We start from the raw sequence: 56,069 nt of genomic DNA, 5'->3' as shown, positions 1-56,069 counted from the left end.
GCTGCTCACCGCCCAGGGCACCACCGTCGACCTGGTCGCCGAGCCGCACCCCACCGGCGGCTGGCAGGAGGCCCGCCGGCTGCGGGTGGCCGAGCTGCTCGCCGCCGACCCCACCGCCTGGTGCCCGGACCAGTACGCCAACCCCGACAACGTGGCCGCCTACGAACCGCTGGCCGAGGAGCTGATCGCCCAACTCGGCCGGGTGGACGTGCTGGTGGCCAGCGTCGGCACCGGAGGCCACTCCGCCGGGGTGAGCCGGGTGCTGCGCGAGTACTGCCCCGAGCTGCGGGTGATCGGGGTGGACACCACCGGCTCCACCATCTTCGGCCAGCCCGCCCGCACCCGGCTGATGCGCGGCCTGGGCAGCTCGATCCACCCGCGCAACGTCGCCTACGAGCAGTTCGCCGAGGTGCACTGGGTGGCCGCGCCCGAGGCCGTCCGGGCCTGCCGGGCGCTGGCCCGCTCGGCGTACGCCTCCGGCGGCTGGAGCGTCGGCGCGGTCGCCCTGGTCGCCGCCTGGGCGGCCCGGACGGAGCCGCCCGGCACCCGGATCGCCGCGATCTTCCCCGACGGCCCGCACCGCTACCTCTCCACCGTCTACCACGACGACTACTGCCGCCCGCACGGCCTGCTGGCCGGCGAGACGGCGGAGCACCCCGACGAGATCGCCGACCCGGCCGAGCGCGAAGTCACCCGCTGGACCCGCTGCCGCACCGTCACCGACCCGCTGGGCACGGCCCGGTGAGCGGCGGCTACCGCTCGTTCGAGCGGAGCGTGCGGCTGCTGATGGTCAACCAGTTCACCATCAACCTCGGCTTCTACATGCTGATGCCCTACCTGGCCCAGCACCTGTCCGGCACCCTCGGCCTGGCCGGCTGGACGGTCGGCCTGGTGCTCGGCGTGCGCAACCTCAGCCAGCAGGGCATGTTCCTGGCCGGCGGCGCGCTGGCCGACCGGTTCGGCTACAAGCCGCTGATCGTGGCCGGCCTGGCGCTGCGCACCGTCGGCTTCGCGGTGCTCGGCCTGGTCGAGTCCGTCCCCGCGCTGCTCGCCGCCTCGGCGGCCACCGGGCTGGCCGGTGCGCTCTTCAACCCGGCGGTCCGGGCGTACCTGGCGGTGGACGCGGGGGAGCGGCGGATCGAGGCGTTCGCCCTGTTCAACGTCTTCTACCAGGCAGGCATCCTGCTCGGCCCGCTGGTCGGACTCGCCCTCACCCGGCTGGACTTCCGGCTCACCTGCCTGACGGCGGCGGGGGTCTTCGCGGTGCTCGGCGCGGTCCAACTGCGCAGCCTGCCGCACCGCCGCGCGGACGGGGCCGACAGGCCCGAAGGAGCCTGCGGGCCGGCTGGCGCCTGCGGGCCAGCCGGCGCCTGCGGAGCCGACGGGCCGAACGGCCTGACCGGTCCGGCCGGAGCGGTCCGAGCAGCCGGAGCGGACGGCGTGGACGGAGTGGACGGGTGTGGGGGCGGGCCGGTGTCGGGGAGGCGGCGCCGGCTGCCGGGCGACCGGCGGTTCCTGCTGTTCGCCGTCGCGATGACCGGCTCGTACGTGCTCTCCTTCCAGGTCTACCTGGCGCTGCCGCTGGAGGTTCGGCGGACCGGCGGCGAGACCGCCGCCCCGGCGGTGGCGGCGCTGTTCGTGATCTCCGGGCTGGCCACCGTGCTCGGTCAGACCCGGCTCACCGCGTGGTGCCGCCGACACTGGCCGCCCGGGCGGTCCCTGACGGTGGGTCTGCTGGTGATGGCCTCGGCCTACCTGCCACTGGCCGCAGCCGCCGTCCTCGCTCCACCGGACCACGGCCCGGTCTCGCCGGTGCCGGCCCTCGTGCCACCGCTGTTGGCGGCCGCCTTGCTCACGCTGGGCACCATGCTGGCCCACCCCTTCGAGATGGACACCATCGTGACGCTGGCCCGGGGCCGCCGGGTCGCCACCCACTACGGGCTCTACAACACCGTCTGCGGAGTGGGCGTCACCCTCGGCAACCTGCTGGTCGGCGCCGCCCTGGGCCGGGCCCCCGCCGCCACCTGGCTCGGCCTGACCGCCCTCGGTCTCACCGCCGCCCTCGGGCTGACCGCCCTCCACCGCACGGGTCGGCTCGCTCCGGCCCCGGAACCCCGTCGGTCGGGGGCCCCGGTGGGTTGATGCCGGGTCAGTGGCGGTTCGGCGGATGCCCGCTGTGGCTCGGACGGGTGCGCTGGCCGGCTTGTCTCGGTCCCTGGATCTTGCCTGTGGCGAGGCTCCGGTGGGCTGAGTCCGAGGTTGATGCCGGGTCAGCGCTGGGCCAGTGGGCGCCCGCTGTGGCCCGGACGGGTGCGCTGGCCGGCTCGCCCCGCTCCCGGAACTCCGTCGGTCCGAGGCTTCGGTGGGTTGATGCCGGGTCAGTGGCGGTTCGGCGGATACCCGCTGTGGCCCGGACGGTGCACTGGCCGGCTTGTCTCGGTCCCTGGATCTCGCCTGTGGCGAGGCTCCGGTGGGCTGAGTCCGAGGTTGATGCCGGGTCAGCGCTGGGACAGCGGTTGTCCGCTGCGGCCCGGACGGGTGCGCCGGCCTCGTCCGCCCCCCAGCCCTCCGGCATTCCCACCCTCCTGCCTTCGTCGGGCCCGGCCGGGCCGGCGCGGGGCGGGCCGGGACAGCGTCAGAACGGGGCGGCCCGAGCCGACGGCGTCCGCTCCGGTCCTCGTCAGCTGGTGTCCGCCGACCGGTCCACACCTCGGACCGGTCGGCGGACGGCTGCGGCGCCGGGAGAGGATGGGGGTGTCCTCCGGACCGCCCCGGGACGCCGGACGGCCGAGCCGCGTGTGCCGTCGGGGTCGACGGGCCGGAGGACGCCGCATCCGGGCCCAGCCCGCCCGGTGGACCCAACCCGCGCTCATGGAGGACGTCGTGACGGTAGTCGAGATTCCCGGATCGAAGTCGGTGACGGCGCGCGCGCTGTTCCTGGCCGCCGCCGCCGACGGCAGCACCAGGCTGCGCCGCCCGCTGCACTCCGACGACACCGAGGGCTTCGCGGCCGGCCTGGACGCGCTCGGCTACCAGGTCACCGAGGATGGTGCCGACTGGGTCATCGAGGGCCGCCCGCAGGGACCGGCCAACGACGCCGACGTCTACTGCCGGGACGGCGCCACCACCGCCCGCTTCCTGCCGGCGCTGGCCGCCGCCGGGCACGGCGAGTTCCGCTTCGACGCCTCGGCGCAGATGCGCCGCCGCCCGGTCGGCCCGCTGACCGAGGCGCTGCGCGAGCTCGGCGTGGAGCTGGTGCACGAGGAGAACGAGGGCCACCACCCGCTGCGGATCAGCGCGCGCGGGGTCAAGGGCGGCGAACTCACGCTGGACGCCGGGCTCTCCTCGCAGTACCTGACCGCGCTGCTGCTGCTCGGGCCGCTGACCGAGCAGGGCCTGCGGATCACCGTCACCGACCTGGTCTCGGTGCCGTACGTCGAGATCACCCTGGCCATGATGCGCAGCTTCGGCGTCGAGGTGACCCGGGAGGGCGACGGCAAGGTCTTCGTGGTGCCGCCGGGTGGCTACACCGCCACCGACTACCCGGTGGAGCCGGACGCCTCCACCGCCAGCTACGTCTTCGCCGCCGCCGCCCTGACGGGCCGTGAGGTGACGGTGCCGGGCCTCGGGCGGGGCGCCCTCCAGGGTGACCTGGCGTTCGTCGAGGTGCTGGAGCGGATGGGCGCCGAGGTGACGGTCGGGGCCGAGGAGGTGACGGTGAAGGGCGCGCCCGGTGGCCGGCTGCGCGGGATCACCGTCAACATGCGGGACATCTCCGACACCATGCCGACGCTGGCCGCCATCGCGCCGTTCGCCGACGGGCCGGTGCGGATCGAGGACGTCTACAACACCCGGGTCAAGGAGTGCGACCGGCTGGAGGCCTGCGCGCAGAACCTCCGGGCCCAGGGCATCGAGGTGGAGACCGGGCGGGACTGGATCGAGATCAAGCCGGGCACCCCGGCCCCGGTGGAGATCGCCACCTTCGGCGACCACCGGATCGTGATGTCCTTCGCGGTGGCCGGGCTGCGCACCCCGGGCGTCACCTTCGACGACCCGGGGTGCGTGCGGAAGACCTTCCCGGCCTTCCACGAGGAGTTCGCGAAGCTGCGCGCCTCCTGGGGGATCTGACCCCGGCTCAGTCGGTGCCCTCGGCCCCGGCCGGCTTCAGCTTGCGCGCGAGCAGCGTGCCGAGCCGGTCGAGGCCGACCACCAGGGCGGCCAGCGCGACGAACTCGAAGGTCAGCTGGACGATCTGGAGCGACACCCAGCCGTAGCCCTTCTCGGCCGGGTCCAGGAAGAAGTACGGGTACTTGTTGGGGAAGTCCGGGAAGAGCGCGGCCCGGGTGAGGGTGACGGCGGCGTAGCCGAGCGGGAAGGACAGCCAGAGCGGCAGGTCCTTCCAACGGGAGGCGTTGCGCGGCTTGAGGCAGAGCCAGTCGCCCAGCACCAGCACGGGCGTGACGTAGTGCAGGAAGAAGCTGGACCACTCCTGCACCAGGTCGTCGCCGTTCACCAGGCCCGGCAGCGGGTTGGCGCCCTTGTTCAGCAGCACGTGCGCGACCAGGCCGGTGATGGTGATGTACAGCGTCACCGCCCCGCGCAGCCGGGGCGCGGGCGCCTCGACGGTGTCGCGCTTCACCATCCAGTAGACGGCCCCGAGGAAGTACCCCAGCACGATCACGTTGCTCTCGATGGTGAAGTACACCAGGGAGCTGTTGCTGAGGATCAGCCCGAGCCCGGCCGAGAGCGCGATGGCGGATCGCCACCAGAGGGCGGGGCGGGTCCAGACCGACATGTCGTTCACCAGTCCGTCGTCGAGGGTTGGCAGGAACGCCGCACTCTACCTGCGGGTAGCCGGACCACGGAAGGATCACCGTCACCGCGTACCATCGCCGGATGGCCCGACGCCCGCACGCACCGCGCCGCCTGACCGTCGACGGTACCGATCACCTCTGGACCCTCCGGCACCGGCACCCGGAGGGCGGCGGCTGCGTGGAGACCCTGACGCTGCGTCCGCAGCCGCCCGGCCGGGGCGGCCCGCTGCGGATCGTCTTCGCCGACGGCCCGGGCCGGTACGTGCCCGGCGGGGCGCCGCTCGGCTCCGGGGACGTGGGCGAGGTCCGCGGGGCCGGGTTGAACCTGCACGAGCCGGGAGCGGTCCGGGCGCTGCTGGACACGGCCCGGGCGCGCGGCTGGGAGCCGGACGGGCCGGCCGTCGAGCTCGACGGCTGGGGGCTGCTGGCGGAGGCCGCCGCCCGGCGTTGACGGCCGGTCAGCCGGTCAGCCGGGCTGGACGAAGCCCTCCTGGTAGGCGGTGATGACGGCCTGGGTGCGGTCGCGGGCGCCGAGTTTGGCGAGCACACCGCCGACGTGGGTCTTCACGGTCTCGGGGCTGACCACCAGGCGGGTGGCGATCTCGGCGTTGTTGAGGCCGACCGCCATCAGGCGCAGCACCTGGGCCTCGCGTTCGGTGAGGCGGCGGGTGCGGCCGTCGGTGCGCTCCGGGCGGCGGCCGGCCGCCAGGTCGCGGATGGCGGCCGGGAAGAGCAGGGAGTCTCCCCGGGCGACCAGCCGGACGGCCTGGACCATCTCGTCCGCGCTGGCCCGCTTGAGCAGGAAACCGGCCGCGCCGACCCGCAGGGCGTCGTAGACGTGGTCGTCGTTCTCGAAGGTGGTCACCACCAGGATCCGGGGCGCCGGGTCCAGGGTGGTGACCAGTTGCTCGGTGGCCCGGATGCCGTCGACCTGCGGCATCCGGACGTCCATCAGCACCACGTCCGGCCGCAACTCGCGGACCAGCGGCACCACTTCGGCCCCGCTCGCGGCCTCGCCGACCACCTCCAGGTCCGGCTCGGCGTTCAGGATGGCCCGCAGGCCCAGCCGCACCAGCCGCTCGTCGTCGGCGATCACCACCCGGAGCCGCTCCGCCGTCCCGTGCGGCACTGCCCCGCTCGTCCCTGTCCGGTCCATGGCCGTCCCCCTGCGTCGTGTGGTCAACTGCTCAGCGGCAGGCTGGCGGTGAGCCGCCAGCCGCCGTCCCCGTCCGGGCCCGCCGTGCACGAGCCCCGCAGTACGGCGGCCCGCTCGGCCATCCCGTGCAGCCCGCGGCCACCGCCGGGGCGGCTCGGACGGCCGTCGCCGACCGGATTGGTCAGCTCCAACTCCAGTGCCCCGGAGGCGATGTCGATCCGCAGCTCGGCGCTCACCCGGCCGGCGTGCCGGAGCACGTTGGTCAGCCCCTCCTGGATGATCCGGTAGGCCGCCCGGGAGACCTCCGCCGGCAGCTCGCCGGTGCCGGGGCCGACCCGGGCGGCCACCGCGACCCCGGCCAGCTCCACCTGCCGCAGCAGGGGTCTGAGCCCGGTCAGCGTGGGCGTGGTGGTCGAGGAGGCGGGCTCCGGGTCGTCGCGGAGCAGGCCGAGCACGGTGTCGAGCTCGGCCACCGCGGCCCGGGCGGTCTCCTCGATCGCCTTGAGCGCCTCGGCGGCGAACTCCGGATCGCTGCGCAGCACCCGCCCGGCGGCGGCTGCCTGGATCCCGACGGCACTCAGCGCGTGGCCCACCGAGTCGTGCAACTCCCGTGCCAACATGTTCCGTTGTGCCAGCTCCAGAGCGCGCTGCTCGGCCGCCGCCAGCCGCTCGCCCGGGGTCGGGCCGAGCAGCAGCGGCGCCGTCCGGGCCAGCCAGGCGCCGGCGCCGGCGCTGACCAGCGTCAGCAGGGCCGACAGCAGCAGGCCGATCGACCAGGGCGGCAGCGGCAGCCAGCCGAACAGCCGCTCCACTCCCTCGAATCCGGGGTCGAACAGCAGTACCCAGACGGCCGGCGGGATGGAGAGCGACATCCCGGAGACCACCCCGCCGCAGAACAGGTGCTGGACGAACCAGAGGGCGGTGCGCCGCCTGGCTCCCCAACTGCGGGACGGGGTGCCCGCCAACTCCTGCTCGCCGGCCAGGCCGAGGGCCCGCGCGGCGGTGGCCTCCAGCACCCGGACGGTCGGCAGCAGGGCCGCCACCGAGCTGAGCAGCAGGGCCAGCGCGAACGCCTGGAACTGTGCGAGCACGTCGCCCTGGGGGTTGCCGTCGTTCCGGACGGTGCCCACCAGGACCAGGCCGACCAGCCAGAACGGCATCAGCAGCGCCCCGCCGAGCACCAGGTGCACCCAGCGCCGGGCCGCCGTCCGTCCGATCAGCCAGCCCCACCGGCTCCCGCCACCCTGAGCGCCCTGAGCGCCCTGAGCGCCCCGGGCACCCCGGCCGCCCCGCCCGCCCCGTCGGTTCATCCGGCTGACTGTACGTCAGCGGCGGCGTGCGCACGTTCGATCAGGATCAGGGCCCCGAGCACCAGCAACAGCAGGCCCACCCCCGCCTGGGCCGCCTCGGCCAGCTGCCCGGCGGGCGGCACGACGTCGGCCTGCTCGGGGACCTCGGGCGTGAGCAGCCAGGCGAAGACCGTCCAGCTGCCCCAGGCGAAGACCGCGCCGCCGGCCACCCATCCGGTCACCAACGCGGGGGCGAGCGGGCGCTCCGGGGTGCGGCGCAGCACCACGTGCAGGAAGGCGCCGCAGGCGGCCAGCAGCAGGGCGGCGGTGACGGCGTCGATGATCCGGGCCGGCCGGTGACCCTCCGTCAGCCGGAGCGGGCGGGCCAGGTCGCCGCCGAGCGCCCAGTAGAGCCGGGTGGCGGCGAGCGGCACGGCCAGCCCGGCGGCGGTCACCGCCAGCACCCGCTGGAGGCCGAGGGTGGCGGTGCGCGGCAGGTCGCCGATCCGGTCCGCCAGCAGCCCGGCCCAGCGTTCCCGGGCGTGCAGGCCGAAGCCGGCCAGCAGGGTCAGGCCCTGGACGGCGAAGCCGCCGTAGACCACCGCGAACACCCAGGGCCGGAGCCAGCTCTGCGCGTCGATCGAGGGCTCGGTGCCGAACAGCAGCTCGGTGCCGAAGACCAGCGGGAGTTCGAGCAGCAGCGCGCCGAGCATCCCGCTGCCGACCCAGGCCGGGAAGAGCAGCAGGCCGGACGGGATCCGCCGCCCCCACGGGCGGATCAGGGCCAGCGCCAGCAGCACCGCCACCGCGTCCATCACGAAGGTGACCAGATTGCCGGCCCACAGCGCGCCGGAGTCGGCGATCTCGGCACCGGGGGCGAAGCCGACCGTACTGCCGCACAGCCAGAGGGACTTGAGGGTCAGGTAGGGCACGGTGGCCGCGACGGTGAGCGCGCAGATGCCCCGGCGCAGGGCGCCGGACGGGGTGAGGTCCATGACTCCACCCTCGCGTCCGGCGCCCCGCCCCACGTCCTCCGTGGTCAGGAAGCGGCTCCCCCCGGAGGGGGAAGTCCGGCTACTCCTGAGGGAGGGTCACCCCGCTGGCGCGGAGCATCTCCTCGCGCTCCACCACCTTGACCCGCTCGCGCTGCTGCGGCTCGCCGAGCGCCTTCTCGTGGGCGTCGAGCAGCTTCCAGCCGTCCCAGGTGGTGTAGGCGACCCGGTTCTCCGTCAGGTGGGCGAGCACCGCGTCCTCCTCCGGGGCGTCCGGGGTGCGCAGCGCGCCGGCCCGGAAGTCCTCGATCAGGCAGGCCACGGTCTCGTTGGCGTCGCCCTTGGTGTGGCCGATCAGGCCGACCGGGCCGCGCTTGATCCAGCCGGTGACGTAGGTGGAGGGCAGGTGGTGCCCGGCCTCCAGCACCCGGCCGGCCTCGTGCGGCACGGTCCCGGAGACGGCGTCCCAGGGCAGCTTGGGCAGTTCCTCGGAGAGGTAGCCGACGGCGCGGTAGATCGCGCCGAGGTCCCAGTCGGTGTGCTTGCCGGTGCCCTTGACGTTCCCGGTGCCGTCCAACTCGGTGCGCTCGGTGCGCAGGCCGGTGACCTTGCCGTCCTCGCCGAGCACCTCGACCGGGGACTCGAAGAAGTGCAGGAAGAGCTTGTGCGGGCGCTCGCCGATGTCGCGGATCGCCCAGTTCTCCAGGGTGGAGGCGACCATGTCGGCCTGCTTGTTGCCCCGGCGGGTGGCGATCGAGCCGTCGTCGTAGTCGATGTCCTCGGGGTTGACGATGACCTCGATGTTCGGCGAGTGGTCCAGCTCGCGCAGCTCCATCGGGCTGAACTTGGCCTGGGCCGGGCCGCGCCGCCCGAAGACGTGCACCTCCAGGGCCTTGTTGGCCTTGAGGCCCTCGTGGACGTTGGCCGGGATCTCGGTGGGCAGCAGCTCGTCGGCGGTCTTGGCCAGGATGCGGGCCACGTCCAGCGCGACGTTCCCGACGCCGAGCACCGCGACCTTCTCGGCCTCCAGCGGCCAGGTCCGGGGGACGTCCGGGTGGCCGTCGTACCAGGAGACGAAGTCGGCCGCGCCGTAGGAGCCGTCCAGCTCGATGCCGGGGATCTGCAGCTCGCGGTCGGCCATCGCGCCGGTCGAGAAGATCACCGCGTCGTAGAACCGGTGCAGGTCGTCCAGGCTGAGGTCGGTCGGGTAGTCCACGTTGCCGAACAGCCGGATCTGCGGCTTCTCCAGCACCTGGTGCAGCGCGGTGATGATGCCCTTGATCCGGGGGTGGTCGGGTGCCACGCCGTAGCGGATGAGGCCGAAGGGCGCGGGCATGCGCTCGAACAGGTCGATCGAGACGCCGGGCTCGGCGGCGACCTCGGACTTCATCAACGCGTCGGCGGCGTAGATGCCGGCCGGACCGGCTCCGACTATGGCTACTCGGATGGGGCGGGGCATACGGGCATCCTTCGACTCGGGCGGCGTTGACCGCCAGGGTCTCGGGCGGTTCCTGGTTAGGGTACCCTTTCCCGATCTATGGCCCCATAAGGACAAGCTATGTCTGTCAGGTGCAGAGGTCTGGACCGCGCCCCGTCCGAGCCCGCCGGGTCACGCTAGCGCAGTGGCCGGGGGTGGCAGGTGGTGGTCCCGTAGGGCTGCGGCGCGACCGCCGGGGCGGGGGTGCCGACGGTGCCCGGTGACCAGGTCGATGACGGAGTGGGCGACGGACTGGGGCTCGGGCTCGGCGGCCAGGGGCCGGTCGGGGTGAAGCAGACGTCGGGGTACCGGGGGCCGGTCAGCGAGACCCGGTCGATCCGGAAGGGCCCCTGGCCGTACCAGCCGTGGAAGGTGAGGGTGACTCCGTCGGTGGCGCCGACCTCCACGCTGCCGGACAACGTGGTCCGGTCCGGGCCGTCGGCCCACAGGGTCACCGCGCCGGAGCCCGTGCCGGTGCCCGAGACGGTGACGAAGGCGTAGGCGCCGGACACCACGGCCGAGAGGTCGTAGCGGGCGTTCGACGGCACGGGCACCCGTTGCGAGCAGCCCGCGAGGTCGTGACTGCCGGGGCGCCCCTCGGCCGACCCGTCGGTGACCGTCACCTCGCCGGTGCAGGACCAGTGGTCGGACAGCGGGGAGTCGAACTCACCGCCCGCCACCCACTCGCGCGGTGGCGGCTGGGCCGCGGCGGAACCGCCGGCCAGCAGGGCGGCGGTGGCGGGGGCGGTCAGTGCGAGCGCGCCGAGCAGCGCGGCGGATGCCCGGGACGGGCGGTGGGGTGCACGCATTGCCTTCTCCGGATGGGGAGTTGGGTGTGGATGGGCAGCGGTGCGAGGGAGTGCACACCACCCTGGGGGAGGGGGTGGTCGCTGTCAAGGATGCGGAGTTCGCGCCCCCCTCGGAGCGGTGGGTGAGACTCGCGGCTGTGTCAGGTCACCTGACGGATCGTTCGACGGAGGAGACGGCACTGCTCCTGCTCGCTGTGGTCGTGACCGTCGCGCGGGGCGGCCGATGCTGCCGGACTGCCGCCTGTCCGCCGGGAGCCGTTGGACCCTACGACCCGCCGATGCCGAGGGCCCCACCGATCACGGTGGGGCCCTCGGCGTGCTGAAGGGTCGTCAGAACAGCAGGCGGGCCTGCCGGTGGGTGTGGGCCTCGATGCCGTCGGCCGCCTTGAGGACGAGCTCGTGGGCCAGGTTGGAGCAGGCCCGGGCGGCGGCCAGCTCCTCGCCGACGGTGGAGTCGGGGGCGTCGTCGGGATTGCGCCGGGCGATGCCGAGACCGCGGACGCCGGGGGCGCTGAAGCCCTCCAGTGAGGCGGTGCAGGTGGTGCGGTTCTCGTCCTCCTCGAAGACGAGGGCGACGTTCCACTGGTTGCGCACGGTCGATCACCTCATTCCGGGTGGATCGTTCAAGCTCCAGCCTCCGCCTGCGCGGGGCGGCTTTCAAGGGGAACGGGTGGGCGGTCGGACCGGTGCCGCGACCCGGGCGCGGAAGCCTTGTTACCGCCGGGTCACTTGTCTATCATCACGACTGTGACAGCCCCACTGTCAAACACGAGAGGACGGCCGGTGGCCGAGACGACCAACCGGGGACCGCTCGCCGGGGTGCGGGTGGTGGAGCTGGCCGGGATCGGCCCGGGTCCGTTCGCCGCGATGCTGCTCGCCGACCTCGGCGCGGACGTGGTGCGGGTGGACCGCCCGGGCCCCTCCCCGCTCGGCCCGGCCCCGGGCCACGACCTGACCAACCGGAACAAGCGCTCGGTGCTGGTGGACCTCAAGCACCCGGACGGGCCCGGGCAGGTGCTCGACCTCGCCGAGCGCGCGCACCTGCTGATCGAGGGCTACCGCCCGGGCGTCGCCGAGCGCCTCGGCGTCGGCCCGGACGCCTGCCTGGCCCGCAACCCCGCGCTGGTCTACGGCCGGATGACCGGCTGGGGCCAGGACGGGCCGCTCGCCCAGCGGGCCGGGCACGACCTCGGCTACACCGCCACCGCCGGGGTGCTCGGTCTGGCCGGCCTCGCCGACGGCCCGCCCGCCTGGGCGGCCAACCTGCTGGGCGACTACGCGGGCGGCTCGCTCTACCTGGTGGTCGGCCTGCTGGCCGCCCTGCGGCACGCCGAACGCACCGGCACCGGCCAGGTGGTGGACGCCGCCATCGTGGACGGCGCGGCCCACCTGGGCACCATGCTCTGGGGCCTGATGGACGCCGGGCTCTGGCAGGACCGACGCGGCGTCAACCTGCTGGACGGCGGCGCCCCGTGCTACGCCACCTACCGCACCGCCGACGACCGGTACATGGCGGTCGGTGCCCTGGAGCCGCAGTTCTGGGCCGAGTTCACCCGGCTGCTGGAGCTGCCGGACGAGGCCCCCGGGCAGTTCGACCTGGAGCGCTGGCCCGAGCTGCGGGCCGTGATCGCGGCCCGCTTCGCCACCCGCACCCAGGCCGAGTGGACCGAGGTCTTCGAGGGCACCGACGCCTGCACCAGCCCGGTGCTGACCCTCGGTCAGTCCGCCGCCCACCCGCACCTGGTGGCCCGGGGCACCTACCTCACCGAGGGCGGCGTCACCCAGCCCGCCCCCGCCCCCCGGTTCTCCGTCACCCCCGGCGCGGTGCACCGCCCGCCCGCGACGCCCGGTGCGCACACCGAGCAGGTGGCGCGCGACTGGGACGTCAAGAGCCTCCACCATCCCTCCAGTTGAGAGCAGGAGCCGTGCAGCGCGAGATCTACACCGAGGAGCACGAGGCCTTCCGCGAGACCGTCCGCGCCTTCCTGGCCAAGGAGGTGCTGCCGCACCACGAGCGCTGGGAGCAGGCCGGCATCGTGGACCGCTCGGCCTGGCTGGCGGCCGGCCGGCAGGGCCTGCTCGGCCTGGCCGTCGAGGAGGAGTACGGCGGGGGCGGCGAGCCCGACTTCCGCTACCCGGCGGTGCTGGCCGAGGAGTTCACCCGGGCCGGGGCCAGCGGACTGGCGATCGGCCTGCACAACGACATCATCGGCCCCTACCTCACCCAGCTGGCCACCGAGGAGCAGAAGCGCCGCTGGCTGCCCGGCTTCTGCTCCGGCGAGCTGATCACCGCCATCGCGATGACCGAGCCCGGCACCGGCTCCGACCTCCAGGGCATCACCACCCGGGCCGAGGACCGGGGTGGCCACTACCTGCTGAACGGTGCCAAGACCTTCATCTCCAACGGCATCCTGGCCGATCTGGTGGTGGTGGTCGCCAGGACCACCGAGGAGGGCGGCGCGCACGGCCTCAGCCTGTTCGCGGTGGAGCGCGGGATGCCCGGCTTCGAGCGCGGGCGCAATCTCGACAAGATCGGCCAGAAGGCCCAGGACACCGCCGAGTTGTTCTTCCAGGACGTCCGGGTCCCGAAGGAGAACCTGCTGGGCGAGCTGCACCAGGGCTTCTTCTACCTGATGCGCAACCTCGCCCAGGAGCGCCTCGCCATCGCGGTGGCCGCCATCGCCGCGGCCGAGTACCTGGTGGAGATCACCACCGAGTACGTCAAGCAGCGCACCGCCTTCGGCCGCCCGCTGGCCAAGCTCCAGCACGTCCGCTTCGAGATCGCCGAATTGGCCACCGAGTGCGCGGTGACCCGGACCTTCGTGGACCGCTGCATCACCGAGCACAACCGCTGGGCGCTCACCCCGGTGGACGCCTCGATGGCCAAGTGGTGGGCCACCGAACTGCAGAAGCGCACCGCCGACCGCTGCCTCCAACTGCACGGCGGCTACGGCTACATGACGGAGTACCCGGTCGCCAAGGCGTTCACCGACGGCCGGATCCAGACCATCTACGGCGGCACGACCGAGATCATGAAAGAGATCATCGGCCGCTCCCTCCTCGGCTGAAAGGCACTCACACCGTGACCACCGAAGCGTACGTCTACGAGGCGATCCGCACCCCGCGCGGCCGGGGGAAGGCCAACGGCTCGCTGCACGCCACCAAGCCGATCGACCTGGTGGTCGGCCTGATCCACGAGATCCAGCGCCGACTGCCCGGTCTGGACCCGGCCGCGATCGACGACATCGTGCTCGGCGTGGTCAGCCCGATCGGCGACCAGGGCTCCGACATCGCCCGGGTCTCGGCCATCGCGGCCGGCCTGCCGGACACCGTGGCCGGCGTGCAGGAGAACCGCTTCTGCGCCTCCGGCCTGGAGGCGGTCAACCTGGCCGCCGCCAAGGTCCGTTCGGGCTGGGAGGACCTGATCCTGGCCGGCGGCGTGGAGTCGATGAGCCGGGTCAAGATGGGCTCCGACGGCGGCGCCTGGTTCGCCGACCCGATGACCGCCTACGAGACCTCCTTCATCCCGCAGGGCATCGGCGCCGACCTGATCGCCACCATCGAGGGCTACTCCCGGGCCGACGTGGACGCCTTCGCCGCCGAGTCGCAGGCCCGGGCCGCCAAGGCGCAGGCCGACGGCCTGTTCGACCGCTCGGTGGTGCCGGTCCGGGACCGGAACGGGCTGGTGGTGCTGGAGCGCGACGAGTTCATCCGCCCGGGCACCACGGTGGAGACCCTGGCCGGGCTCAAGCCCTCGTTCGCCGGGATCGGCGAGCTGGGCGGCTTCGACGCCGTCGCGCTGCAGAAGTACCACTGGGTGGAGGCGATCGACCACGTCCACCACGCGGGCAACTCCTCCGGCATCGTGGACGGCGCGGCGCTGGTCGCGATCGGCTCCAAGGAGGTCGGCGAGCGCTACGGGCTGCGCCCGCGCGGCCGGATCGTCTCGGCCGCCGTCTCCGGCTCCGAGCCGACCATCATGCTCACCGGCCCCGCCCCGGCCACCCGCAAGGCCCTGGCCAAGGCCGGGCTGACCGCCGCCGACATCGACCTGGTGGAGATCAACGAGGCGTTCGCCGCCGTCGCGCTCCGCTTCGTCCGCGAGCTCGGCTTCCGCCCGGACCAGGTGAACGTCAACGGCGGCTCGATCGCGCTCGGCCACCCGCTCGGCGCCACCGGCGCCATGCTGATCGGCACCGTGCTGGACGAGCTGGAGCGCCGCGAGCAGCGCTACGGCCTGGTGACCCTGTGCGTCGGCGGCGGCATGGGCATCGCCACCGTCATCGAGCGCATCTGACCACCCGACACTTCTGGAGACTCCACTCATGACTTCCGCCACCCCCATCCGCTGGGAGCAGGACCAGGCCGGTGTGGTCACCCTGGTGCTCGACGACCCGGAGCAGTCCGCCAACACCATGAACGCCGCCTTCACCGAGGCGTTCGAGCAGACCGTCCAGCGCCTGAAGGACCTCGCCGACCAGGGCGGCCTGCGCGGCGTGATCATCACCTCCGCCAAGAAGACCTTCTTCGCCGGCGGCGACCTGCGGCTGATCTCGGCCGCCCGACCCGCCGACGCCCAGCGGGTGTTCGACAACTCGATGCGGATCAAGCGCTCGCTGCGCACCCTGGAGACGCTGGGCCGCCCGGTGGTCGCGGCGATCAACGGCGCGGCCCTCGGCGGTGGCCTGGAGCTGGCGCTGGCCTGCCACCACCGGATCGCGCTGGACGCACCCGGCAGCAAGATCGGCCTGCCCGAGGTGACCCTCGGCCTGCTGCCCGGTGGCGGCGGGGTGGTGCGGACGGTGCGGATGTTCGGCATCACCGACGCGCTGCTGAAGGTGCTGCTCCAGGGCCGCCAGTACCGCCCGGCCCAGGCGCTGGAGATCGGCCTGGTGGACGAACTGGTCGGCTCGGGCGAGGAGTTGCTGGAGAAGGCGCGGGCCTGGGTGGACGCCCACGAGAGCGCCGTGCAGCCCTGGGACGTCCAGGGGTACAAGATCCCCGGCGGCACCCCCAGCATCCCCGCGTTCGCGGCCAACCTGCCCGCCTTCCCGGCCAACCTGCGCAAGCAGATCAACGGCGCCCCCTACCCGGCCCCGCGCAACGTGCTGGCGGCCGCGGTGGAGAGCGCCCAGGTCGACGTGGACAACGCCTTCGTGATCGAGGCCCGGTACTTCACCGAGCTGGCCTGCGGGCAGACCTCGAAGAACATGATCAAGGCGTTGTTCTTCGACATGCAGGCCGTCAACTCCGGTGCCAGCCGCCCGGCTTCGCCGCCGAAGCGGAAGGCGGAGCGGGTCGCGGTGCTGGGCGCCGGGATGATGGGCGCGGGCATCGCCTTCTCCTGCGCCAAGGCCGGGCTCACCGTCTTCCTCAAGGACGTCACGGTGGAGGCCGCCGAGCGCGGCAAGGCGTACTCCGCCCAGCTGCTGGAGAAGCAGGTGGGGCGCGGCCGGATGACCGCCGAGGAGCGGGACGCCTTCCTGGCCCGGATCACCCCGACCGCCGAGGCGGCCGACCTGGCCGGCTGCGACACGGTGATCGAGGCCGTCTTCGAGAACACCGAGCTGAAGCACAAGGTGTTCCAGGAGGTGCAGGGCGTGGTGGCACCCGACGCGCTGCTCTGCTCCAACACCTCCACCCTGCCGATCGGCCTGCTGGCCGAGGGGGTCGAGCGCCCGGCCGACTTCATCGGGCTGCACTTCTTCTCGCCGGTCGACAAGATGCCGCTGGTCGAGATCATCCGGGGCCCGCAGACCGGGGACGAGGCGCTGGCCGCCGCCTTCGACCTGGTGCAGCAGATCCGGAAGACCCCGATCGTGGTGAACGACTCGCGCGGCTTCTTCACCTCCCGGGTGATCGGACAGTTCATCAGCGAGGGCGTGGCGATGGTCGGCGAGGGCCTGGAGCCCGCCTCGATCGAGCAGGCCGCCGCCCAGGCCGGCTACCCGGCCAAGGTGCTCTCGCTGCTGGACGAGCTGACCCTGACCCTGCCGCGCAAGATCCGCGACGAGGCCCGCCGGGCGGTCGAGGAGGCCGGCGGCGAGTGGCCGGCGCACCCGTCCGACGAGGTCTTCGACCGGATGGTCACCGAGTTCGACCGCCCCGGCCGCAGCGGCGGCGCCGGCTTCTACGAGTACCAGGACGGCAAGCGCACCCGGCTCTGGCCGGGCCTGCGCGAGCACTTCACCCGGCCGGGCGCGGAGATCCCGTTCCGCGACATGCAGGAGCGGATGCTGTTCGCCGAGGCGATCGACTCGGTGCGCTGCCTGGAGGAGAACGTGCTGACCACCGTGCCGGACGCCAACGTCGGCTCGATCCTCGGCATCGGCTTCCCGGCCTGGACCGGCGGCGTGCTCCAGTACATCAACGGCTACCAGGGCGGGGTCGGCGGATTCGCCGCCCGGGCCCGGGAGTTGGCGGCTGCCTACGGGCCGCGCTTCGAGCCGCCGGCCGTGCTGGACGTCATGGCGGCGGAGGGCCGCACCTTCTGACGCCCCCTCGGGCCCGGCGCCGGCTACGGCCGGTCGCCGGGCCCGTCCGTACTCCGCAGCGCGCTGGGGGAGCGGCCGGACCACTGCCGGACGGCGCGGCGCAGGGCCCGGGCGTCCGCGTAGCCGGTGCGCGCGGCGATCGCCTCCAGGCTCAGCTCGGTGCTGCGCAGCAGGTCCAGCACCCGGGCGCAGCGCGCGGACTGCAACTCGGCCCGCCAGCTGGTGCCGTGCTCGTCCAGGCGGCGCTGCAGGGTGCGCGGGCCGATCGCCAGCCGCTGCGCCACGGCGGCCAGCGTCGGGCCGCCCTCGCGCAGCACCGCGCCGACCGCGATCCGGAACACGTCCAGCCAGCCGTGCAGCGGCACGGCCTCGGTCACGCTGCGCTCCGCGTGGGCCCGGAGCAGGGCCGAAAGGCCGGGCTGGGTACGGGGGTTGACGGCCCGCAGGTCGGCGGCGGCGAAGCTGATCGAGGAGATCGGGGCCTCGAACTCGACCGCGGTGGTGCCGTAGAGCCCGTGCAGCGCGCGGTGGCTGCGGGGAGCACGGGTGGCCAGCGCCACCCGGAGCGGCACCAGGTCCCGCTGGGCGGCCTCGGAGAGCCGGCGGCGCAGCAGGCCGGCCGCGAAGGCGCGGATGGCGGCGGCGGTCTCGTCGGTCAGATCCGCCTCGTTGGCGTGGCTGATCACGATCCGGTCGTCCTGCTCGGTGATCCGGAGCGCCTCCGACCCCACGTCCGCGATGGCACCCACGTGCTCGGCGGCGTCCCGCAGGCCGTCCAGCGGGGTCGCGGCCGAGGTGAGCAGATAGTCCCAGACGCCGAAGGCCCCGGGGCGCGAGTGCTCCGTCATGGCCGAGGCGGCCTCGGTCCAGTGCACCTGAGTGGCCATCAGCTGCCAGATCCGGATGTTGGTGGCGGAGGGCGTCCGGTACCGATCGCCGGCCAGGTGCTCCGGGGCCATGCCCAACTGCCGGGCGTACTGCTCGCGGTCGACGCCGAGCAGCGCGGCGCAGCCCGCGTTCACCCGGGTGAACGCCGAGGGGGTGGTCCCGGCGTGCGGTGGTGACGGCATGGGAGTCGAGCATAGCCAGCCGGGAGTCGGCACGGGAGGTCCGGTGGCTGACGCGTTCCGTCCTCGGCGCCGCCGCCGTGATCACCTACCGTCGTGCCGAGCGGTCCCCAAGCCGCCCGCCACGGTGGGGCGCTCCTCCCGACCCGTCCCCCACCGGGCCCGGAGGACGGCCCCACCGCCGGCGTCAGCGCCCGTCGTGCGCGGCGCGGGCCGCCAGGATCTCGGGGACGTGCAGGTCGGCCCAGTCCTTGAGGGTGCGCAGGACGGGGAGCAGGGTGCGGCCGAGGTCGGTGAGGGCGTAGTCGACCCGGGGCGGGACGGCCGGGGTGACGGTGCGGTTGAGCAGCCCGTCGCGTTCGAGCCGGCGCAGCGTCTGGGTGAGCATCTTCTCGCTGACGCCCGCCAGCCGGGCCCGGAGCTCGCTGTACCGCAGCGGGCCGTCGGCCAGCGCGTTGACGGTCAGGCTGACCCACTTGTCGCCGATCCGCTCCAGCAGCTCGCGGGCCGGGCAGGCGGCCAGGTAGGCGTCGTAGCGGGCCCGCTCGACGGCCCGGCGCTGAGCGGCGGTCATGGTGGGCACTGGCTCTCCTCCCGGTGCGGTACGCACCTCGGGGTGCGTCCTTACCCGGAGAGCCTAACCACTCGTAGCGTCACGGGTGTTGGCGACCGGCTCCGGGCCGGTCCGAGCCGGTGGAGAGGGGAGCGGCCGTGCGTGCCGTGGTGGTCCGTGAGTACGGGGGGCCCGAGCAGTTGCGGGTGGAGGAGGTGGCGCCGCCCGAGCCGGGGCCGGGGCAGCTGCTGATCCGGATGGAGGCGGCCGGTGTGCACCCGGTGGACGCGGTGACCCGGGCCGGGGTGCTGGCCGGGGCCGGACTGATGGCGCCGCGCGAGGTCACCGGGATCGGCTGGGACGTGGCCGGGGTGGTGGAGCGGCTCGGCCCCGGAGCTGCGGGCTTCGCGGTGGGGGAGCGGGTGATCGGCCTGCGGGACCGGCTGGACCTGCCGCTCGGGACGCACGCCGAGCTGGTGGTGCTCGACCTGGACGCGGTGGCCCCGGCCCCGGCCGGGGTGCCGTCGGTGGAGGCGGCCACCCTGCCGCTGGACGGCCTGACGGCCGGTCAGGCCCTGGACCTGCTGGACCTGCCGCCGGGTGCGACCCTGCTGGTCACCGGCGCGGCGGGCGGGGTCGGCGGCCTGGCCGTGCAGCTCGCGGTGCGGCGCGGACTGCGGGTGGTGGCGCAGGGCGGAGCGGCGGACGAGGCGCCGCTGCGGGCGCTGGGCGCGGAGTGGTTCGTGGCCCGGGGTGCCGGCGAACTCGCCCAGCAGGTGCGGGAGTCGGTCCCCGGCGGGGTGGACGGCGCGCTGGACGCCGCCCTGCTCGGCGTGGAGGCCCTCGGGGCGGTCCGGAACCGGGGCGCCTTCGCCGCCCTGTCGGCCGGCCGGGCCCCACTGCCGCTGCGCGGCATCCGGGTGGCCCAGGTCTGGGTGGCCGCCGACCCCGGGGCCTTGGCCCGCTTGAGCGCGCTGGCCGCCGGTGGCGCCCTGGTGCTCCGGGCCGGGCCGGTCCTCCCGCTCGCCGAGGCGGCCGAGGCCCACCGCCTACTGGCCCGCCCGGGCCGGCGGGGCACCCCGGTCCTGGTGCCCTGAGGGCCCGCGCGGTACCGCCCACCTCGTGCTCGGGCCCGGTTGGGGCCGGAGCCCGGGCTCGGGGGTGATGGCCTCTGCGGTGCCGCCGGACTGATGGTCGGTCAGGATGCTCGCCGCGCGCTGCCGGGAGCAGCAGACCCAGGAGCTGGGCCCCGGGGGCCTCGGCGTGCTGGTGCCGACGGAGGAGGGTTGGCGGAACGGGAGCAGGACCGGTCCCTACTACGTGGCCCGCCCCCGCTGAACCCGCCTGCCGGGCCGTCAGGGGTCGCTGCGGGTCAGCTCCTCGGCCAGCGAGCGCTGGAAGGCGGTCACCAGGGCCTGCACCACCATGGGCTGGATCCGCTCGGTCAGGCCCTTCATCCGCTCCAGCTCCTCCTCGGTCGGCTCGCTCTCCCGGTATGGGCGCCAGACCGTGTCGCGGAACAGCCGGTGCAGATCGTGCGCGGTGGCCTGGCTGTGCAGGCGGACCACGGCGCGGGCGGCCAGCAGGGTCTCCAGCGGGATCGGGACGTCCAGCACCCGGACCCCGAGCGGCAGCAGTCCGGGCTCGATCTTGAAGCGCTCCGGGTCCTCGGTGCGGTGCAGTGCCCCCATCGCGGCCAGCCGGTCGACGTCCTCCTCGGACAGCTCCCGCCCGACCCGGCGGCCGAGCTGCTCCCGGGTCGCCTCCTCGGCCGCCTCCGGGGTCCAGGAGGCGACCAGGCCCCGGTGGAAGGCCAGGTCCAGGGAGCCGATGTCCGCCGGGAGTTGGGCCAGGTAGCGTTCGATCGCGGCCAGTGTCAGCCCCTGCCGCTGGAGCTCCTCGATCAGCTCCAGCCGCCCCAGGTGCTCGGCCCCGTACCACCCCACCCGCCGGGGTCCCAGCTCCGGCGGTGGCAGCAGGCCCTTGGCGCTGTAGAAGCGCAGCGTCCGCACCGTCACCCCGGCCCGGGCCGCCAGCTCGTCGACGGTCATCTGCGAGGGCGCCGGCGCTGCCATGGGACCTCCTGCTCGGATCGGGACGCGGCACTACCGCTGTGACAGCAGTAGTGTCCCATCCGGGCCCGGCTCAGGCGTCGCCGCGTGGGGCGACGAGGCCGCTCTCGTAGGCCAGCACCACCGCCTGGACCCGGTCCCGCAGCCCGAGCTTGGTGAGGATCCGGCCGACGTGGGTCTTCACGGTGGTGGGGCTGAGCACCAGCAGGTCGGCCAGTTCGGCGTTGCTCAGGCCGGTGGCCAGCAGGCGGAGCACCTCCAGCTCACGGGGCGTCAGCCCGTCCAGTGAGCGCGGCGGCACGGGGGCCGGGCGCTCGGGGCGGGCGAAGCGTTCGACCAGGCGGCGGGTGATCGCGGGGGCGAGCAGGGCGTCTCCGGACCGCACCAGCCGGACGGCGGCCACCAGGTGCTCGGGGGTGACGTCCTTGAGGAGGAAGCCGCTGGCCCCGGCGGTGAGGGCGGCGTAGACGTAGTGGTCGAGGTCGTAGGTGGTGAGGATGACCACCTTGGGGCCGCTCGGCTGCTCGGCGATCCGGCGGGTGGCCTCGATGCCGTCCGTCCCCGGCATCCGGATGTCCATCAGCACGACGTCCGGCCGGGTCCGGCGGACCGCCGATACCGCCTCCGCCCCGTCGGCCGCCTCGGCCACCACCTCGATCCCGTCGGCGGCCAGGATCATCCGGAAGCCGGTGCGCACCAGCGCCTGGTCGTCCGCCAGCACCACCCGCAGCGGGGCGTCGGCCGGGTTCACCGGGTGGTCCGGGGGAGCGGGAGCCGAGCCGTGACCCGGAAGCCGCCGTCCGGGGTCGGGGAGGCCGCCAACTCCCCGTCGTAGAGGGCGATCCGCTCGCGCAGGCCGATCAGCCCGCGGCCGCTGCCCTCGGTGGCGGCCGGGCCCGCCGGGGCGGCCGTACCGCCGGGCCGGCCGGTGTCGGTGACCTCGACCGCCAGCCACCCGCCGTCGGCCCGATCGGTCTGCTGAGCCCGGTCGGCCCGGTCGGCCCGGTCGGCCTGCTCGGGTCGGTCGGCCCCGGTGGTCGACACCGACACCCGGGCCCGGGAGCCGGGCGCGTGCCGGAGGGCGTTGGTGAGGCCCTCCTGCACCACCCGGTAGACCGTCAGCTCCAGTCCCGGTGGCAGCGGTTCGGCGGGCAGGTCCACGGTGATCCGCACCGGCAGCCCGGCCGCCGCCACCCGCTCGGTCAGCGCCCCGAGCTGGGCCAGCCCGGGCTGCGGCTCCAGGCCCTCCGCCCGTTCGTGCTCGGGGGCGGCCAACAGGCCCATCACATGGCGGAGTTCGGCCAGCGCCGAGCGCCCGCCGGACTCCACCGCGAGCAGCGCCTCACGAGCCTGCTCGGGAGCCCGGCCCAGCACGGTACGGGCCGCGCCCGCCTGGATGACCATCACGCTGACATGGTGCGCCACCACGTCGTGCAGTTCGGCCGCGATCCGGGCCCGCTCCTCGGCCACCGCCCGCCGGGTGGCCTCCTGCTGGGCCCGCCGCAGCTCGGCCTCGCGCAGCCGCCCGGCCGCCAGCCGCCGCTGCCAGTACCGCACCAGCGAGGCCGCCACCCCGGCCGCCAGCAGCACCACTGCCGGGCTCGACCACCCCGGCAGCACCGGCTCCGCCTCCCGCAGCACCACCCCCGACACCACCGCCCCGGCGAGCAGCACCGCCACCGCCGGCACCCGGTGGCGGCTGTGCCGGACGGCGCCGTAGGCGGCCAGCACGCAGCAGAGCACGTTCACCCAGGACGTCTGACTGCCCAGCAGCAGCACCGCCAGCAGCACCAGGGCGAAGACGCTCAACGGCCACCGGCGGCGCTCCGCCAGCGGCAGCGCGGAGAGCACGGGCAGCAGCCAGCGGGTGGCGGGCGTGGGCTGCTCGGGCTCCCAGCCGGGCGGCAGCTCCGGTGGGCCGGGCACACCGAAGGCGTCGTGCGGCCCGATCCGGATCGGGCCGTCGACCGGGAAGTGGGTGGCCGCCACCAGGGCGATCGCGGTGAGCACCAGGGCCAGGGCCAGATCGAGCCGGCGCGACCGGGCCGAGGGCACGGCGACCGGGCCCTCCTCCGGGCGCAGCATCCGCCACACCTGCCGCCAACGCCCCGTCGTCGTCGCCCCGTTCACGTCCCCGCTCCGCTCCTCGTCCACATCCCCGGCCCGGCCCGGCCCGGCCCGGCCCGGCCCGGCCAAGGTCACGTCCCCGACCCTGTCCCGGCCCCTGTCTCTCCTCGTGCTGCTGCGCCATTGTGCCGTCGGGCCGGTCCCGCCCGCCTCCTCCCCGCCGACGAGCACCGCCCTCCGCCCGGCGTACTCCGCAGGGAGGACTCCGGGCCGACTCCTCCGCACGGAGGGCCGCAGACCCTCACCGGGGCTGACGCGCCGTCAGCGCGGGCCTCCGTACCTTCGTCCCGTTCCGACCGGAGCAGCCCCCCGCGCCGTCGGGCCGGGGTCGCAGAGAAACGGACGCACCCATGACCCATGTGATCGAACTGACCGGTGCGGCACGGCGCTACGCCGCTGCCGGAGCACCGGCGCTCGGCCCGCTGGACCTCACCGTCGCCGAGGGCGAGGCGCTGGCGGTGACCGGGCCCTCGGGCAGCGGCAAGTCCACCCTGCTCAACCTGGTGGCCGGGCTGGACCGCCCGAGCGAGGGCGGCGTCACCGTCGCCGGCACCCGGCTGGACGGGCTCGGCGAGCACGCGCTGGCCCGCTTCCGCCGGGAGCGGATCGGCATGGTCTTCCAGTTCTTCAACCTGCTGGACGACCTCACGGTGGCCGACAACATCCGCCTCCCCGCCCAGCTCGGCGGCACCGGTCGGCGGGCGGCGACCGCCCGGGCCGAGGAGCTGATGGAGCGGCTCGGCATCGCCCGGCACGCCCGTGCGCACCCCGGGCAGCTCTCCGGCGGCGAACGTCAACGCGTCGCGGTGGCAAGGGCCTTGGTGAACCGTCCGGCCCTGCTGCTGGCCGACGAGCCGACCGGTGCGCTGGACCGGGCGGCCGGGGAGCAGGTGCGGGAGCTGCTCACCGAGCTGCACCGCGACGGTCAGACGCTGGTGCTGGTCACCCACGACCTGGAGCTGGCCCGGGCCTGCGCGAGCCGCACCGTGGTGCTGATCGACGGCCGGCTCGCGCAGGACACCCAGGGCACGCGGTCGGAGGCGGTCCGATGAGCCGCCGCACCACACGCGTGCTCTGGCCGGTGGTCCGGGCGGGGGTGGCCCGGCGCCGGGTGCAGAGCCTGGTGGTGGCGCTGGCCACCCTGCTCTCGGTCGCCTCCGCCGTGGTGGCCGGAGCCCTGCTGGTCGCGGTGGACGCACCCTTCGACCATGCCTTCGCGCGCGGCCACGGGGCGCACCTCACCGTCCAGGTGGACCCGGCCCGCGCCTCGGCCGACCAACTCGCGGCCGCTGCAAGGGCGATGGGAGCGACCGAGACCGGCGGCCCGTACCACTCGCTGGTGCTCGGCCTCACCGATCAGGAAGGCCGCCGACTCCCGGCCCTCACCGTCGTCGGCCGTCCGGGCCCCGGGGAGCCGGGAGGTGCGGACGGCCCCGTGGACCGGCTCGAACTCAGCGCCGGCCGCTGGGCCACCGCGCCGGGCGAGGTGGTGCTCTCCCGCACCTTCGCGGGCCCCGGCTTCCGGCTCGGCGGTGTCCTGCGCACCGCCGACCAGGCCTCCGGGGGGAGCAGTGGGACCTCCCTCACCGTGGTCGGCCTGGCGTTCTCGGCCGGGCGCAGCGCCGACGCCTGGCTGACGCCCGGTCAGCTCGACGCGCTGGCCACCCCGGAGCAGCCCGCCACGGTCCAGCTGCTCCACCGGCTCCCGGCCGCCGGCAGCGCGGAGCAACTCGCCTCCGCCCGGCGCTCCTTCACCTCGGCACTGCCCGAGGGCGCGGTGCTCGGCGCGGTCTCCTGGCTCGACACCAAGCGGGCCGCCGAGCAGGGGGCCGCGCCCACCGTCCCGTTCCTGGTGGCCTTCGGCCTGCTCGGCCTGGTGATGTCCGTCATCACGGTGGCCGGGGCGGTCAGCGGAGCGGTCGCCACCGGCCTCCACCGGATCGGCATCCTCAAGGCGCTCGGCTTCACCCCCGGCGAGGTGGTCCGGGCGTACCTGGCCCAGGCCCTGGTGCCGGCCGGCGCGGGCGTCCTGCTCGGCGTGCCGCTGGGCAATCTGCTGGCCCTCCCGCTGCTCTCCGACACCGAGGCGGTCTACGGCACCGTCTCGCTCGCCGTCGCCTGGTGGGTCGACCTGCTGGTGCCGGCCGCAGTCCTGCTGGTGGTCTCGCTCGCCGCGCTGCTCCCGGCCCTGCGGGCCGGCCGGCTGCCCGCCGTCGAGGCGCTCGCCGTCGGCCGCACCCCGCGCGGTGGCCGGGGCGGCCGGGCACACCGGCTGACCGCCCGGCTGCCGCTGCCCAGGGCCGTCGGCTACGGCCTGGCGCTGCCCTTCGCACACCCCGTCCGGGCCCTGGCGATGCTGCTCGCGGTCGCCTTCGGCACCCTCACCACCGTCTTCGCGGTCGGCCTGACGGACTCGATCGGTGTGGTGACGGCGGCCCAGGACCCGGGCGGGCAGGCCCAGGTGACGGTCTTCACCGGAGCCGAGGGCGGCTCCGGAGGGCCCGGTACGCCGGCCCCGGGTCAGCGGACCGACTCCCCGGGGGCCGATCCGGCTGCGGTGCGGGCCGCCATCGAGGCGCAGCCGGGCACTGCGGGGTACTACGGCCGGAGTTGGGCGGAGGTCACCGTGGCGGGCGTCGCGGGTGCCTCCCGGGCGGTGCTCTACGAGGGCGACTCCCGGCGCGGCGCGCTGGAGTTGATCGAGGGTCACTGGCTGGACGGCCCCGGCCAGGTGGTGGCCCCGAGTGGCTTCCTGACCCGCACCGGGCACCGGCTCGGCGACACCGTCCGGGTCACCCACCAGGGCCGGGCCCGGGAGCTCCGGATCGTCGGCGAGGGCTTCGAGACGGCGGACGACGGGATGCACCTGCACGCCTCGCTCGCCGACTTCCCCACCGCCCGGGCCGGCAGCTACCTGGTCACCCTGGCGGACGGCGTCTCCGCCACCGACTACGCCGGGCAACTCGCGTCCGTGCTCCGGCCGTTGGGCGGCGACGCGATCGTGGAGGCGCCGGACGGCCAGGAGGGGCTGTCGGTGGTGCTGACCGGGATGGCCGTGCTGCTCACCCTGCTGGTGGTCGGGGTGGCCGGGCTGGGGGTGCTGGACGCGGTGCTGCTCGACACCCACGAGCGGACCCGCGAGCTCGGCATCGCCAAGGCCCTCGGCATGAGCCCCCGGCAGACCGTCGCCCTGGTGCTCTCCTCGGTCGGCCTGATCGGCCTGCTCGGCGCGGCCCTCGGTGTCCCGGCCGGTACCGCCCTGCACGCCCTGGTCCTCCCCGCCATGGGCCGGGCCGCCGGCACCGGCCTCCCGCACGCGGTCCTCGACGTCTACCACCCGGCCCAGCTCGCCCTGCTCGCTCCGGCCGGTCTGCTGATCGCCCTGCTCGGCGCGCTGCTCCCGGCCGTCCGGGCGGCCCGCGCCGCCACGGCCGCGGCGCTGCGCGCGGAGTGACCCGGCCGCCCGGTCGTCCGTCCGGTCGGGTACGCTCGCGCAGCCGCCCGGACGATGGCGGCACGCACCAGGGGGAGCACAGCAGTGGAGACGCCAGCACCCGCCCGCCCGGGCACGCCCGGTGACGGTCCGTCGGCCGCGCCCGATCCGTTCGCGGCGCCCTCGTACCCGGCGGCCCCGGGGCCGTACGGGCAGCCCGGGGCGTCGGCCCGGCCCCGGCGGCGGTTCGGCACGGGAGCCGTGATCGGCGTGGTGGCTGCGGTCGGCGTGCTCACCGTCACGGCTGTGCTGTTGGCGACCAAGGGGCCGGCTGCCGTCCGCGAGGCGGGCGACCGGCTCCAGCAGGCAGAGCGGGCCGGGCGGCCGTGGGAGCCCGGGCAGTGCTTCCGCAGCGCGGACGGCGAGCTGCTGTCGGCCGAGGAGGTGCCCTGTGCCGAGCCGCACCAGGGGGAGGTCTTCGCCGGCTTCTCGCTCGGCGGGGACGCCTATCCGGGCGAGCAGGTGGCGCACACGCTGGCGCTGGCCGGCTGCCGGCGCCAGCAGTACGGATACCTGGGCGACCGGATGGCCGTGCCGACGGGTGTCCGGATCGGCTGGGTGATGCCGACCGCGGCCAGTTGGGCGCTCGGTGCGCGCCAGGTCGACTGCTACTACACCGAGGCCGAGCCCCGGACCGGGCCGATCGCCAAGCGGATCAGCCAGTACCCGCCGGAGCAGTACGACTATCTGGCGGCCGAGCTCGGGGTCAACCAGGTGATCTCCCAGTGGCCGACCCAGCAGCCCGAACAACTCCCGGACGGTTACCGGGAGTTCGCCCGAGACCTGGCCAAGGCGCTACGGGTGGAGTCGAGTCTGCTGGACGGCGTGAAGTGGAGCGACCGGCCGAAGCGTGAACTGTCTTCCCTGAAGCAGGAATTGGAGGCCGCCGCCGCCCAGGCAGACCAGGTGGCGGCGGCCCCCGACACCGCCCGGCTGACCACCGAGCTGGAGCGGCTGCGCCCCCGACTGCGGGGCGCGGCCGACCTCCGCTTCCGCTCCGCCCTCGGTCTGCCGGTGGCCCAGCCGGAGACCCGCGCCGCCTGATCGGACCGTCGGCAGCTCCGGGTGGTGGCACCCCGCTGCCCGGTCTGTGTCAATCGTCAGCGCGGCACAGCGGACCGTTGGCAGGGACGAGCTGGAAGTCCTCCTTGCGGATGGTTGTGAGGGTTTCGGATTCGGGCTGCCAGAGACGGACCCAGTCACCGCTCGAAGGGAAGTAGAGGTACGGCCGGGTGAGATCGATCGCCGTGCCCTGGAGCGGAGCCGGATCAGTGCTCAACGGACGCGGGCAGCTCAGTTTCGGGGCGATTCCGAAATACGGATCGGGTTGCTCGCCCTTGTGTGCGGCGACCGCCGCCCGGTCTGCCGCCCGGTAGGCGGGAATTGCGACCTGAGTCCAGAGAGAGGTGATGGTGACCATGAGGGCGACGGACACGATCCCGAGGCCGATGATCGCGCCGCCAAATGTCGAGAAGGCGTGCAGGTGGCGGGCGTAGCCGACCAGCGAAGCCACGACGGACGGTACTGCCGCGAAGATCCACGCCTTGACCCCGGCTGCGCCGAGCCAGATGGTGGGAACGAAGACGTCCTCCCGGCTCAGGTCGAATCTGTCCAGGTACATGACCTGGAGAATCAGGCCGGGGAGGGGGAGCAGGAGGATGAGCAGCGGGAAGAGCGTGGGGACCAGCCAAGCCAAGGTGGCACGCCAACCCAGGCCACGGAAGAGCAACCGGAAGCCGTTCACCGTCATCAGGACAGCGCCCAGCACCAAGGTGACGGGAAGCGCTTGGCGGGACGGCGCGGACCATCCGAGGGCGGCGCCCGCGAACAGTGGAAGGCAGGAGACCGGCCAGGCCACGAAGAGGCCGCGCCGGTAGTCGACGTTGGTTGAACGGGCGTTTCCCTCGGCGATGACCGCACCGGCGGGCAGGCCGAGCAGGAGCACTGTCGGCCCAGCCACGGTCAGCCACGTGATGACCGACGAGTCCAACGAGCCGAGGGTGATCCCCAGGACGAACAGAAGCATCGCGGCTGCGAGAAGGAACGGCAGCTGCAGGTGACGCGGGATCAGGGTCTGTCGTCCGCTGGTGTCGTGGGACTGTGCGGAGATGCCCCGCACGTTTGTGTGGGGCGGCGGTGTGACGCGTGGGTCCAGCTGTCTGCCGGCCAGGGAGGCCGCCTCAGCCAGTGGATCAGGACCGGGCTCGGTGAACACTTCCCGGCCGACGTCGAAGTAGCCGATCGTCGTCAGGAGACGGCCGAGGGCACCTCCTCCGAGCGGGCCGTGCGGCGCCGCGTGGACGATGCCGCGCTGGCGTTGCGGAGGGTCGGTCGGGATCCTCTCGATGACGCGGATGTCCACCTGCACAGGTGCGTTCCGGCAGATACGGTGCAGCTTGATCTGTGCTTCCACGAGTGCGCCGAGGCGCGCACCGGGAATTCCCACCTCGCAGATCCAGGTCTCGTCCGACGGGCGGGCAGCCGGCCCCGTAAAGGGAGTGACGGTCCATCTGTTCACTTCGAACAGTTTGCGGAGTTCGCCGATTCCGGAAAGGCTTCCGGTGACGCCTAGTTCCACGCGGAACCATTGGCTGTAAGAAACGTCCGAAGTTGACACAAGCCCCCCCTGGTTAGGGAGGTGACGATACATTGTCAATGTTTGGGTGGCAATCGATTTTCTATGCCGCCAGCAGCTCCGGGTGGTGGCGCTTCGTCACCTCGGGGTGGGCCCGGGCGTAGCCCTTCAGTTCGTTGCGGCCGAACTCGGCGAACAGCGGGTTGGCCGGGTCCTGGGTGGCGCCGGGGGCGTGGTGGGCCTGCGGGAAGTCGAGGGGCTCGATGTGGGCGTCCAGGCGGGGGTTGTAGAAGAACGGGACGGAGAAGCGCTCGCGGGCTCCGGTCGGGCTGACCACGCGGTGGCGGGTGGCCTTGAGGTAGCCGTCGGTGGCCACTTCGAGCAGCTCGCCGAGGTTGACCACGAAGGCACCGGGGAGCGGGGGGACGGCGAGGAAGGTGCCGTCGGGGAGCAGCACCTCCAGGCCGCCGACGGTGTCCTGGAGCAGCAGGGTGATGAAGCCGTAGTCCTTGTGGGCGCCGACGCCCTGGCCGGCGCCGTCGGGGGCGGTGCCCGGGTAGCGGACCAGCTTGAGCCGCAGGTGGGGGTGGCCGGCGAAGGCGTAGTCGTAGAAGTCGGGCCGGGCGCCGATCGAGGTGAGCAGCTCGTGCAGCAGCTTCGCGGCGACGGCGCCGAGGCGGTCGATCCAGTTGAGCGCGGCGGGGCGTAGTGCGGGGAGGGCGGTCGGCCACTGGTTCGGGCCCTCCAGCCACCAGTAGGGCTGCTCGCCCGGCCCGGGTACGTGCGGGGCCAGCTCGGCGCCGATGTCGAGCTGGTCGCGCCAGTCCTGGCTGCCGCCGGTCCGCTCGGTGCCGGTGCGGGTGTAGCCGCGGTAGTGCGGGGAGTTGAGGTTGCTGACGGCCAGGCGGTCGGCCTCCGGGAGGGCGAAGAAGTCGTGCATCGCGTCCGTCAGCCGGGTGGTCTCCTCGGGCGTCACGCCGTGGCCGGTGAGCTGGAAGAAGCCGACCTCGGTGGCGGCGGAGCGGAGGGCGTCGTGCAGTCGGGCGCGGTCGGCCGCGGAGCCGTCGGCGAGGGAAAGGTCGATGACCGGGAGGCTGGTGAGGTGCGCTGTCATGGCCGCCGTCCGTGGTGAGTGCCGCTGATGATCCGATGAACGGACACAGCACCAGGCTAGTGCCGGTTTGTTCCGCTCAGGGGGTTGACCCGTCCGGAATCCGGAGGAGACTGGACGTACACCCCGGGAACACCGGACGGGTCGCCCCCGCAGGCCGAGACGTCAGCCACGCCGCGCGATCAGGTCCAAGCCCCCCGGTCAGGCCCCCGGCAACTCCTCCGGGCGCGGCTCCGCGAGCGACGGCCACGGAACCGGCGGACGGACGGAAGTACCGGGGACTGCGCTGTCCGGGCCCGGTACCGTCCGGGCCCTGCGCACGGAGGGACGACGGGGCATGGGGGGTGAAGGGGCACGGAGGGGTGAAGGGGCTCAGTGCGGGAACGGGCACTTCGCGGCGGGGGCATCGGGCTCGAAGGTGCCCAGCTCGCCCAGCCGGTAGCCGTTCGGGTAACCCCGGACCTGGCGGCCGTCCCGGGCGAAGTGCGGCTTGCGGCGGGCGGGCAGCAGCTGGACGAAGCGACCGCGCAGTCGTATGCCGGTCCGGACGGCTGCGCGCAGGGCGGCCGGCGGGGCGGGGTAGCCGAACGCCTCCCGCAGCGGGTCGTCCAGCAGGCAGAGGGCGGAGAGCCGCATCTGCCCGCCGAGCGGGCGCGGGTACCAGCTCTCGGTGAGGTCCAGGGTCGCGTCCGAGACGGCCCGGCCGCCCGGGTCGTAGCCGAAGTGCGCGCGCTCGTAGTCGTCCAGCAGGGTCTCGAACTCCCGGTAGGTCTCCGGGATCTCGCGCAGGCCCATGTGCCGACCGAGCTCGCGGTAGTAGTTGACCGAGGCGCGGATCTCGTGCGGGGAGAACCGGCGCCAGCCGTAGTCGTCCATCCAGCGCTTGGGCACCACCACGAAGGTGGCCAGCACGTAGCGGAAGTCCTCGTCGGAGATCGCGTAGCGGCGGTGCATCTGGTTCATCCGCCGGATCGCCTCGCGGCCCGGCGCGGAGTCGAAGCCGTGCTCGACCACCGCCTCCAGGATCAGCACGGTGTCGTCGTAGCGCTTCTGCGCCCGCTCGGTGAACTCCCGGGTCTCGGCCAGCAGGCGGCCGATGGAGGGGACCGCGTACGTGCGGTAGAGGGCGAACCCGAGCGCCTGGTTGGTGTCCCAGGGGAACTCGTACTGGCCCATGATCCGGTAGATCTCCAGGTACTGGGTCTCCGGGTCGAGCCGGCGGATCCGCCGCAGCCACTCGTAGCGGTTCATTCGGGGGGTCCTTCCGGTGCGGACGGCTGGCTGCCGCGACCCTAGGGCGGCGGCAACCAGCCGGTCAACACGGCGATCTGACGCCCGATCAGCGGGGCTCGCCGGGGTAGGTGCCGAAGGACCAGAGGTTGCCCTCGGGGTCGCGGAGGGTGAAGTCCCGGGAGCCGTCCTTGCCGTAGTCGACGTCGTGCGGTGCGGTGACCACCTCGGCACCGGCCTCCACCGCCCGGGCGAACAGGGCGTCCGGGTCGCCGGTGACCACCACGTAGGCCCCGAAGCTGCCGGGGCGCAGCGGCCAGGGGTCGTCCTCGCCGCCCCGGACCGAGCCGAGCATGATGCCGCCGCCGGCCGGCCAGGAGAGCTGGGCGTGGTGCACGGTGTCGCCCTCGGCGTAGACGGCCGTCGCCTCGAAGCCGAAGGCGTCCACCAGGAAGCGGATCAGGGCGGGTGCGTCGGTGGCGCGCAGGCTCGGCCAGACCTGGGGCGGGGGCGGTTGGGTCATCTGACGTCTCCTCGGGGCGGCGGGTGGAGCACCGGTCGAGGAGAGCGTAGGACGGGGTGTCGTGCGGGGGGCGGATGTCGGCTCGGCGCGTCCGACCCCCGCACGACGGTCCGTCAGGAGCGCTTCCGTCAGCAGGCGTTCCGTCAGGAGGTGGTCCGACGGGTGGTGGTCCGACGGGTGGTGCGGCCCGTCAGGCGGTGTGGTCCGGTTCCGCGTCGGGGGCGAAGCTCGCGTAGTAGGCGGCGGCCATGTCCTGCTCGCCGTGGCCCTGGGCGGCGGCCCGCTCGAAGCGCTCGGCCGAGGCGGCGGCCACGTCCAGCCGGACGCCGTGCCGGGCGCCGGCCTCGACGATCAGGCGGGCGTCCTTGGCGGCGGTGGAGACGGCGAAGCTGGCCGGGCTGAGGCCGTCGCCGAGGATCAGCGCGGACTTGGCGTGCAGGTAGCCCATGTCCAGCGGGCCGCCGGCGATCAGGTCCAGGAAGGACTGCGGGTCCAGGCCCAGGCCGTGCGAGAGCGCGAGCGCCTCGCCGGCCGCGTTGGTGGCGGCCAGCACCCAGCTGTTGGCCACCAGCTTGAGCCGGGTGGCGGTGCCGGCCGCCGCGTCCTCGCCGGTCCACACCGTGCGGGCGCCGACCGCGTCCAGGGCGGGGGCCAGGGCGGCGCGGTGGGCGGTGGGGCCCGCCGCGAGCACGGTGAGCTGGCCGGCCTCGGCGGGGGCGCGGGTGCCGAGCACGGGCGCGTCGAAGAGCACCAGGCCGTGCGCGTCGGCGAGTCCGGCCAGTGCGGCGACGTCCTCCAGGCCGACGGTGGTGGACTGCAGCCAGAGTGCCCCGGGACGCAGGCCGGGCGCAGCCTGGCCGATCGCGGCCAGCACGGCCGGGCCGTCGTGCAGCATGGTCAGCACCAGGTCAGCGCCCTCGACGGCCTCGGCGGCGGTCTCCGCGATCCGGACGCCGTCGGCGGCCAGCGGTTCGGCCTTGGCCCGGGTGCGGTTCCAGGCGGTGACGGTGTGTCCGGCCCGGGCCAGGTTGCGGGCCATCGCCGCACCCATGATCCCGGTGCCGAGCACACCGACGGTGAGCCGGTCCGACATGACGTTCCCCTCTCGGTCATGGTTCCCCGGTGGTGAGCATACGTCTGACGGGTCGTCATGATCGGTCGGGGTGGCGCACAGGCCCCGGCCCGGCCGGGCCGGGGCGTGCGGGTCCAGGTCAGACCCGGGCCTTCGCCGGGGCGGCCGGGGCCGTGACCGGCGCGGGTCGGGCGGCCGGGATGGCGGCGGCCACCGCGGCGGCGGCCAGCGCGACGGCGGAGCCGATCAGCAGGGCGATCCGGAAGCCGTGCTCGGAGGGGAGCGCGCGGCCGTGGAAGTCGATGGTCAGCTGGGCCAGCACCACGCCCATCACGGCGGCCGAGACGGAGCTGCCGATCGAGCGCATCAGGGTGTTGAAGCTGTTCGCCGAGGCGGTCTCCTGCGGCGGCACCGCGCCCATGATCAGGGCGGGCATCGCCCCGTAGGCCAGGCCGACGCCGGTGTTGCAGACCAGCGAGGCCAGCAGCAGGCCCCAGGTGGAGCCGAGCAGCAGCTGCGCGGAGCCGTAGCCGAGCGCGATCACCAGGCTGCCGACGGCCAGCGTGACCTTGGGGCCCTTGGCGGCGGAGAGCTTGGCGCCGAGCGGGGCGAGCACCATCATGGCGAGCCCGGCCGGGGCCATCCACAGGCCCATCGCCATCATCGACTGGCCGAGGCCGTAGCCGGTGGCCTCGGGCAGCTGGAGGAGTTGCGGGACCACCAGGGACTGGGCGTACATCGCGAAGCCGACCAGCACCGAGGCCGCGTTGGTGAGCAGCACCTGCGGCCGGGCGGTGACCCGCAGGTCGACCAGCGGGTCGGTGGTGCGCAGCTCCCAGACGCCCCAGAGCAGCAGCAGGGCGAGCGCGGCACCGAGCAGGCCGAGCGTGGTGGCGCTGCCCCAGCCCCAGTCCGAGCCCTTGGAGACGGCGAGCAGGAGCGAGACCAGGGCGGCGCCGAGGCCGAGCGCGCCGGGCAGGTCGAAGCGGCCGGCGGGCGCGGAGCCGACGGACCGTCCGACGGGGACGACCCGGGCCACCAGTACGGCGACCAGCAGGCTGAGCCCGGCGGCCACCCAGAACAGCACCCGCCAGCTGGCGTGCTCCGCCACGGCGGCCGAGAACGGCAGGCCGAGCGCACCGCCGACGCCCATCGAGGCGCTCATCACGGCGATCGCCGAGCCGAGCCGCTCGGCCGGCAGCAGATCGCGCAGCAGGCTGATGCCGAGCGGCACGATGCCCATGCCGACGCCCTGCAGGCCGCGCCCGACGATCATCGGCAGCACCGAGGAGGAGAGCGCGCAGACCACCGAACCGGCGATCAGCGGCACGGTCGAGACCAGCAGCATCCGGCGCTTGCCGTACATGTCGCCGAGCCGGCCGGCCACCGGGGTGGCCACGGCGGCCGAGAGCAGGGTGGCGGTGATCACCCAGGAGGCGTTCGAGGCGGAGGTGGAGAGCAGCGCGGGCAGGTCGCCGATCAGCGGCACGACCAGCGTCTGCATGATCGCGGCGACGATGCCGGCCAGCGCGAGGACGCCCGTGACGGCTCCGGCGCGGGGGTGGTGTTCGGGCGGGTTGTCGGGCACGGGGGCTCCTCGCGGGTGCGGCAGGCAGGCGTCGGTACCCGTGCACCGTACATCTGATGTGCATCATGCACAACGCATGTATGGTGCACAGTGTCGTGGTATACCTGCTGGTGGGAGAGGTGCCGCCGCAGGGAAGGACACGTGTGATGGAGAGGCCCACCCAGCAGGTCGAGTTCGAGACCATGCTGCTCGGCCGGCACAGCCACCTGAGCCCGCGCGGCCGGCGGGAGGGCGGGCTGGACCGCAGTGCCTACATCCTGCTCAGCCGCCTCGGGGTGGAGGGGCCGATGACGATCGGTCAGCTGAGCGAGGCGTTCGGGCTGGACGCCTCCACGCTGAACCGGCAGACCGCCGCGATGACCAAGGCCGGTCTGCTCGAGCGGATCCCGGACGAGGGCGGCGGCATCGCCCGCAAGTTCCGGGTCACCGCTGAGGGCGGGCGGGCGCTGGAGCACGAGCGGGCCGAGATCGTCGGCGGGCTGGAGACGGTGCTGGCCGACTGGAGCGAGGAGGACGTGGCCGCCTTCGCCGGGTACCTGCAGCGCTTCAACGGCTCGATCGAGCGGATCTCCGGTCGGCCCTGGCCCCGGCCCTGACGGGCCGTCGGCGTCGTGACGTGCCGGAGGGCCGGACACCCCCCGTACGGGTGTCCGGCCCTCCGTGGTCCCTCGGTCAGAACTGCAGCGACCAGGCGTTGACGTAGCCGGTGTCGTTCACCGCGTTGTCGGTGACCCGGAGCTTCCAGGTGCCGTTGGCCGCCTCGGAGGAGGCGTTCACGGTGTAGGTGGCCTGCACGTTGTCCGCGCTGTCGTTGGCGTTGTAGTCCTTCAGCAGGTACGCGCTGCCGTCGGGGGCGATCAGCTGGAGCCGGAGGTCACCCCGGAAGGTGTGCCGGACGTCCACGGCGACGGAGAGGTTGGCCGGGGCGTTGCCGGTCACGCTGGTGACGGAGACCGGGGACTCCACGGTGGTGTTGTCCTTGATCTGGTAGTCGGCGGTGTTCTCGAACTTCTTGCCGGTGGGCGGCGGGGTGGTGCCCCCGCCGCCCACCTTCAGCAGCCGGTTCGGCGAGCCGCTGCCGGCGTTGGTGACCTTGCCGGTGGTGGCGTCCGCGACCAGCTGGTCCCGCACCTGCTGCGGCGTCCAGGACGGATTGGCCGCGAGCAGCAGCGCGGCGGCCCCTGCGGTGTGCGGGGAGGCCATCGAGGTGCCGTTCATGCTGGTGCTCGCCGAGTCCCCGCTGTTGGAGGCGGAGACGATGGCCGACCCGGGGGCGAACAGGTCCAGGCAGGTGCCGTAGTTGGAGTACGAGGCGCGGGAGTCCGAGGAGTCGGTGGCGCCGACGGTGATCGCCGCACCGAGCGAGGCGGGCGAGGAGGTGCAGGCGTCCTTGGAGCTGTTGCCCGCCGCGACGGCGTAGGTGACGCCGGAGGCGATCGACTTGGCGACCGCGTCGTTCAGGGTCTGGTCGGTGTCACCGCCGATGCTCATGTTCGCCACGGCGGGCTTGGCCGCGTTCGCGGTCACCCAGTCCACGCCCTTGATGACGGTGGACCAGGGCGCCGAGCCCTGGCAGTCCAGCACCCGGACGGAGACCAGCTTCACGCCCTTGGCCACGCCGTAGGAGGAGCCGCCGACGGTGCCCGCGACGTGGGTGCCGTGGCCCTGGCAGTCCGAGGCGTTGGAGTCGTTGTCCACGAAGTCGTAGCCGCTGACGGCCCGGCCGCCGAAGTCCTGGTGGGTCAGCCGGACGCCGGTGTCGATCACGTAGGCGGTGACGTTGGACGCGGTGGAGGGGTAGGTGTAGGACTTGTCCAGCGGCAGCGCCGTCTGGTCGATCCGGTCCAGGCCCCAGGACGGCGGGTTGGACTGGGTGCCGGTGACGTGCGCCAGCCCGTCCGCCTCGACCCGGCGCACGCCCGGCTCGGCGGCCAGCCGGCGGGCGGCGGCCGGGGAGAGCTTCACCGCGAAGCCGTTCAGTGCGGCGGTGTAGAGCTGGGTGGTGCTGCCGCCGTGACGGCCCGCCAACTGCTGCGCCCGGGAGGCGACTTCGGTGCTGCCGACGGAGTCGGCGAAGGTCACGATGTACGAGCCCTCGATCACGCCGGGGCGGTCGGTGCCGAGCACGGTGCCCTCGGCGGCGACGGCCGGGGCGGCGGAGAGCAGGGGGGCGGCGAAGGTGGCGAGCAGGACGGCTGCCGCCGTGGCTGTGCTTCGGAGCTTCATGTGGGGGTCTCCAGGAGCGGGGGTGAGGGGGATGGTGGGCGGCGGTGCGCCGACCGGTACGCCGGGCGCGGGCCGCCCACCGGGCCGCGGCCGCACCGGAGTCGGGTGGGGCGGTGCGGGTGCCGTTCGGCCGTTGGGCTAGAGCATCGGGCCCGGCGGCGCACGGCAGCCAGGGGCGGGCGCACCCAGAGAAGGGCTGCGGGGCACCCAGAAAACCGGCTGCGGCGCGAGTGGCACCGGGGGTGATGTGGGTGGGGCGCCGTACTGTCGAAGTCCGTTGTGGAGGAGGACTTCTGATGCGCAAGGTGACCTACTCGCTGGGCCTGTCGCTGGACGGCTACGTGATGGACCAGGGCGGTGGCATCGACTGGGCGGCCCCGGACGAGGAGGTGTTCCGCTTCTGCATCGAGGAGGTGCGGGGCGTGGGCACGCACCTGATGGGGCGTCGGCTGTACGAGACGATGCTCTACTGGGAGGACCCGGCGGTGGTCAACGACGACGCCGAGCGGGAGTGGGTGGGCGTGTGGTGCCCGCTGCCCAAGGTGGTCTTCTCGCGCACCCTGACCGAGGTCCGGGGCACCGCCACCCGGCTGGCGCGGGGCGGCCTGGCCGAGGAGATCGCCCGGCTGCGCGCGGAGCCGGGGGAGGGCGACATCGCGATCGGCGGCGCGGAGCTGGCCGTCCAGGCGGCCGACCTGGACCTGATCGACGAGTACCGGGCCCGGGTCTACCCGGTGCTGCTCGGCGGCGGCACGCCGTTCTTCGCCCACGCCGGCCGGCACGTGGACCTCGACCTGGTGGAGACCCGGACCTTCGCGTCGTCGAGGGTGGTCTACCTGGGCTACCGGGTGGTGCGGTAGCCGGGGTGTCGGCCCTCCTCCCTAGGGTGCGGGGGGAACGGACGACGAGGAGGACACCGTGGGAGCGAAGACCGCGCTGGTGGTGTACGCGGACGGGGACGTACCGGAGCTGCTGAAGGCGGTCGGGGCGCCCGACCCTGAGCGGACGGCCGAACTGGTCCGGCGGCTGTACCCGGGGCAGGTGGTCGAGGAGGCCGGGGAGTCGACCCTCTGGGTGGAGGCACGGCCGCCGGAGGGTCTGGTGTACGCGGGCTGTTGGCCGGGCGTCGAGGTGGTCTGCGACCGTCGGGTGATGGTGGACCGGCCGACGTCGGAGCTGCCGCCGGAGGTGCTGGCGGCGGGGGCCGGGCGGCGGCGGATGGTGCTGCACGCGATGCACAGCGTGGTCGACTGGCTGGCCTTCGCGGTCTGGGAGGACGGGCGGCTGGTCCGGGCGCTGAGCGTCTCTCCGGATGACGGTGTGATCGAGGACGTGGGCGAGCCCTTCGCCTTCGAGCTGCCCTACCGGGCGGGCGAGCGGGCTCTGGAGGACGACGAGGACGACGGGCCGTACCCGCTGCCGTACCACCCGCTGGAGCTGGCGGAGGACGCCCTGCGCGGGTTGGTCGGCTTCGTGATGGAGGACTGGCCGAAGCCCGGTGACCTGGACGCCGGACAGGTCCGCCTGCTCGGCTTCCGGGTCCGTGCGTGAAGCCGACGGGCACTCAGCTCCCGGTCTGGGGAACGGCGTCGGCCGTCGCGCCCGCCTCGCGCAGGCGGTGGACGAGCTTCAGCACGTCGCTCTCGGGGAGCCCCAGCACGAAGGTGACCGGCGGGGTGGCCGTCACGGCCTGCTTGGCGCGCCACAGCCCGAGGGAGGCGATCGCGGCGTACGCCCTGGTCACCGCCAGCGGGTCGGGGCCGATGTCGGTCAGGACCAGGTCGTGCGGGACGTAGTGACAGTCGAGCGTGGCGTACCGGGTCTCCTCGGTCATGCCGTCAGCCTAGTGGCGGTCCTGAGCACACATCAGGTGTCGGTGTCCGGTGGGGTGAGGGCCGGGGCGAGGGCGGTGCGGGAGGGGACGGCGAGCTTGCGCATGGCGTTGGCGATGTGGTGTTCGACGGTGCGGTGGGAGAGGACCAAGCGGTCGGCGATCTCGGCGTTGCGCAGGCCGGTGGCGGCGAGTTCGGCGATCTCCCGCTCGCGGGGGGAGAGGGCGTCGCCGTAGGGGCGGCGCCCGCCCCGGGTGGGCGGGGTGATGCCGTGGTCGCGGAGCAGGGTGCGGGTGCGGGTGGCGTCCCAGGTGGCGCCGAGGGTGGTGAGGAGGTCGAGGGCGGCGAGCAGGTCGGGGGCGGCGTCCTGAGGGGTGGTCAGCGTGTGGCGGCCACGGGCCAGGCGGGCGCGGGCGCGTTCGTAGGGGCGGTCGGCGGCGGCCCAGGCGGCCTCGGCCTCGGTCCACGGCTCGGGGTGGTCGGCGAGCAGGGCCCGGCAGGTGGCGAGGGCGGCCAGGGCGCCGGGGGCGTCGCGGCCGGCCAGGCCGTCGGCGAACTCGCTGGTGAGCGCAGCGGCGGAGGGGTGGTCGCCGAGGACGGTGAGGGTCCGGACGGCGGCGGGGACCAGTTCGGAGGCCCAGACCCAGGCCTCGATCCGGCGGAGCGCGTCGAGGGCGGGGCGGGTGTGCTCCCAGGCCCGGGCGGGCCGGCCGGCGGTGAGTTCGAGGCGGGCCAGGGCGCCGGCGGAGGCGGCGGTGACCATGCCGGTGTCCTGCCGGACGGTCTGCCGGGCCTGGACCAGGTGCTGCCGGGCGGTGCCGGTGCGGCCGGTGGCCAGCGCGTGCAGGCCGCGCAGCAGGGTGGCCTCGGCAGCCAGGTCGGGGAGGTCGGCGTAGTCGGCGGCGGCTGCGGCGGCCCGGTCGTCCAGCTGCTCCCAGCGGCCGCCGGTCCAGTCCAGCAGCAGCCGGGCGGTGTGCGCCAGGCCGCAGTAGTAGGGGCTGTCGGCGCCGGCGAGGAGCTCGTCCACCCGGGCCAGGAAGCGGGCGGCGGCCTGCGGGTGGCCGAGCACCACGCAGGCGTGCGCGAGGTTGGCGTGCGCCCGGGTGAGGTGGAGCCGGCCGACCGGCGAGCCGGCTTCGGCGGGTAGTGCGCGGACGGCGGCCCAGGCGGCCGGGTCGGCGATGAACATCAGGGTGCTCACCCGGTTCGCCTGGACCGCGAGCCGGGTGTCGGCGTCACCGATCTCGGCCGCCAACTCCTGGGCCCGGCCGAGCCATTGCAGGTGACGGTGGAACGGCCAGCCGCTCACCGAGGGGATCGCCAGTGCGGACATCGCCCGGGCCGCCAGCTCCGGTCGGGCGGTCAGATCGGTGATCGCCTCGGCGATCTCCTCCCGGCCGGCCACCCCGGCCCCGGCCTGGTTGCGCAGCAACATGCCGGTGTTGAGCCGGAGTTCGCCCCGGAGCAGGGTGGGCAGCGGCTCACGGGCCAGCACCTCGCGGAGGAACGGCACGGTGCCCGGGCCGGGCCGGCCGGTGAGCGCGGCCCGGCTGAGCTTGAGCGCGAGCCGGGCCTGCCGTCCGCCGCTGGAGGCCCGGGCGGCTCCGTCCAGCAGCTCGACCGCCTCCGGCCCGTGCCCGGCCCGGGCCGCCTCGTCGGCCGCAGCCTCGGCGTACTGCGGCCACTGCGGGGAGGCGGCCAGCCGGTGGTGGCGGGCGAGTTCGGCCAGCGGGGCGCGGTCGGGGCCGGAGCGCAGCCGGCGGGCCGCGCGCAGGTGCAGCTGGCGGCGGCGCTCCGGGCCGGTGAGCTCGGCGGCGGCGGTCCGGGCCAGGGGGTGGGCGGGGGTGACGGTGCCGTCCGGGTGCCCGGTGAGCAGTCCGGCCTCGGTGGCGAGCGGCAGCGCGGTGGCGGCTGCGCCGGGCGGCAGTCCGGCCACCGCGGCCAGCGTGGGGGCGCTGACCGGGAGCTCCAGGATGGCGGCTGCCTGGACCAACTGCTGTGCCTGGTCAGATAGTTCGGCCATCCTGCCGAGCAGTTCGCGGCGGGCGGCGGGTGGCAGTGGCGGGACCTCGGAGCAGCCCGTCGGGGCGGCGGCCAGCAGCGCGGAGGCCAGGCCGGGTAGGCCGTTGGTGCAGCGCAGCACCTCGGCCAGCAGCTCCGGTGTCTCCGGTACCCGCCGTGGCAGCAGGGCGAGTTGGTCGAGGGTGAGCGGTTCGACCCCGATCTCGACGGCCGGGGTGCGGGTGTCGGTGAGCAGACCGGCCAGGGTCAGCTCGGCGGCGGGGGAGCGACGGCTGGTCAACACCAGCCTGGCGGCCGGCGGCCGGGCCGCCAGGTGGCGGAGGAAACGGAGGGTCAGCGGATCGGCGGCGTGCAGGTCCTCCAGCACCAGCACCGGCCGCAGCTCGTCCAGTAGGGCGGCCAACCCCCGGAATACCAGGTGGAGTTCGGGTCCGGCGAGGGGCGGCGGCAGCTGTCCGGCGAGCTCCGGCAGCAGGCCGTGCAGCGCACCGGTGACGGCTGGCAGGGCGGCCTCGGTGAGCAGTGCCCCGGCCGGGGCGAGCGCGTCCACCACCGCGCCGAGCGGGAAGCCCGCGCCGCCCCCGGTGCACCGGCCGGTCAGCAGCGGCCGCCCGCCGGGCAGCGGCAGCCGGGCCAACTCGCCCACCAGCGCGGTCCGTCCGGCCCCGGCCGGGCCGGTGATCAGCACCACTCCGGGCGGACCGGCCAGCGCGGCGGCGAGTTCGGTGAGCAGTGCGTCCCGTCCGACCAGCGGTACCGGGGTCGGGACGGGTCTGGCTGGGCGCACGGCTTCCTCCCTGGTCGGACCGCTCGCACCGCTCGGGGGCAGCGGGCGCCCACCCTAGCCCGGAGCCCGGGGGTGCGGGGGGTGCGGAGGAAAGTTCCGTGGTCCGCCGGAGTTTTCTGGGTGGCCGGTCCGGTGGGGACTTCGGGGCCGGTTCAGAACAGCGTGGTCCAGACGTGCTGCCAGTCGGTCACGGCCTGGGCGATCGGTGAGGTGGCACCGATCGCCGCACCGGCCCGGGCGATCGCCTCCAGGGCGAGGCGGGCCCGGGACCGGAGGCGGCGGTCGGCCGGGTCGGCGGCGGCCTCGGAGACGTCGGCCAGGTTGTCCAGCAGCTCCGCGCGCTGCTCCTGGGTGAGCGCGGCCTCCTGCTGGATGGCCGAGCTGAGCGCGTCGATGGCGGCCACCGAGCGGTCGTCGCCGCGGGCCATGATGGCCGCGACGTTGGCACCGATGATCTGGATGGTGTCGGCGATGTTCACCTGGCCGACGTGGCCGTTGAAGGTGACCGGCGGGCGGGGCTCGCCCATGCCGGAACGGTCGGTGTACTCCTGCATGCGGTCCGATACCTCCTTGAGGTAGTTCAACGCCAGTGCGGTGTAAGCGAGGTGGAGACGGCGGTGGGCGTCGTGGGTGACGGTGCCGGCCGGCCACTGCCCCATCCGGCGGGCGCCCTCGGTCAGTTGCTCGAAGCGCCGGGACACCTCGGTGGTCAGGAAGCCGGTGAGCAGCTCGCCGCCGAGGTCCCGGTCGGCGGCGTCCGGGTCGGCGGCGCCGGTGGCGAGCGCCGCGAACCGCCGGGTCCGGGCCACCAGGAAACCGGTGAGGCGTTCGTCGATCGCGGAGGGCGAGACGTGCGCCTCGAACCGGGCGTCCCGGGGCGGTCCGACCGGCGGGCCGGGCTCGACCGGGTCCGAGCCGTCCAGCCGGTCGGCCGCCCGCCCGAGCAGGTCCTCCAGCTCCCGCAGCAGGCGCGGCCAGTCCGGGGCCGGCCGGACCGGGAGGTGCAAGGGGCCGGCGTAGGCCAGGTCGCTCGACGGGTGGTCGAGCCAGTTGACCGCCTCCGACGTCGTCCGCTCCACCCTGGCCAGGGCGTCGGCGGCCGGGTGAAGGACCGTCAGGACGCTGTGCCGGGCGGCCGACCAGGCGCGCACCCGGCGGATCAGGTCCGCCGCCGCGTCCGTCGGGCGCGAGCCGGTCTCCTCCGGCTGCCAGCCCAGTCGGCCGCCACGCGGTCGGAACGCCGCCGCCGTGCAGCCGCCGTCCGGCAGCGCCCGGGCCCGGCCGGCCAGCTGCCGGGCCTCGGCGGAGACCGCGCGGGCCAGCAGGGTCACCGTCTCGGCGAGCAGCCGCCGGGCGCCGTCCGGATCGGGCAGGGCCACCGTCCGGCCGGTGCGCAGCACAGCGGGGCGGAGGGCGATGTGAGCCGACCGCCCGCCGTCCGGGGCGCGGTCGGCCGGAGCCGGCCGGTACCGGGCGTGGTCGCCCGCCGGGACCAGCGGGTAGGTGTGCCAGCCGCGCATGGCACGGTTCAACTCGTCCTGCTCGCGCTTGCGTTCGGCGGCCGCCCGCTCCGGCGCGCTCCGCTGCCAGTAGGCCGATCCGAATCCGATGGCCCCGATCCAGAAGATCACGGTCGAGAGCGGGCCGTTGGCTTCGGAGAGCAGGACGACGGTCAGGAGCCACAGTGCTATCCCGCAGCCCATGCACCACCCCCCGTGTGTGCCGCGCCCCTCCATCATTCCGCCCGGGCCCGGCCCCAAACCCGGAGCTCAGTCCTCCGGCAGGTGGGCCAGCATCCGTTCCATGCCGTTGACCCAGTTGGCGCGCAGGGCGGCGGTGGCGCCGGGGAGGTCGCCGTCCAGCAGCCGGCGGGCGATCTCGCAGTGCTCCTCGGACTGGCGGGCCACCGGCTGGTCCTCCGGGATGACCAGGTTCTCGTAGCGGCGCATGCCGGCCTTCACCCGGCCGAGCAGGTCGAGCAGCCGGCCGTTCGGGCAGCCGCTGAGCAGCAGGCCGTGCCACTCGTCGTCGAGTCGGTCCACCACCGAGTGCTCGGCCATGGCGTCGGGGAAGCCCTGGGCCAGCTCCAGCAGGCGCGGGGCGACCGTGGCCAGGTGGCCGGGGTCGGAGGACTCCAGCGCCAGGGACTCCAACGCGGCCACGATGGCGACGAGTTCGCGGAACTCACGGCGGCTGACCGGGGCGAAGCGGAAGCCGCGGCCCTGGTTGCTCTCCAGTACGCCCTCGCCCGCGAGGGTGATCAGTGCCTCCCGCAGCGGGGTCCGGCTCACCCCCAGGTCGGCTGCCAGGACGGCCTCGTTGACGTCGGTGCCCGGGGCGAAGTCGCCCCGGGTCAGCCGGTCCATCAGCTCGTCGCGGATCTGCTCGCGCAGTGGTCGACGCTCGATCACCATCGGGCCCCCAATCGTTCGGATCTCAGCATAAGCCCTTGACCGAATGCAGAGTACTGAACTAAGTATTCTGAATACAAAATTCGGATGGCCAGGGAGGGAACCACAGCCATGGGCCTGACGCGTGTACCGGGGCTGCTCTACGGGGGCGACTACAACCCCGAGCAGTGGCCGGAGGAGGTCTGGGCGGAGGACGTCCGCCTGATGGCCGAGGCCGGGGTGAACGTCGCGACCGTCGCGGTCTTCTCCTGGTCGAGGCTCGAACCGGCGCCCGGCGTCTACGAGTTCGGCTGGCTGGACCGGGTGCTCGACCTGCTGCACGAGCACGGCATCGCCGCCGACCTGGCCACCGCCACGGCCACCCCGCCGCCCTGGCTGGTCCGGCTCCACCCCGAGGTGCTGCCGCAGGACGCGGCTGGCACCCGGCTGGAGTTCGGCTCCCGGCAGGGGTACTGCCCGTCCTCGCCGGTCTTCCGGGCGGCCACCGTGCGGCTGGCCCGGGCGCTGGCGGAGCGGTACCGGGACCACCCGGCGCTGGTGATGTGGCACGTCGGGAACGAGTACGCCGACCACACCACCGAGTGCTTCTGCCCGGAGTCGGCCCGGGACTTCCGGCGCTGGCTGGGCGAGCGGTACGCCACCCTGGACGGGCTCAACGCGGCCTGGGGGACGTCCTGCTGGGGCCAGCACTACACCGACTGGAGCCAGCTGGAGCCGCCCCGCAGGGCCCCCGGCCCGGTCAACCCGGCCCAACTGCTGGACTGGCGGCGGTTCTCCAGCGACGCCCTGCTGGCCTGCTTCGAGGCCGAGCGCGCGGTGCTCAAGGAGGTCACCCCGGAGGTTCCGGTGACCACCAACTTCATGAGCGTGCTGCGCGATCTGGACTACTGGAAGTGGGCCGCCGCCGAGGACCTCGTCACCGACGACGCCTACCCGGACCCGGCCGATCCGGAGGCACACGTCAAGGTGGCGCTCAGCTACGACCTGATGCGCTCGCTCAAGCGGCAGCCCTGGCTGCTGCTGGAGTCCGCGCCCAGCGCGGTGAGTTGGCGCGAGGTGAACGTGCCGAAGGCGCCCGGCGTGATGCGGCTGCACAGCCTCCAGGCGCTGGCGCACGGCTCGGACGGGGTGATGTTCTTCCAGTGGCGCCAGGCGAAGTACGGCCCGGAGAAGTTCCACTCGGCGATGCTGCCGCACGGTGGCACCGACACCCGGCAGTGGCGCGAGACGGTCGCGCTCGGCGCGGACGTCCGGCGGCTCGCCGGGGTGGCCGGGACGGAGACCCGGGCCGAGGTGGCGCTGGTGCTGGACTGGGAGAGCTGGTGGGGCCTGGAGGCCCCCGAGTCGATGCCGTCGAACCGGCTGAAGCTGCATCGGCTGCTGCTCTCCTGGTACGCCCCGCTGCACGCCCGGGGCATCGCCGTCGACCTCGTCCCGCACGGCCGGGACCTGTCCGGCTACCGGCTGGTGATCGCGCCCAACCTCTACCTCTGCACCGCAGAGCAGGCGGCCGATCTGGCCTCCTACCAGGGGCAGTTGGTGGTCGGCCCGTTCAGCGGCGTGGTGGACGCCGCCGACCAGGTGCACGACGGCGGGGCGCCCGGGCCGCTGCGGGAGCTGCTCGGCCTGCGGGTCGAGGAGTTCTGGCCGCTGCCGGACGGTGAGACCCGGGCGGTGGAGACCGCGGACGGCGCGGTGCTCACCGCCCGGACCTGGACCGAGTGGGTGGAGACCGAGGGGGCCGAGGTGCTGGCCCGCTACCGGGGCGGCCCGCTGGACGGCCGCCCGGCCGTGACCCGGCACGGCACCGCCACCTATCTGAGCTGCCTGCCGGAGGACCCGGCACCGCTGCTGGACGCGGTGCTGGCCGCCGCCGGGGTGGCCGGCACCGCGCTGCCCGAGGGCGTCGAGCTCTGCCGCCGGGACGGCCACCTGTTCCTGCTCAACCACGGGGCCGGGCCGGCCACCGTGACCCTGCCCACCGACGGCACCGACCTGCTGACCGGGCGTCGGCTGACCGGCACCGTCGTCATCCCGGCGCACGACGCCGTGGTGCTCGAACACTCCTGAGGAGCGAGATGAGCCACCCCTACATACCCAACGCCGGGGCGGAGGCCCGGGCCGCGATGCTGGCCGAGATCGGCGCGGCCGACGTGGCCGAGTTCTACGGCGACATCCCGGCCGACCTGCTGCTCGGCCGCCCGCTGGACCTGCCGGAGCCGTACGCCGACGAGCAGGGCCTGGTGCGGCACGTGCGCGGCCTGCTGGCCCGCAGCACCGACACCACCGAGCTGCTCAGCTTCCTCGGCCACGGCTGCTACCCGCACCACGTGCCGGCGGTCTGCGACGAGGTGAACGGCCGGGGCGAGTTCCTCACCGCCTACGCCGGCGAGCCCTACGAGGACCACGGCCGCTTCCAGGCGCTCTTCGAGTACGTCTCGATGATGGCCGAGCTGCTGGAGATGGACGTGGTCAACGTCCCGACCTACGACGGCTACCAGGCCGCCGGGACGGCGCTGCGGATGGCCGCCCGCTACACCGGGCGCAGCCGGGTGCTGGTCAGCGGCGCGGTGGCGGCCGACAAGCTGGCCAAGATCCGTGACTACCTGGCCCCCGACCTGGAGGTGGTGCTGGCTCCGGTCGCCGCATCCGGGGAGATCGGCGAGGTCGTCCTCGACGAGAGCTACGCGGCGCTCTACCTGGAGACCCCGAACGTCTACGGCGTGGTCGAGACCCGGGGGCGCCGGCTCGCCGAGCAGGCCCATGCGGTCGGCGCCCTGCTGGTGGTCTCCACCGACCCGGTCTCGCTCGGCGTGCTGGCCCCACCGGCCTCCTACGGGGCCGACCTGGTCTGCGGCGACATCCAGTCGCTCGGCATGCACCAGCAGTACGGCGGCGGGCAGGCCGGCTACATCGCCAGCCGGGACGAGGAGCGGCTGGTGGCCGAGTACCCGTCCCGCCTGTTCGGCATCGCGCCGACCGGGGTGGAGGGCGAGTGGGGCTTCGGCGACGTCTTCTACGACCGCACCTCCTTCGCGCTGCGCGAGGAGGGCAAGGAGTGGGTCGGCACCGCCGCCGCGCTCTGGGGCATCACCGCCGGGGTCTACCTGGCACTGATGGGCCCGCAGGGGATGCGCGAGCTGGGCGAGACGGTGCTCGCCCGCACCCGGTACGCGATGACCGCGCTGGCCGGTGCCGGGGCGGTGGTGCGCCATCAGGAGGCGATCCACTTCCGGGAGTTCGCCGTCGAGGTGCCGGACGCCGACGCCCTGCTGGCGGTGCTGCTGGAGCAGGGCATCCTCGGCGGGGTCCGGCTCGGCCCGACCGAGCTGCTGGTCTGCGTCACCGAGCGGCACTCCATCGCCGACATCGACACCCTCGCGGCGGCCGTCAAGGACGCCCTGGCCACCTCCGGAGGTACCCGGTGAGCTCGCACGGAGAGTCCTTCGCCACCCTCCCGGTGGCGCCCAAGCCGGCCCTGCGCCGCTTCCACCAGGCGCGCTGGGACGAGGAGATCGTCTTCGAGCTGTCCCGGCCGGGCCGGCGCGGCGTCGGCGTCCCGGCCCCGGGCGCCCCGCTGGTCGAACTCCCGGACGGGGTAAGGCGGGAGACCCCGCCGGCGCTGCCCGAGCTGTCGCAGAACCAGGTGGTCCGGCACTGGTTCCGGATCTCCCAGGAGACCCTGGGCGCCGACTTCAACATCGACGTCGGCCAGGGCACCTGCACGATGAAGTACAGCCCGAAGGTGAACGACACCTTCGTCCGGGACCCGAAGGTGGCCGAACTCCACCCGCTCCAGCCGGAGTCCACGGTGCAGGGCGTGCTGGAGGTGTACTGGCGGCTGGAGCAGATCCTCAAGGAGGTCTCGGGCATGGCCCGGGTCTCGCTCCAGCCCGGGGCCGGCTCGGCGGCGATCTACGCCAACGTCGCGATGATCCGCGCCTACCACGCCTCCCGGGGCGAGGGGGAGCAGCGCGACCAGGTGATCACCACCATGTTCTCCCACCCCTCGAACGCGGCCTGCGCCAAGGTGGCCGGGTACGAGGTGATCACCCTGATGCCGGACGCCGACGGCTACCCGGACATCGAGTCGCTGCGCGCCGCCGTCGGCCCGCGCACCGCCGCGCTGCTGATCACCAATCCGGAGGACACCGGCATCTTCAACCCGAAGATCCGCGAGTTCGTCGAACTGGTGCACGCGGCGGGCGGGTTGGCCTGCTACGACCAGGCCAACGCGAACGGCATCCTGGGCATCACCCGGGCCCGGGAGGCGGGCTTCGACCTCTGCCACTTCAACCTGCACAAGACCTTCTCCACCCCGCACGCCTGCGGCGGCCCGGCGGCCGGCGCCTGCGGTGTCTCGGAGGCGCTGGTGCCCTTCCTGCCCGGCCCGGTGGTGGACCGGGTCGGCGAGGAGTACCGGCTGACCGCGCCGGAGAGCAGCGTCGGCAAGATCCGGCCCTTCCTCGGCGTGACGCCGAACGTGGTGCGGGCCTACGCCTGGGTGATGGCGCTCGGCGCCGAGGGCCTGCGCGAGGTGGCCGAGACGGCGGTGCTCAACAACAACTACCTGCTGCACAAGGTGCGGCAGATCCCCGGCGCATCGGTGCCGTGGCCCGAGCGGCGCCGGGTCGAGCAGGTCCGCTACTCCTGGCAGGAGCTGTCCGAGGAGACCGGGGTGCACTCCGAGGAGATCGGCATCCGGGCCGCCGACTTCGGGCTGCACTACTGGACCAGCCACCACCCCTACGTGGTGCCCGAGCCGTTCACCCTGGAGCCGACCGAGTCGTACTCCCGGGAGGACCTGGACGAGTACGCCGCCGTACTGGCCCACGTGGCCCAGGAGGCGCGCACCGACCCGGAGTTCGTCAAGGGCGCGCCGTACCACCAGACCGTGCACCGGATCGACGGCAGCTGCCTGGACGATCCGGCGCAGTGGGCCCCGACCTGGCGTGCCTACCTGCGGAAGCACCGGCGGTGATCGTCGGCCTGCTGGTCAACCCGGTGGCCGGGCTCGGCGGCGCGGTCGCGCTCAAGGGCAGCGACGGGGCCGGGGTGCAGGCCAGGGCGCTGGCCCTGGGGGCGGTGCCCCGGGCCGGGGAGCGGGCGGCGGCGGCGCTGCGGGCGCTGGGCGCGCGGCGGCCAGGTCTGACGGTCCGTACGGTGGCCGGCCCGATGGGGGAGGACAGTGCCCGGGCCGCCGGGGTGCGGTACGAAGTCGCCTGCGGCTTCGGCGAGGTGGGCACCACGGCGGCGCACACCCGGGCGGCGGTCGCGGCGCTGGCCGGTGCGGACCTGCTGCTCTTCGCGGGCGGGGACGGCACCGCCCGGGACGTGCTGGACGCCGGGCCGGCCGGGGCGGTGCTCGGCGTCCCGGCCGGGGTGAAGGTGTACTCCGGCTGCTTCGCGGTCAGCCCGTTCGCCGCCGGGGTGACGGCGGCCGGGTACGACGGGCGGACGCTGGAGGCCGAGGTGGTCGACCTGGACGAGGAGGCCCACCGGGCCGGCCGGGTCGGGGCCCGGCTGTACGGGACGCTCCGGGTGCCCGCCGCCCGGGTCCGGCTGAGCGGTCGCAAGACCGGCTCGTCCGCCGCGCCGCCCGGCTCGGTGGAGTCGATCGCCCGCGCGGTGGCGGCCGAGATGGCGCCGGGGGTCTCGTACGCCCTCGGGCCGGGCGCCACCACCCTGGCGGTCGGGCGTCAACTCGGCCTGGAGCTCACGCCCTTGGGCGTGGATCTGGTCCGGGACGGGGAGTTGCTGGCCCGGGACGTCACCGAGCAGACTCTGCTCGTCCATGCCATGTCACAGGTCACGTATGCGGTGCTCTCGGTCATCGGGGGCCAGGGCTTCGTGATCGGCCGTGGCAACCAGCAGTTCAGCCCACGGGTGCTGGAGCGGCTGGCCGGGATCACCGTGCTCGCCACCCAGCAGAAGCTCGCCGCGCTCGGCGGCCGTCCGCTGCTCGTCGACACCGGGGACCCGGTGGCCGACGCGGCGCTCGGCGGCCCGGCCCGGGTGGTCACCGGCCACCGCGAATCCGTGGTGTACCGCATCCAGTCAGCAAGTGAGGACCTATGAACACCCTGCAGAACAAGGTCGCCATCGTCACTGGCGGAGCCTCCGGCATCGGCCGGGCCACCGCCAAGCTGTTCGCCGCCGAGGGCGCCGCGGTGGTGATCGCCGACCTGGCCGACGCCGGCCCGGTGGTCAAGGAGATCGAGGCGGCCGGCGGCCGGGCCACCGCCGTGCGGGCCGACGTCTCCTCGGAGACCGACTGCGAACGGGTCGTCACCATCGCGGTGCAGACCTACGGCGGGCTGCACGTGCTGTTCAACAACGCCGGGATCACCCGGCGGCAGACCGCGCTGGAGATCACCGCCGACGACTGGGACCTGGTGATGGCGGTCAACGTCCGCTCGGTCTACCTGATGTGCCGCTTCGCGATCCCGGCCATGAAGGACGGCGGATCGATCGTCAACACCGGCTCCGGCTGGGGACTCAAGGGCGGCGGCCAGGCCCTGGTCTACTGCGCCTCCAAGGCCGCCGTGGTCAACATGACGCGTGCCCTGGCGATCGACCACGCGGCGGCCGGCATCCGGGTCAACTCGGTCAACCCCGGCGACACCGAGACCCCGATGCTCCGCGAGGAGGCCCGCCAGCTCAGCGAGGAGTGGGCGGCGTTCGAGAAGGACGCGCACGACCGCCCGATGGGCCGGGCCGGCACGCCGGAGGAGATCGCCAACGCGGTGCTCTTCCTGGCCGGCGACGCCAGCAGCTACATGACCGGCTCCGCCCTCCTGGTGGACGGCGGCGGCCTCGCCTGAACCCGTGGTACCGCACCACCCACCCTCTCAACACCCCCCCACGATCGGGAGCGTTCATGTCCGTGTTCCGCAGAAGAACCGCACTGCTCGCCGTCGCCACCGCCTCGGCGCTCGCCCTCACCGCGTGCAGCGGCTCGGGCGGCTCCGGGGCCCTCGGGTCCTCCGACGCCAAGGACGGCAAGGTCACCATCCGCTGGTCCACCTGGGGTTCGGCCGACGACCTGGACGCCTTCAAGGCGTTCACCGACGACTTCACCAGGAAGCACCCGGACATCACCCTCAAGTTCGAGCCGGTCGCCTCCTACGAGGACTACAACCCGAAGCTGCTCACCCAGCTCACCTCCAAGACCGCCCCGGACGTCTTCTACGTCGGCGACGACTTCATCGGCAAGCTGGTCTCCGACGGCGTACTCGCCCCGCTGGACCAGCAGTTGGCCGGACCGGACAGCAAGAGCAAGCCCGCCGACTTCTTCGAGGGCATCTACGGCGGGGCGAAGAAGGCCGGCGTCACCTACGGCGTACCGAACGACACCAACCCCGAGGTGCTCTGGTACGACAAGAAGGCGCTCGCCGAGGCGGGCGTCACCGAGGACCCGGCGGCCCTGAACGAGGCCGGCACGTGGACCATGGACACCTACCTGGCGATGAACGCCAAGCTCAAGGCGGCCGGCAAGTACGGCTCGATCTTCTGGAACTGGTACGGCTCCACCTACAGCATGGTGAACGGCTTCGGCGGCAAGGTCTGGGACGGCGGCAAGTTCGTCGCGCCGAGCGACCCGAAGAGCCGTCAGGCGCTCAAGGTGCTGGCCGACGGCTACCAGGACAAGACCTTCGCCTCGGCCGACCTGCTGCCGGAGGGCAACGGGCCGGGCACCCAGTTCGTCAAGCACAAGGCCGGCTTCTACGCGGGCGGCCGGTGGGTGGCCGAGAGCATCAAGAAGGGCGGGGACCTGGGCAGTTACGACATCGTGCCGTTTCCCTCGCAGGACGGCAAGCCGATCCCGGCCGCGGTGGCCGCCTCCTACCTGGCGGTCAACAAGGACAGCAAGCACCAGAAGGAGGCGTTCACCTTCCTCACCGAGTTCGTCTCCAAGGAGGGGCAGACGCTGCGGCTCAAGGGCGGCACCGGGGTGCCCTCGGTCAAGGGCGCCGACGAGCTGGTGACGGAGGGGAACTACCCGGCCCACGTGAAGACCTTCCTGGCCGCCCGGGACAACGGCTTCGCCAACTACCCCGACGAGGTGGCCGTGCCGGGCCTGACCAAGGCGATCAACGACCAGCTGATGAAGATCTGGGAGGGCAAGACCGGCCTGGACGCCGGCCTGACCGAGCTCCAGACCCTGGTGGACGGCATGAAGGGCAAGCAGGGGTGAGAGCCGTCACCGAGGCCGCCGCGCGCGAGGGTTCGCGCCGGTCCCGCCGTTCCGCCGCCGCCCCCGGGAGCGGCCGCGAGCCGCTCTGGCGGCGGCGGGACCGCCGCTGGGCGCTGCTCTTCACCGCGCCCCAACTGCTGGGCCTGCTGGTCTTCCTGGTCGGCCCGCTGGGCTTCGCCGTGGTGCTGTCCTTCATGGAGTGGGACGGGCTGGGCGAGGCCGGCTGGATCGGCATCGACAACTACCGTGCCCTGCTGACCGACCCGTACTTCGGCAAGGCGGTCTGGAACACCGTCAAGATCGGCCTGATCACCGTGCCGGGCGGGCTGCTGGTCTCCCTGCTGCTGGCCCTGGCGCTGCACGGGGTGAAGGGCCGGACGGTCTACCGGATCGTCTACTTCCTTCCGGTGGTGACCAGTTCGGTCGCCGTCTCGGTGCTCTGGCAGATCATCCTGGGCAGCGGCACCGACGGCATCCTGAACGGCACCCTGCACCAGCTGTTCGGCATCACCCCGCCGAGCTGGCTGGAGGACCCGGTCTGGGTGGTGCCCGCCATCGCGGTGGTCACCGTCTGGTCCTCGCTCGGACTGAACGTGGTGATCTTCCTGGCCGGGCTCGCCACCATCCCGGCCAACCTGCTGGAGGCGGCCCGGATCGACGGGGCCGGTCCCTGGCAGACCCTGCGCTCGATCACCCTGCCGCTGCTCTCGCCGACGGTCTTCTTCACCGTGGTGGTCTCGGTGATCAGCTCCTTCCAGGCGTTCGACCTGATCTACGTGCTGGTCAACCCGGACCACAACGAGGGCGCCCAGACCATCGTCTACAAGGTCTACCAACAGGGCTTCCGGGAGTTCCACTTCGGGCTCTCCAGCGCGGCGGCGCTGCTCCTGCTGCTGCTGACGCTGCTGGTCACGGCGGTCCAGTTCAAGGCGCAGAAGCGCTTCGTCCACTACGAGTCGTGAGGCCGCGATGACGACCCACCCCATCCGCCTGCGGCGGCGGGCGCTCGGCCGGCAGGCGCTGCTGCACGCCGGGCTGACGCTCGGCGGCCTGCTGATGATCTTCCCGTTCGTCTGGATGCTGCTCACCTCCTTCAAGGGCGTGCAGCAGATGATCAACGAACCGCTGGCATGGCTGCCCGACCCCTGGCGCCCGGAGAACTACGGCGACGTGCTGCGCGCGGTGCCGCTCGGCGAGGCGTACTGGAACAGCATGTACATCGCCGCCGTCACGGTGGCGGCCACCCTGCTCACCGCCGCCATGGCGGCCTACGCCTTCGCCCGCATCCCGTTCCGGGGCTCGGGCCCGCTGTTCGGCCTCTTCCTGGCCACCCAGATGGTGCCCTCGCAGGTCATCGTGGTGCCGCTGTACATCATGCTGGCCAAGCTCCAGATGATCGACTCGCACCTGGCGCTGATCCTCCCGGCGATCGCCAACCCGTTCGCGGTCTTCCTGCTGCGACAGTTCATCCGGGCCGTCCCGGTGGAGCTGGAGGACGCCGCCCGGATCGACGGGGCCGGCCGCTGGACGATCTTCTGGCGGATCATCCTGCCGAACATCCGGCCCGGGCTGTGGACGCTGGGCATCATCGTCTTCCTGGGCAGCTGGAACAGCTACTTCTTCCCGCTGATCTTCCTCAACAGCCCCGAACTCTTCACCGTCCCGCTGCTGTTGGACTCCTTCAACTCGGCTAAGGGCGGGCTCGACTACGGACTGACCGCCGCGCTGTCCGCGATGACGGTGCTGCCGATGCTGATCGCCTTCCTGATCGGCCAGCGCAAGATCCTCAACAGCATGGCCGAGTCCGGCCTCGGAGGCCGCTGATGTCCGTGGACCTGGACCTGGTGGAGCGGCCGTTCACCGAGCGGGGCTCTCGGCTGCTGGTGCTGGCGGAGGAGGACGGGCTGCGGGTGGCCCGGGCCGAGTACGAGCAGCCGCTGGTGACCGAGGTGTCCCGGCTGGTGCTGCGGGACGCCGGGGGCGCGCGGCTGCCGGTGGTCTCGGCGAGCCCGGTGGAGGTGCGGTTCGCCGGCGGGGCGGCGCTGCTGTTCGCCGATCCGTCGACCCTGGTGCTCACCGGGGAGGGCGCGACCGCGAGCTGGCGGCTGCCCGGCGGGACGGTGCGCTCGCTGGAGCTGACCGGGTGTCACGTGCTGCACGGCCCGGCCGGGGAGTGGACGGCCGGTGCGGTGCGGGCCGCCGCCGAGCGGCGCTGGGCCGACTGGTTCGACCGGATGCCGCAGGTGCCGGCCGACCTGGCCGAGCGGGCCCGGATGGCCTGGTGGACGCTGGCCGTCAACCTGCTGCCGATCGGCGGCCGGGAGGGCCTGGTGCCGTCCAAGTACGGCTACCTGGGGGTGTGGAACTGGGACGCGCTGTTCCACGCGGTGGCGCTGCGGCACGCCTCGCCGGCGCTGGCCCGGGAGCAGATCCTGCTGTTCCTCGACCACCAGCTGCCGAGCGGCCAACTGCCGGACGTGGTGCACGACTTCGGGGTGCTGGCGGAGACCACCGACCTGCCCCGCTCGGACCTGGCCCGGCTGAGCGAGCACGTCGGGCAGGCCAACGGGGCCGAGGTCGGCACGGCGCCGGTGCCGGTGACCAAGCCGCCGCTCACCGCCTGGGCGGTCTGGCAGGTCCACCTGGCCGATCCGGACCGGGACTTCCTGGCCGAGGTGTACCCCCGGCTGGTCCGGGCCCACGAGTGGTGGTTCACCGACTCCGACCCGGACGGCGACGGCCTGCCCGAGTACCTGCACCCGTACTCCTCCGGCCTGGACGACAGCCCGGTCTGGGACTACGGCCCGCGCGCCGAACCCCCGGACCTCAACTCCTACCTGATCCACCAGGCCGACCGGCTGGCCGACATCGCGGAGGCCGTCGGCCGCCCGGCGGAGGCCTCGCGCTGGCGGGAACGGGCGGCCGCGCACCAGGAGTTGATGCTCGCGCGGCGCTGGGACGGCAGTCGCTTCCGGACCCTGTCCGACGGTGCCGAGGTGCGGGTGCGGACCGTACTGGACCTGATGCCGCTGTTCACCGGCCGCCTCCCCGCCGAGGTGGCGGCCGAGCTGGACCGCACCCTGCGCTCGCCCTCGTTCTGGGGCGAGCACCCGGTGCCCACGGTGGCGTTCGACGACCCGGCCTTCGAGGCCGAGGCGATGTGGCGCGGACCGGTCTGGCTGAACGTCAACTACCTGCTGGCCGAGGGGCTGGACCGCTCGGGCTTCCCCGGCACCGCCGCCGAGCTGCGCCGCCGCACCCTGGCGATGGTCCGGGACGGCGGCGGGCTCTACGAGTACTGGAATCCGCTGACCGGCGCCCGGGCGGCCCGGGCCACCTCGGGCTTCGGCTGGTCCGCCGCGCTGTTCGTGGACCTGGCGGCTGCCGCCTCGGAGCCGGCCCCCGGGGTCAGCCGGCCGACGGCACCAGGGGGAGGGTGAGCACCACGGTGCGGCCGGCGCCGGTGCTCTCCACCGCGAAGTGCAGGCCGGGGGTGTCGCGCAGGGCCGCCCAGCCGGCGTCCCGGAGGTGGCCCTGGGCGAAGGACCAGTACAGCGCCTCGCCCGGGACCACCGGGCCCTGGTCCGCTATCCGCACCTCGGCCTCCCCCGAGCCCGTCCGGACCGCCGTCACGGAGGTGCGGGCCCACGGCGGGTTGCGCCGGACGGCCTGCTCGACCAGGACGGCCAGCAGCCGGTCCAGCTCGGGCTGGGCCAGGGCGACCTCGGGCAGCCCGCTGGGCAGCCGCACGGTCACCGCGCGGGCCGGCAGGCCGGCCAGGGCGAGGCGCACCGCCTCGGGCAGGCTGGCGGCGACGGGAGGGAGCAGCGGGAGGCCCGGGAGCCCGGCCGGAGGGAGGACCGGTGCCGGGAGGGCGTCGTCGTGCCGGTGTTCATCGGGATGGTGATCGGGGTTCACCGTGCCGTTCGACGGCTCGGTCATGACCTCTCCTGGCTGGTGCTTCGGCAGGTTCGATCATACTTTCGCACCCCGACACCCCCGGACACGTCAGCCCACGGTCCTGGATTCGGACGTCACACGGCCGGGGGGCCCCCCCCCCCCGCGGGGGGCCCCCGCCGCGTGACGGGCGGGCCGCGGCGGCTCGCAGGGGGGCCCCCGGGGCGGCCCCGGGGGGCCGGCCCCCCGCCCCCC

General features: G+C 74.0%; 49 protein-coding genes (1 of these 49 running past the window's edge). 25 read left to right on the top strand and 24 right to left on the bottom strand.

Going from position 1 to position 56,069, the window contains the following annotated elements; translation table 11 throughout:
• The 3 genes from ACIRBX_RS18430 to aroA all read left to right on the top strand — a co-directional run.
• Window positions 1-745, top strand: partial view of a PLP-dependent cysteine synthase family protein gene (locus ACIRBX_RS18430; RefSeq protein WP_402297889.1) — the 3' portion only. It extends 377 nt beyond the left edge of the window; only the last 745 of its 1,122 coding nucleotides appear in the window; its start codon lies off the left edge, out of view; it ends in the stop codon at window positions 743-745.
• 41 nt (window positions 746-786) lie between these two features.
• Complete coding sequence (locus ACIRBX_RS18425; protein ID WP_402298421.1) at window positions 787-2,142, top strand: MFS transporter; 1,356 nt, start codon at window positions 787-789, stop codon at window positions 2,140-2,142.
• A gap of 741 nt (window positions 2,143-2,883) precedes the next feature.
• The gene (gene aroA / locus ACIRBX_RS18420; RefSeq protein WP_402297888.1) at window positions 2,884-4,128 is read left to right on the top strand and encodes a 3-phosphoshikimate 1-carboxyvinyltransferase; all 1,245 of its coding nucleotides are present in this window, start codon (window positions 2,884-2,886) and stop codon (window positions 4,126-4,128) included.
• Between the two features lie 7 nt (window positions 4,129-4,135).
• Here aroA and ACIRBX_RS18415 read toward each other — a convergent pair whose 3' ends face one another.
• Window positions 4,136-4,795 (bottom strand): Pr6Pr family membrane protein, encoded by a 660-nt coding sequence (locus tag ACIRBX_RS18415; RefSeq protein ID WP_402297886.1) that lies wholly within the window; start codon window positions 4,793-4,795, stop codon window positions 4,136-4,138.
• 101 nt (window positions 4,796-4,896) lie between these two features.
• Here ACIRBX_RS18415 and ACIRBX_RS18410 point away from each other — a divergent pair, with 101 nt between their 5' ends.
• Window positions 4,897-5,265 carry a hypothetical protein gene (locus tag ACIRBX_RS18410; protein WP_402297883.1) on the top strand — a complete coding sequence of 123 codons (369 nt, stop codon included), beginning with the start codon at window positions 4,897-4,899 and terminating at the stop codon, window positions 5,263-5,265.
• Window positions 5,266-5,280: 15 nt separating this feature from the next.
• Here the strand turns inward: ACIRBX_RS18410 and ACIRBX_RS18405 are convergent, their stop codons facing one another.
• From ACIRBX_RS18405 to ACIRBX_RS18380, 6 genes are all read right to left on the bottom strand, one after another.
• Complete coding sequence (locus tag ACIRBX_RS18405) at window positions 5,281-5,970, bottom strand: response regulator (RefSeq protein ID WP_402297881.1); 690 nt, start codon at window positions 5,968-5,970, stop codon at window positions 5,281-5,283.
• A 23-nt stretch (window positions 5,971-5,993) separates the two neighbouring features.
• Window positions 5,994-7,280, bottom strand: coding sequence for a sensor histidine kinase (locus ACIRBX_RS18400; RefSeq protein ID WP_402297879.1), 1,287 nt, complete (start codon window positions 7,278-7,280; stop codon window positions 5,994-5,996).
• Complete coding sequence (locus ACIRBX_RS18395) at window positions 7,277-8,254, bottom strand: hypothetical protein (RefSeq protein ID WP_402297877.1); 978 nt, start codon at window positions 8,252-8,254, stop codon at window positions 7,277-7,279. The genes ACIRBX_RS18400 and ACIRBX_RS18395 overlap by 4 nt, the downstream gene beginning before the upstream one ends.
• Window positions 8,255-8,333: 79 nt before the next feature.
• On the bottom strand, window positions 8,334-9,710 hold the full coding sequence (locus tag ACIRBX_RS18390) for an FAD-dependent oxidoreductase (RefSeq protein WP_402297875.1): 1,377 nt from the start codon (window positions 9,708-9,710) through the stop codon (window positions 8,334-8,336).
• 155 nt (window positions 9,711-9,865) lie between these two features.
• Window positions 9,866-10,537, bottom strand: coding sequence for a hypothetical protein (locus ACIRBX_RS18385; RefSeq protein WP_402297873.1), 672 nt, complete (start codon window positions 10,535-10,537; stop codon window positions 9,866-9,868).
• Window positions 10,538-10,867: 330 nt separating this feature from the next.
• Window positions 10,868-11,131 carry a DUF1876 domain-containing protein gene (locus ACIRBX_RS18380; RefSeq protein ID WP_402297871.1) on the bottom strand — a complete coding sequence of 88 codons (264 nt, stop codon included), beginning with the start codon at window positions 11,129-11,131 and terminating at the stop codon, window positions 10,868-10,870.
• 189 nt (window positions 11,132-11,320) lie between these two features.
• Between ACIRBX_RS18380 and ACIRBX_RS18375 the strand changes: the two genes are divergently transcribed.
• Genes ACIRBX_RS18375 through ACIRBX_RS18360 form a run of 4 tightly spaced genes read left to right on the top strand, consistent with a single transcriptional unit; the run spans window position 11,321 to window position 17,031 of the window.
• Entirely contained in the window at window positions 11,321-12,451 is a 1,131-nt protein-coding gene (locus ACIRBX_RS18375) for a CaiB/BaiF CoA transferase family protein (RefSeq protein ID WP_402297870.1), read from the top strand.
• Window positions 12,452-12,462: 11 nt separating this feature from the next.
• A complete protein-coding gene (locus ACIRBX_RS18370) occupies window positions 12,463-13,605 on the top strand; it encodes an acyl-CoA dehydrogenase family protein (protein WP_402298420.1) in 1,143 nt (380 codons plus the stop codon).
• Window positions 13,606-13,619: 14 nt separating this feature from the next.
• Window positions 13,620-14,834, top strand: a complete 1,215-nt coding sequence (locus tag ACIRBX_RS18365) for an acetyl-CoA C-acetyltransferase (RefSeq protein ID WP_402297867.1) — start codon at window positions 13,620-13,622, stop codon at window positions 14,832-14,834.
• A 28-nt stretch (window positions 14,835-14,862) separates the two neighbouring features.
• Window positions 14,863-17,031 carry a 3-hydroxyacyl-CoA dehydrogenase NAD-binding domain-containing protein gene (locus ACIRBX_RS18360; protein ID WP_402297865.1) on the top strand — a complete coding sequence of 723 codons (2,169 nt, stop codon included), beginning with the start codon at window positions 14,863-14,865 and terminating at the stop codon, window positions 17,029-17,031.
• Window positions 17,032-17,054: 23 nt separating this feature from the next.
• Here ACIRBX_RS18360 and ACIRBX_RS18355 read toward each other — a convergent pair whose 3' ends face one another.
• Window positions 17,055-18,101: an AraC family transcriptional regulator ligand-binding domain-containing protein gene (locus tag ACIRBX_RS18355; RefSeq protein WP_402297862.1), complete on the bottom strand. Its 1,047-nt coding sequence runs from the start codon at window positions 18,099-18,101 to the stop codon at window positions 17,055-17,057.
• A gap of 184 nt (window positions 18,102-18,285) precedes the next feature.
• Entirely contained in the window at window positions 18,286-18,681 is a 396-nt protein-coding gene (locus tag ACIRBX_RS18350; RefSeq protein ID WP_402297861.1) for a winged helix-turn-helix transcriptional regulator, read from the bottom strand.
• A gap of 128 nt (window positions 18,682-18,809) precedes the next feature.
• Between ACIRBX_RS18350 and ACIRBX_RS18345 the strand changes: the two genes are divergently transcribed.
• Both ACIRBX_RS18345 and ACIRBX_RS18340 read left to right on the top strand, forming a co-directional pair.
• The gene (locus ACIRBX_RS18345) at window positions 18,810-19,748 is read left to right on the top strand and encodes an NADP-dependent oxidoreductase (protein WP_402297859.1); all 939 of its coding nucleotides are present in this window, start codon (window positions 18,810-18,812) and stop codon (window positions 19,746-19,748) included.
• A gap of 106 nt (window positions 19,749-19,854) precedes the next feature.
• Window positions 19,855-19,989, top strand: coding sequence for a hypothetical protein (locus tag ACIRBX_RS18340; RefSeq protein WP_402297858.1), 135 nt, complete (start codon window positions 19,855-19,857; stop codon window positions 19,987-19,989).
• Between the two features lie 17 nt (window positions 19,990-20,006).
• Here ACIRBX_RS18340 and ACIRBX_RS18335 read toward each other — a convergent pair whose 3' ends face one another.
• The 3 genes from ACIRBX_RS18335 to ACIRBX_RS18325 all read right to left on the bottom strand — a co-directional run bounded on the left by ACIRBX_RS18335 (window position 20,007) and on the right by ACIRBX_RS18325 (window position 22,925).
• On the bottom strand, window positions 20,007-20,726 hold the full coding sequence (locus ACIRBX_RS18335; RefSeq protein ID WP_402297857.1) for a MerR family transcriptional regulator: 720 nt from the start codon (window positions 20,724-20,726) through the stop codon (window positions 20,007-20,009).
• A 70-nt stretch (window positions 20,727-20,796) separates the two neighbouring features.
• Window positions 20,797-21,474, bottom strand: coding sequence for a response regulator (locus ACIRBX_RS18330; protein ID WP_402297856.1), 678 nt, complete (start codon window positions 21,472-21,474; stop codon window positions 20,797-20,799).
• Window positions 21,471-22,925 (bottom strand): sensor histidine kinase, encoded by a 1,455-nt coding sequence (locus ACIRBX_RS18325; protein ID WP_402297854.1) that lies wholly within the window; start codon window positions 22,923-22,925, stop codon window positions 21,471-21,473. The genes ACIRBX_RS18330 and ACIRBX_RS18325 overlap by 4 nt, the downstream gene beginning before the upstream one ends.
• A gap of 275 nt (window positions 22,926-23,200) precedes the next feature.
• Here ACIRBX_RS18325 and ACIRBX_RS18320 point away from each other — a divergent pair, with 275 nt between their 5' ends.
• The 3 genes from ACIRBX_RS18320 (at window position 23,201) to ACIRBX_RS18310 (ending at window position 27,387) form a co-directional block, all read left to right on the top strand.
• Window positions 23,201-23,902, top strand: coding sequence for an ABC transporter ATP-binding protein (locus ACIRBX_RS18320; RefSeq protein ID WP_402297852.1), 702 nt, complete (start codon window positions 23,201-23,203; stop codon window positions 23,900-23,902).
• The gene (locus tag ACIRBX_RS18315) at window positions 23,899-26,304 is read left to right on the top strand and encodes an FtsX-like permease family protein (RefSeq protein WP_402297850.1); all 2,406 of its coding nucleotides are present in this window, start codon (window positions 23,899-23,901) and stop codon (window positions 26,302-26,304) included. Before ACIRBX_RS18320 ends, ACIRBX_RS18315 begins: the two co-directional genes overlap by 4 nt.
• 84 nt (window positions 26,305-26,388) lie before the next feature.
• On the top strand, window positions 26,389-27,387 hold the full coding sequence (locus ACIRBX_RS18310) for a septum formation family protein (RefSeq protein ID WP_402297848.1): 999 nt from the start codon (window positions 26,389-26,391) through the stop codon (window positions 27,385-27,387).
• A 49-nt stretch (window positions 27,388-27,436) separates the two neighbouring features.
• Here the strand turns inward: ACIRBX_RS18310 and ACIRBX_RS18305 are convergent, their stop codons facing one another.
• The 6 genes from ACIRBX_RS18305 to ACIRBX_RS18280 all read right to left on the bottom strand — a co-directional run bounded on the left by ACIRBX_RS18305 (window position 27,437) and on the right by ACIRBX_RS18280 (window position 34,442).
• Window positions 27,437-28,921 (bottom strand): hypothetical protein, encoded by a 1,485-nt coding sequence (locus tag ACIRBX_RS18305; protein WP_402297847.1) that lies wholly within the window; start codon window positions 28,919-28,921, stop codon window positions 27,437-27,439.
• A gap of 100 nt (window positions 28,922-29,021) precedes the next feature.
• The gene (locus ACIRBX_RS18300; protein WP_402297846.1) at window positions 29,022-30,032 is read right to left on the bottom strand and encodes an isopenicillin N synthase family dioxygenase; all 1,011 of its coding nucleotides are present in this window, start codon (window positions 30,030-30,032) and stop codon (window positions 29,022-29,024) included.
• A gap of 369 nt (window positions 30,033-30,401) precedes the next feature.
• The gene (locus ACIRBX_RS18295; RefSeq protein WP_402297844.1) at window positions 30,402-31,280 is read right to left on the bottom strand and encodes an oxygenase MpaB family protein; all 879 of its coding nucleotides are present in this window, start codon (window positions 31,278-31,280) and stop codon (window positions 30,402-30,404) included.
• A gap of 88 nt (window positions 31,281-31,368) precedes the next feature.
• Window positions 31,369-31,782 carry a VOC family protein gene (locus tag ACIRBX_RS18290; RefSeq protein WP_402297842.1) on the bottom strand — a complete coding sequence of 138 codons (414 nt, stop codon included), beginning with the start codon at window positions 31,780-31,782 and terminating at the stop codon, window positions 31,369-31,371.
• A 190-nt stretch (window positions 31,783-31,972) separates the two neighbouring features.
• Window positions 31,973-32,956: an NAD(P)-dependent oxidoreductase gene (locus ACIRBX_RS18285; protein ID WP_402298419.1), complete on the bottom strand. Its 984-nt coding sequence runs from the start codon at window positions 32,954-32,956 to the stop codon at window positions 31,973-31,975.
• A 37-nt stretch (window positions 32,957-32,993) separates the two neighbouring features.
• Window positions 32,994-34,442, bottom strand: coding sequence for an MFS transporter (locus ACIRBX_RS18280; protein ID WP_402297841.1), 1,449 nt, complete (start codon window positions 34,440-34,442; stop codon window positions 32,994-32,996).
• A 146-nt stretch (window positions 34,443-34,588) separates the two neighbouring features.
• Here ACIRBX_RS18280 and ACIRBX_RS18275 point away from each other — a divergent pair, with 146 nt between their 5' ends.
• Complete coding sequence (locus ACIRBX_RS18275; protein WP_402297839.1) at window positions 34,589-35,038, top strand: MarR family winged helix-turn-helix transcriptional regulator; 450 nt, start codon at window positions 34,589-34,591, stop codon at window positions 35,036-35,038.
• Between the two features lie 76 nt (window positions 35,039-35,114).
• On the opposite strand, the gene ACIRBX_RS18270 is transcribed toward ACIRBX_RS18275, so the two are convergent.
• Window positions 35,115-36,668: a S8 family peptidase gene (locus ACIRBX_RS18270; protein ID WP_402297837.1), complete on the bottom strand. Its 1,554-nt coding sequence runs from the start codon at window positions 36,666-36,668 to the stop codon at window positions 35,115-35,117.
• A 296-nt stretch (window positions 36,669-36,964) separates the two neighbouring features.
• Between ACIRBX_RS18270 and ACIRBX_RS18265 the strand changes: the two genes are divergently transcribed.
• Entirely contained in the window at window positions 36,965-37,528 is a 564-nt protein-coding gene (locus ACIRBX_RS18265; RefSeq protein ID WP_402297836.1) for a dihydrofolate reductase family protein, read from the top strand.
• A gap of 58 nt (window positions 37,529-37,586) precedes the next feature.
• Complete coding sequence (locus tag ACIRBX_RS18260) at window positions 37,587-38,219, top strand: DUF6928 family protein (RefSeq protein WP_402297834.1); 633 nt, start codon at window positions 37,587-37,589, stop codon at window positions 38,217-38,219.
• A 13-nt stretch (window positions 38,220-38,232) separates the two neighbouring features.
• On the opposite strand, the gene ACIRBX_RS18255 is transcribed toward ACIRBX_RS18260, so the two are convergent.
• The 4 genes from ACIRBX_RS18255 to ACIRBX_RS18240 form a co-directional block, all read right to left on the bottom strand.
• On the bottom strand, window positions 38,233-38,502 hold the full coding sequence (locus tag ACIRBX_RS18255; protein ID WP_402297833.1) for a ribosomal protein L7/L12: 270 nt from the start codon (window positions 38,500-38,502) through the stop codon (window positions 38,233-38,235).
• Window positions 38,503-38,534: 32 nt separating this feature from the next.
• Window positions 38,535-41,309 carry an AAA family ATPase gene (locus ACIRBX_RS18250; RefSeq protein WP_402297831.1) on the bottom strand — a complete coding sequence of 925 codons (2,775 nt, stop codon included), beginning with the start codon at window positions 41,307-41,309 and terminating at the stop codon, window positions 38,535-38,537.
• A gap of 152 nt (window positions 41,310-41,461) precedes the next feature.
• Entirely contained in the window at window positions 41,462-43,012 is a 1,551-nt protein-coding gene (locus ACIRBX_RS18245) for a hypothetical protein (protein WP_402297829.1), read from the bottom strand.
• 66 nt (window positions 43,013-43,078) lie between these two features.
• Entirely contained in the window at window positions 43,079-43,723 is a 645-nt protein-coding gene (locus tag ACIRBX_RS18240) for a GntR family transcriptional regulator (protein WP_402297826.1), read from the bottom strand.
• A 108-nt stretch (window positions 43,724-43,831) separates the two neighbouring features.
• Here ACIRBX_RS18240 and ACIRBX_RS18235 point away from each other — a divergent pair, with 108 nt between their 5' ends.
• From ACIRBX_RS18235 to ACIRBX_RS18195, 9 genes are read left to right on the top strand one after another with little or no spacing between them, the layout of a single operon-like run.
• Entirely contained in the window at window positions 43,832-45,790 is a 1,959-nt protein-coding gene (locus ACIRBX_RS18235; RefSeq protein WP_402297825.1) for a beta-galactosidase, read from the top strand.
• A gap of 8 nt (window positions 45,791-45,798) precedes the next feature.
• The gene (gene gcvPA, locus ACIRBX_RS18230) at window positions 45,799-47,148 is read left to right on the top strand and encodes an aminomethyl-transferring glycine dehydrogenase subunit GcvPA (RefSeq protein WP_402297823.1); all 1,350 of its coding nucleotides are present in this window, start codon (window positions 45,799-45,801) and stop codon (window positions 47,146-47,148) included.
• Window positions 47,145-48,701 carry an aminomethyl-transferring glycine dehydrogenase subunit GcvPB gene (gene gcvPB, locus ACIRBX_RS18225; RefSeq protein ID WP_402297821.1) on the top strand — a complete coding sequence of 519 codons (1,557 nt, stop codon included), beginning with the start codon at window positions 47,145-47,147 and terminating at the stop codon, window positions 48,699-48,701. The genes gcvPA and gcvPB overlap by 4 nt, the downstream gene beginning before the upstream one ends.
• Entirely contained in the window at window positions 48,698-49,798 is a 1,101-nt protein-coding gene (locus ACIRBX_RS18220; RefSeq protein WP_402297820.1) for an ATP-NAD kinase family protein, read from the top strand. The genes gcvPB and ACIRBX_RS18220 overlap by 4 nt, the downstream gene beginning before the upstream one ends.
• Window positions 49,795-50,544, top strand: coding sequence for an SDR family NAD(P)-dependent oxidoreductase (locus tag ACIRBX_RS18215; RefSeq protein ID WP_402297818.1), 750 nt, complete (start codon window positions 49,795-49,797; stop codon window positions 50,542-50,544). Before ACIRBX_RS18220 ends, ACIRBX_RS18215 begins: the two co-directional genes overlap by 4 nt.
• Window positions 50,545-50,600: 56 nt before the next feature.
• On the top strand, window positions 50,601-51,917 hold the full coding sequence (locus ACIRBX_RS18210) for an ABC transporter substrate-binding protein (protein ID WP_402297816.1): 1,317 nt from the start codon (window positions 50,601-50,603) through the stop codon (window positions 51,915-51,917).
• Window positions 51,914-52,879 carry a carbohydrate ABC transporter permease gene (locus ACIRBX_RS18205; protein WP_402297814.1) on the top strand — a complete coding sequence of 322 codons (966 nt, stop codon included), beginning with the start codon at window positions 51,914-51,916 and terminating at the stop codon, window positions 52,877-52,879. Before ACIRBX_RS18210 ends, ACIRBX_RS18205 begins: the two co-directional genes overlap by 4 nt.
• A 7-nt stretch (window positions 52,880-52,886) precedes the next feature.
• On the top strand, window positions 52,887-53,741 hold the full coding sequence (locus tag ACIRBX_RS18200) for a carbohydrate ABC transporter permease (protein ID WP_402297812.1): 855 nt from the start codon (window positions 52,887-52,889) through the stop codon (window positions 53,739-53,741).
• Window positions 53,741-55,357, top strand: a complete 1,617-nt coding sequence (locus ACIRBX_RS18195) for an amylo-alpha-1,6-glucosidase (RefSeq protein ID WP_402297811.1) — start codon at window positions 53,741-53,743, stop codon at window positions 55,355-55,357. The genes ACIRBX_RS18200 and ACIRBX_RS18195 overlap by 1 nt, the downstream gene beginning before the upstream one ends.
• Here the strand turns inward: ACIRBX_RS18195 and ACIRBX_RS18190 are convergent.
• Window positions 55,326-55,859: a hypothetical protein gene (locus ACIRBX_RS18190; RefSeq protein WP_402297809.1), complete on the bottom strand. Its 534-nt coding sequence runs from the start codon at window positions 55,857-55,859 to the stop codon at window positions 55,326-55,328. The genes ACIRBX_RS18195 and ACIRBX_RS18190 overlap by 32 nt on opposite strands.
• Window positions 55,860-56,069 lie beyond the last annotated feature (210 nt).

The sequence above is a fragment of the Kitasatospora sp. NPDC096147 genome, assembly GCF_044763225.1.
Taxonomy (GTDB): Bacteria; Actinomycetota; Actinomycetes; order Streptomycetales; family Streptomycetaceae; genus Kitasatospora.
The sequence above is the reverse complement of the archived record's forward strand: the minus strand, read 5'-3'. Positions and strand labels throughout refer to the sequence as shown.

What these genes read in the sequence shown, in the direction of transcription:
- ACIRBX_RS18245 (WP_402297829.1), bottom strand. Translation starts at nt 43,012, where the DNA reads ATGGGCTGCGGGATAGCACTGTGGCTCCTGACCGTCGTCCTGCTCTCC.
- ACIRBX_RS18300 (WP_402297846.1), bottom strand. Translation starts at nt 30,032, where the DNA reads ATGACAGCGCACCTCACCAGCCTCCCGGTCATCGACCTTTCCCTCGCC.
- ACIRBX_RS18210 (WP_402297816.1), top strand. Translation starts at nt 50,601, where the DNA reads ATGTCCGTGTTCCGCAGAAGAACCGCACTGCTCGCCGTCGCCACCGCC.
- ACIRBX_RS18395 (WP_402297877.1), bottom strand. Translation starts at nt 8,254, where the DNA reads ATGGACCTCACCCCGTCCGGCGCCCTGCGCCGGGGCATCTGCGCGCTC.
- ACIRBX_RS18410 (WP_402297883.1), top strand. Translation starts at nt 4,897, where the DNA reads ATGGCCCGACGCCCGCACGCACCGCGCCGCCTGACCGTCGACGGTACC.
- ACIRBX_RS18425 (WP_402298421.1), top strand. Translation starts at nt 787, where the DNA reads ATGGTCAACCAGTTCACCATCAACCTCGGCTTCTACATGCTGATGCCC.
- ACIRBX_RS18385 (WP_402297873.1), bottom strand. Translation starts at nt 10,537, where the DNA reads ATGCGTGCACCCCACCGCCCGTCCCGGGCATCCGCCGCGCTGCTCGGC.
- ACIRBX_RS18405 (WP_402297881.1), bottom strand. Translation starts at nt 5,970, where the DNA reads ATGGACCGGACAGGGACGAGCGGGGCAGTGCCGCACGGGACGGCGGAG.
- ACIRBX_RS18335 (WP_402297857.1), bottom strand. Translation starts at nt 20,726, where the DNA reads ATGGCAGCGCCGGCGCCCTCGCAGATGACCGTCGACGAGCTGGCGGCC.
- ACIRBX_RS18265 (WP_402297836.1), top strand. Translation starts at nt 36,965, where the DNA reads ATGCGCAAGGTGACCTACTCGCTGGGCCTGTCGCTGGACGGCTACGTG.
- ACIRBX_RS18315 (WP_402297850.1), top strand. Translation starts at nt 23,899, where the DNA reads ATGAGCCGCCGCACCACACGCGTGCTCTGGCCGGTGGTCCGGGCGGGG.
- ACIRBX_RS18360 (WP_402297865.1), top strand. Translation starts at nt 14,863, where the DNA reads ATGACTTCCGCCACCCCCATCCGCTGGGAGCAGGACCAGGCCGGTGTG.
- ACIRBX_RS18400 (WP_402297879.1), bottom strand. Translation starts at nt 7,280, where the DNA reads ATGAACCGACGGGGCGGGCGGGGCGGCCGGGGTGCCCGGGGCGCTCAG.
- ACIRBX_RS18215 (WP_402297818.1), top strand. Translation starts at nt 49,795, where the DNA reads ATGAACACCCTGCAGAACAAGGTCGCCATCGTCACTGGCGGAGCCTCC.
- ACIRBX_RS18355 (WP_402297862.1), bottom strand. Translation starts at nt 18,101, where the DNA reads ATGCCGTCACCACCGCACGCCGGGACCACCCCCTCGGCGTTCACCCGG.
- ACIRBX_RS18415 (WP_402297886.1), bottom strand. Translation starts at nt 4,795, where the DNA reads ATGTCGGTCTGGACCCGCCCCGCCCTCTGGTGGCGATCCGCCATCGCG.
- gcvPA (WP_402297823.1), top strand. Translation starts at nt 45,799, where the DNA reads ATGAGCCACCCCTACATACCCAACGCCGGGGCGGAGGCCCGGGCCGCG.
- ACIRBX_RS18255 (WP_402297833.1), bottom strand. Translation starts at nt 38,502, where the DNA reads ATGACCGAGGAGACCCGGTACGCCACGCTCGACTGTCACTACGTCCCG.
- ACIRBX_RS18295 (WP_402297844.1), bottom strand. Translation starts at nt 31,280, where the DNA reads ATGAACCGCTACGAGTGGCTGCGGCGGATCCGCCGGCTCGACCCGGAG.
- ACIRBX_RS18275 (WP_402297839.1), top strand. Translation starts at nt 34,589, where the DNA reads ATGGAGAGGCCCACCCAGCAGGTCGAGTTCGAGACCATGCTGCTCGGC.
- ACIRBX_RS18390 (WP_402297875.1), bottom strand. Translation starts at nt 9,710, where the DNA reads ATGCCCCGCCCCATCCGAGTAGCCATAGTCGGAGCCGGTCCGGCCGGC.
- ACIRBX_RS18290 (WP_402297842.1), bottom strand. Translation starts at nt 31,782, where the DNA reads ATGACCCAACCGCCCCCGCCCCAGGTCTGGCCGAGCCTGCGCGCCACC.
- ACIRBX_RS18190 (WP_402297809.1), bottom strand. Translation starts at nt 55,859, where the DNA reads ATGACCGAGCCGTCGAACGGCACGGTGAACCCCGATCACCATCCCGAT.
- ACIRBX_RS18270 (WP_402297837.1), bottom strand. Translation starts at nt 36,668, where the DNA reads ATGAAGCTCCGAAGCACAGCCACGGCGGCAGCCGTCCTGCTCGCCACC.
- ACIRBX_RS18320 (WP_402297852.1), top strand. Translation starts at nt 23,201, where the DNA reads ATGACCCATGTGATCGAACTGACCGGTGCGGCACGGCGCTACGCCGCT.
- ACIRBX_RS18340 (WP_402297858.1), top strand. Translation starts at nt 19,855, where the DNA reads ATGCTCGCCGCGCGCTGCCGGGAGCAGCAGACCCAGGAGCTGGGCCCC.
- ACIRBX_RS18195 (WP_402297811.1), top strand. Translation starts at nt 53,741, where the DNA reads ATGTCCGTGGACCTGGACCTGGTGGAGCGGCCGTTCACCGAGCGGGGC.
- ACIRBX_RS18235 (WP_402297825.1), top strand. Translation starts at nt 43,832, where the DNA reads ATGGGCCTGACGCGTGTACCGGGGCTGCTCTACGGGGGCGACTACAAC.
- ACIRBX_RS18200 (WP_402297812.1), top strand. Translation starts at nt 52,887, where the DNA reads ATGACGACCCACCCCATCCGCCTGCGGCGGCGGGCGCTCGGCCGGCAG.
- ACIRBX_RS18240 (WP_402297826.1), bottom strand. Translation starts at nt 43,723, where the DNA reads ATGGTGATCGAGCGTCGACCACTGCGCGAGCAGATCCGCGACGAGCTG.